The sequence below is a fragment of the Rhodococcus sp. IEGM 1354 genome (genome assembly GCF_030056855.1).
In the GTDB taxonomy this organism is placed as follows: domain Bacteria; phylum Actinomycetota; class Actinomycetes; order Mycobacteriales; family Mycobacteriaceae; genus Rhodococcoides.
In genome coordinates this window covers 112,868-169,688 of record NZ_JASHKT010000003.1, presented here as the reverse complement: position 1 = coordinate 169,688, position 56,821 = coordinate 112,868, and the positions used below count along the sequence as shown (strand labels likewise).

Here is a 56,821-nt window from a genome sequence, read left to right as displayed (position 1 = left end):
GATGCGGGAGTAGGCATCGTCGCGGGCGGCGGTGAGATCGAATCCGGTGCCGACCACGCTCAGCACGCGTCCGCCCGCGGAGACGACCGCGCCGTCCTTCACAGCGGTGCCGGCATGCAGGACGCCTTCGCCCTCGGAGCCGAGAATCTCGTCACCGGTACGCGGTCGACCGGGGTAGTTCTCGGCGGCGATGACGACGGTGACGGCCGCGCCGTCCTTCCAGCTCAAGGGTGCCAGTGATGCCAGCGTGCCGGTGGCCGTCGCGTTCAACACCTCGCCGATGGGTGAGTCGAGCAGCGCGAGTACGGCTTGGGTCTCGGGATCGCCGAAGCGACAGTTGAATTCGACGACGGCCGGCCCGTCGGCACCCATCGCGAGACCGGCGTACAGCAGACCCGAGAACGGCACGCCACGCTTCACCATTTCGGCCGCAACGGGTTTCACCACGTCACGGACGATCTCGTCGACCGCGCCCTCGGGCAACCACGGGAGTGGGGTGTACGCGCCCATGCCCCCGGTGTTGGGGCCGGTATCTCCGTCGCCGACGCGTTTGTGGTCCTGCGCGGGCAGCAGCGGCACCACGGTCTCGCCGTCGACGAGGCAGAACAGGGACACCTCGGGGCCGTCCAGGAACGACTCGAGCAGTACCGGGTGACCGTTTTCGAGGAGTTCGGCGGCGTGGTCGCGGGCGACGAGGCGGTCGGTGGTGACGACGACGCCTTTGCCTGCTGCGAGTCCGTCGTCCTTGACGACCCAGTTGGGGCCGAATCGGTCGAGGGCGGCATCGAGCAGTGCGGGCGAGTCGACTATCTCGCTGTGTGCGGTCCGCACGCCTGCCGCTGCCATGACGTCTTTGGCGAAAGCCTTGGATCCTTCGATGCGTGCGGCGTCGGCCGACGGGCCGAATGTGGCGATGCCGGCCTCGCGCAGAGAATCGGCCACTCCGAGAACCAGGGGCACCTCGGGCCCGATGACAACGAGATCCACCTCGAGCTTCGTGGCCAGTGCTGTCACCGCCTCACCGGATGCCACGTCGACGGCGTGCTGTTCGGCGAGCGTGGCCGTGCCCGCATTGCCGGGAGCCACGAACAGTTTGTCGACCGACGGGTCGGCCTTCAACGCAAGTAGAAGGGCGTGCTCACGAGCACCGGAACCTATGACGAGTACGCGCACAGTGCATCAGACTATCTGCTCGACGCCGTCGGGCCCCGCACCTGTCGTGATGCGGGGCCCGTCGGGGATGGCGAGATTACTGTGTCAGGTCGTACAGCGTGACGTTGTCGACGGTGGTCGCGGTGAAATTCTCGGTCACCCATGCCGAGATTTCGGCCGAGGAACCCGACTCCCTGCCACCCATACCGCCGCCTCCGATGAAGTAGTGGATTCGGCCGTCGGCGACGTACTGCTGAAACTCGGCGAGGGTCGGCGACGGGTCGGTTCCGTTGAAACCGCCGACGGGCATGACGGGATCCTCGGTGGCGAGTTGATAGCCCGCCGCGGTGTTGGCACCGATGGCCGCCGCGACCCAGGTGTACGAACCGGCGTCGTGTTCGAGCATCGCGGTGACCGCAGCGGTCGGGGTACTGCCCTCGAGCAGACCACCCATACCGCCACCCATACCTCCCATCTCGGCACCGCCTGGCAGCTGGCCGGCCTGACCCGGGAGGCCCGCCGGCGGCTGCATTCCGGCCGGCATCTGTGCACCGGGAGGGAGCTGCATTCCACGTTGTCCGCGTCGGCCCTCACCCATGCCGCCGAATCCGCGCATGCCGGTGTTCGGCCCGGCGGACACGATCGATCCTGTGTGCGGGGTGCCGATCGTGTCCACCGCGTACGCCGTCGGCCCGGCCAGTCCGGCGAACATCACCGTGAGAATCGCGACCGCGGCGAGCTTGCCGCGAGTGAGCGCCGGAATCAGCAGTGCCACCACCGCCACCACTCCGACGACCAGGATCGCCCACTTCAGCCACGGCACGAAGCTCGCACTGCGACCGAGCAGCACCCACGCCAGTGCGACGGTCGACCCCATCGCGAGCGCCATCGCGATCCGCACCCACAATTGCTGTCGCTGGTGCCAGAGCATCACACTGCCGATACCGACCAGCGCCGCGACGGCAGGCGAGAGTGCCACCGTGTAATACGAGTGAAAGATTCCGGCCATGAAGCTGAACGTCAGACCGGTGACGAGCAGCCATGCGCCCCACACGATCAACGACGCGCGCTGCGCATCGGTGCGAGGGGCTTTGCCTCGCAACACCAGTCCCGTTACCAGCAGCAACAATGCGGCGGGAATGAGCCAGGCGATCTGGCCGCCCTGGGAGGCGTCGAACATGCGGAGGATGCCGGTCTCGCCCCACATCGACCCGCCACCACCACCGCCGCCGCCCGGGGTGACGCTTCCTGTCTCGTTGCCGCTGAGTCGGCCCAACCCGTTGTAGCCGAGAGTCAGTTCCAGAATCGAATTGTTCTGCGAGCCACCGACCCACGGCCGCGAGGATGCCGGCCAGAACTCGACGATCAGCAACCACCAACCGGCCGAGACGATCATGGCTCCGAGTGCGGCGAACAGTTGCAGCACTCGAGTGCCGAGTTTGGGCGGCCCGGCGATCAGGTACGTCAAGGCCAGCGGCGGGACGACGAGCATCACCTGAAGCTGTTTGGTGAGAAAGCCGAATCCGACCAACATGCCGGTGATCAACAGCCACTTGGTCTTTCCCGATTCGACGCCTCGCAGCATGGCCCAGACGGCAGCGATCATCAGCAGCACCAGCAACGCGTCGGGATTGTTGAACCGAAACATCAATGCGGCAACGGGTGTCAGCGCCAGCACCAGTCCTGCGAGCAACCCGGCGGCCGCACCGAATCGGCGCACGACGACGGCTCGAAGCAGAGCAACGGAGGCGACTCCGAGCAGCGCCTGTGGCACCAGCATCGCCCAGGTGTTGAGCCCGAACACCCGCACCGACAACGACATCAACCACAGCGACATCGGCGGCTTGTCGACGGTGATCGAGTTGGCGGCATCGGAGGATCCGAAGAAGAATGCCTTCCACGACACCGAACCTGCCTGTATCGCAGCGGAATAGAAGGAGTTGGCCCAACCCGAGGCACCGAGTCCCCAGATGTATGCCACGCCGGTGCCGATCAGCAGAGCGGTCAACCCGAGGAGTTCCCAACGCCGGGAGGTCGCCGGCTCGGTCGGTGTGGCCGCGGACGGCCTTTCGATCGTCGTGGTCATCGGTTCTCCCCCAAAGGATCGGACTCCGAACCGGCCGACTCCGAACGGGTGGACTCCGAACTGCGGAAGACCCAACGCAGTGCGACGAATCGGCACACGGTGGCCACGAGGTTGGCGACGACGAGAACGGCGAGTTCGACGTGCCGCGACACGTCCGGGGACCAGGCGTGCAGTGTCGCGAGCGAGCCGCTGGTCACCAGCAGCGCGAAACCGAAGATGGCCAAACCTTGCAGCTGGTGTTTGCCCGCGCCGGCGGGCCCTCGGACGCCGAACGTGAAGGCACGGTTGGCTGCCGTGTTCAGTACCGCGGTGATCAGCAGTCCCGCGAAGTTCGCGGCCTGTGCCCCGATCACGGGATGCAGCACCAGGTACAGCAGTGCGTAGGCCACGGTGCTGGCGACACCGATGATCCCGAATCGCACCAATTGCCCGATCATTCCGTGCGGTACCCCGGCCACGAGCGGCTCACGTCCCAGGCTTCGACGTAATTCGGCGACGGGGAGCACCCCGGTCGCGAGGGCACGACCGACGCGCCAGCATCCCTGCAGATCTTTGACGGCAGTATCGAAGATATGGACGCTGCTGTCGGGGTCGTCGACCCAGTCGACCGGCACCTCGTGAATCCGTAGGCCGACCTTCTCTGCGATGACGAGCAGCTCGGTGTCGAAGAACCATCCGGTGTCTTCGACGAGTGGGAGCAGTTTCCGAGCGACGTCGGTGCGCATGGCCTTGAAGCCGCACTGGGCGTCGGAGAAGCGGGCACGCAGCGAGGTGCGCAGGATGAGATTGTAACTGCGCGAGATGAATTCGCGCTTCACCCCCCGAACGACCCGGGACGACCGATTCAGCCGAGAGCCGATGGCGAGGTCCGAGTGACCCGAGAGCAGTGGGGCGACGAGCGGCATGAGGGCGTTGAGGTCGGTGGACAGATCGACATCCATGTAGGCAACGACGTCGGCGTCGGACGCGAGCCACACCGCTTTGAGCGCCCGCCCACGTCCCTTCTCGTCGAGGTGATGAACCCGAACTCCGTCGATCTCGGCGGCGAGCCGATGCGCCACCGCGAGGGTGCCGTCGGTACTTGCGTTGTCGGCGATGGTGATCCGCGACCGGAACGGGATCCTTTCCCAGAGATGCTCGTGCAGTCGACGAATGCACTGCTCGAGATCTGCCTCTTCGTTGTACACCGGGATGACCACCTCGAGCGTGGCCGTTGCGTTCGAGCCGGGCCGGTGGCCTGCTGCTCGGGCGAGGTAGTTCGTTGTCATGAGGCAACACTCGTGTGTGCAGCTGGACCCAGGCTGCGACGAACCTGGCAATCACCTGGGAGACGAGCTCGTAGGGCATTCTGTTCCCATGGCTTCTATTTTCAGCAAGATCATCGCAGGCGAGATTCCCGGACGGTTCGTCTGGCAGGACGACGACGTCGTGGCGTTTCTGACGATTGCCCCCGTCACTCAGGGACACACGTTGGTGGTTCCGCGTGCGGAGATCGATCAGTGGCAGGACGTCGACGGTGCTGTGTTCGCCAAGATCACGGCCGTCGCGCAGATCATCGGTCAGGCTGTCAGGACGGCGTTCGACGCGCCCAGGGCCGGGCTGTTGATCGCGGGTCTCGAGGTGCCGCACCTGCATCTGCACGTGTTTCCGGCGTACGACATGGGCAATTTCGATATTTCCGGCGCGGATCCGAATCCGTCCCCCGAGTCACAGGACGAGGCCGCCGACAAGCTTCGTGCGGCGTTGCGCGAACTCGGCCACGAGGCGCACGTCCCGAACTGACACCTGCCGCGTCGACGACTCAGCGCAGAGGCGTCAGCAGCCGTCGACGCGTTCGTAGCTGCGTCGATACCGCGTCGGATCGGATGTCCGGGTCGTAACCCGGTCCGACGTCGGTGTCGACGTCGCGTGGCCCGGGTGCGACGCCACACTCGGGGCACAGTCCCAGTGGTCCCAGATCTGTCCCGCAGGTCGCATGCAGAAATCGGCGACGTCTACCCGTCGGCTTCGGGTTCTGTTCCTCGCCCCAGTAGCTCAGGGCGTAGACGGCCGGCCACAGTCCTTCGAGGGCGTGCGTCGGAACGTAGTCGTCGTGGCCGGTGCCATGGGCTCGGGCTTGCCGGTCGAGCAGTCCGGCGTCGACCAGGGTGCCGAGCCGTTGAGCCAGAACTGCCTTGGAAATGTCGAGGTGGACCTGGAAGTCGCCGAAGCGTCGGACCCCGAAGAAGCTGTCGCGCACGATGAGCATGGTCCAGCGCTCGCCGACGAATTCGAGCGCGCGGGCCAGGGGGCAGTCCTGGCGGGCGTAGTCGGTTCCGAGTGCCATGCGCCGATCGTACAGTCTGTTGACCGAACCAGGATGGCCGTTTACAGTTCGATCACCAGACCAGAGAGACGACGATGACCGACACTGCACCTACGCCCGCCGGCACGACGAACGGCACCCGCGCACTGGCCGTCGCCGCATCGGGCACCTTGTTGACGCTGATGGCGTTCACCGCTCCGCTCGCGACGATCAACAGCACCGCGCTGGACCTGATGTCGGACGCAGCGGGACGAACCTGGATTCTGAGCTCGATGAGCATCGGTCTCGCCGCCGCGTTGCTCACCACCGGGACCGTCGCAGACGACTTCGGCCGTCGCCGCACCTTCGTGCTCGGCGCGGCCGTTCTGGCCGTCGGCGCGATCGTCTGTGCAGTGTCTCCCAACACCCTGATCTTCGTGCTGGCCCGCATCCTCCAGGGCCTCGGCGGTGCCGCGGTCGTCGCATCGAGCCTCGGCATCATCGCGCACACTCACCCCGCCGGGCCCGTCCGCGCCAAGGCCAGCGGAGTCTGGGGTGCCAGCGTCGGGGCCGGTATCGCGCTCGGACCGCTGCTCGCCGCGCTCCTCGACCGGTGGGCCAGCTGGCGTGAGGCGTACGTGGTCCTCGCGATCGCCACTCTCGTGCTCGCCGTCGTCGCACAGCTGCGCGTCGAAGAATCCATGTCCGACGCCCCGCGCGGCCTCGATCCGGTGGGCGCGGTGCTGTTGGCCACGGGCATCGGCGCACTGCTGGCCGCGTTGGTCGAGGGACGGCAGGGGTGGACCGCCGTGACTCCCATCGTGCTGTTCGTTCTCGCCGCGCTACTGCTGCTGGCCTTCGTCGGGCTCGAATTGCGCAGTGCGAGCCCGATGCTCGATCTCACGTTGTTTCGGCATCCACCGTTTCTCGCCGCCACGGTCGCCGCGCTGGCGACGGGCGGCGGGATCATCGCACTGATGTCGTACATGGCCGGGTTCGTAGGTACCGCGCTCGGCATCGATGCCCTCGGGGCAGCGGTTCTGCTGTTCGCGTGGTCTGCGACCTCGGTCGTCACCGCGCTACTGGCTCGGCGAATTCCGGCTGCCGTCAGCGGCCGCACCCAGCTCTCTGCGGGCCTGATCGGAGTGGCAGTGGGCATGGTGATGTTGACGGGCCTCGCCGCGGACGCCTCCTGGCCACGGCTGCTGCCGGGACTGCTCGTGGCGGGCGTCGCCAGTGGCGTCCTCAACGCCGCGCTGGGACGCGAGGCCGTGGCCAGCGTCCCGCCCGGACGCGGCGGTATGGGCAGCGGGGCCAACAACACCGCGCGCTACGTCGGGTCTGCGATCGGGGTCACCGTGGTTGCTGTGGTCGCCGTGCCGGCCGGCGATCATCCCGCGGCCGCTCTGGTCACGGGCTGGAACACTGCAGCCCTGATCACCGCGGCCATTTCGCTCGTCGGAGCTGCGGTCGTGGCGATGTCACGCACCCGGCGGTAGCGAGTACTCCTGCTCGGGACGCCCGGTCGATCCGTACCGCAGCTGCATTCGCAACCGCCCCTTGGACACCAGGGTGGCCAGATACCGCTGGGCCGTCGCTCGCGAAATACCGATGGCCGCAGCGACTTCTCCGGCCGACATGGGCTCGGTCGTTCCGCGCACCGCGTCGAGCACCAGGTCTCGGGTGACAGATTGCGAGGCCGGTAACGGAGCCGCGGCGCGCGGGCGGAGGGCGTCGAGCCCACCGTCGATGTCCGCCTGAGTCAGTTCGTCCGAACGATCGAGCGCGCCCCGGTAGCCGAGGTATCCGGTGAGGCGATCGACCAGGGCCGAGCGTGGAAACGGCTTGATCAGATACGTCCATGCGCCCGCAGTCATCGCCGAGCGCACCGTGGCCTGATCCGCAGCAGCGGAGAGCACCACCGCGTCACACGGTAGTTCTCGCACCAGGTCGATACCGGACCCGTCCGGTAGATAGACGTCCACCAGTGCCAGGTCGAACGACTGTGTCGTCAGCAGCTCGCGCGCCTGGGCGATACTCGTCGCCACTGCGGCCACCTCGTACCGGTCGAGCGAATTCACCAGTGCGGCATGCAGATCTGCGACCCGGAAGTCGTCGTCGACGACGAGAACTCTCATTGCGTCACCTCTTCGATCAGTAGTGCGTCGGGAATCGAGGCGATGAACACTGCGCCCCCGCGGTCGTTGTCGGCGGTGATCTGCCCGCCGGCATCGGCCAACGTCACCTCTCCGCCACGGGTTCGCGCAATCTGTCGGCTCAGTGCCAGTCCCACGCCTCGGCCACCCGGCGTGTCCGCCGTCGATTTGGTCGAGACTCCCTCGACGAACACCTGCTCGGGTGCCAACGCAACGCCGTCACCCGAATCGACGACGACGATATGCAGGGTCGAATCTTCCTGCACTAGTTCCACTTCCACCTCGGCAGGTCGACGTGCACCGAGCCGGGCCGCGTCGATCGCGTTGTCGACCAGATTCCCCAGCACGGTGGTGACGTCCACCGGTCCGACCAGTTCCCCACCGACCCAGGTGTTCTCCCCCAGCACCAGCCGTACACCACTCTCGCGCGCGTGTGCAGCCTTGGCGGTCAGGAAGGAACGTAGGTAGGCATCGGACACGGCGTCGATCCCCTCGACCGCCTCCGATCTCGGTCCGACACCGAGAATCTCGTCGATGTACTCCGACGCACGATCGGGGTGGCCTTCGTGCAGCAGCCCGCTGACCAGATGCATCCGGTTCGCGAACTCGTGTCGCTGAGCGCGCAGCACCGCGGACATCGACTGCACCGCGTCGAGTTGACGCGTCAGCGCCTCCACGTCCGTTCGATCGCGCACGGTGAGTACCGTTCCCAGATCTCGATTGTCACGCAACACCTTTCGCGCAGCCGCGATGACGACGACCTCGTCGACGGCCGCGAGTACCGGCTCGCCGGTCGGGATCTCGATGACCTCGAGCAATCTGGGCGTCAGACCGATGTCCTCCACGCGCATTCCCGGCTTCCCCTCGATCGAGAGCAAGGTGCGCGCCTCGTCGTTGACGACGGTGACGATGCCGTCCGGGTCGATGGCCACCACGCCTTCGCCGATGCCGTGCAGCACCGCCTCCTGCTCACGCACCAGCTCGGCGAGTTCCTCGGGTTCGAGGCCCAGGGTCAGCCGCTTCCACCTGCGCGCCAGCAGAATCGAGCCCAGCACACCCAACAGCAGGACTGCTCCGGTGACCAGTGCGCCGTTGATCAGATCCTTCACCAGCTCGGTTCGCACTGCCGTCGTGGAGATACCGACGCTCACTTCGCCGATCACGACGTCTGCCGAGCCGAGAGCCAGGATGGGCACTTTGGCACGGACGGAGTCGCCCAGCGTGCCGCGTTGGGATTCGACGACCTCGTTGCCGGCCAACGCACCGGACGGATCGGTGCTCACCCGTTGTCCCAGGACGGTCGGATCCGGATGCGCCAGGCGCAGTCCCCGGTCGTCGGTGATGACGACGAACAGAGCATCGGTGCGCTCCCGGGCACTTTCGCCCGTCCGCTGCAGCGCGCCGCCTGCCAGCACTCCCGCCGGCGCAGCATCGGTGCCCGCGGTGTCCGCGGCCGAGAACTGCCCCACGAGCGAACGAACCTCGGGGTCGGAGGCCACCGTCCGCGCCACCGCGAGGGCGCGCTCGCCGTACTCCTCGTTGGCCTGTTCGCCACTGCTGATCGCGAACACTCCGAACGCCACTGCCAGCGCCACCGCAACCAACGCGGCCTGCAGCAGCAGCACTTGAGTCCTCAATCGCACCAGCCAAGGCTAGAGCGAGAGCTTCTCGAGCACAATGCGCAAAAGGCTCTTTACGTTGCTTGCGCGGGTAGTGCGCACAACGGCGAACATGTGATGCCGGTTACGTAACTTCAGTCACAACACGTAGTCCAACCGGACCCACCTCACACATTTCGAGAAGGAGTGCACGATGTTGGTGATACTCGGCTTCCTCATGGTAGCCGCCTTCATGTTCTTGATCTTGACCAAGAGAGCCACGCCCGTCGTCGCACTCACCCTCGTCCCCGTCATCTTCGGTCTGCTGGCCGGCGCGGGACTCGGCATCGGTGACATGATCACCGACGGCATCAAGTCTCTGGCCCCCACCGCGGCCCTGCTGTTCTTCGCGATCATCTTCTTCGGAATCATGATCGACGTGGGACTGTTCGACCCGCTGGTGCGCGGCATCCTGCGTGTCGTACGCAACGACCCGATGAAACTCGTTGTCGGAACAGCCATTCTGGCCATGGTCGTCTCGCTCGACGGCGACGGCTCGACGACCTTCATCATCGTCACGTCCGCACTACTGCCGCTGTACCTCAAACTCGGTGTCAGCCCGGTCATTCTGACCGTCGTCGCCGGACTCGCCAACGGCACGATGAACATCATCCCGTGGGGCGGCCCGACGGTTCGTGCTGCATCCGCTCTGGGAATTTCCCCGTCCGACGTCTTCGTTCCGATGGTTCCGTCGATGATCGTCGGCCTGATCATCGTGCTGCTCTTCGCCGTTCACCTCGGCATCATGGAGCGTCGACGCATCGGCAAGCTGATCTACGAACCCGAGCTGGTGGCCTCCGGCGGCGGCGGAAGTGTCCGTAAGGGCGGCAAGGGCGGAAACGGATCGGGCACCGGCGGTTCGGACGGCTCCGGCGAATCGGGTCAGTTCTTCGACGGTCTCGACCCCAATCGCGACACTCTGCGTCCGAAGTTGCTGTGGTTCAACGCTGCTCTGACGGTCGTTCTCCTCGTCATCCTGGTCATGGACATTCTTCCCATCCCCGTGCTGTTCATGATCGCTGCCTCGATCGCACTGACGGTCAACTTCCCTAAGGTCAAGGAACAGGGCGACGCGATCGCTCGGCACTCGTCCTCCATCGTCTCCGTCGTCGCCATGGTGCTCGCCGCGGCAATCCTGACCGGCGTCTTCCAGGGCACCGGCATGGTCGAGGCCATGGCCGAGTGGCTGCTCAACGTCATCCCGCCCGGCATGGGCCCGTACCTGGCCGTCATCACCGGCATCCTGAGCATCCCGCTGACGTTCTTCATGACCAACGACGCGTTCTACTTCGGCATCCTGCCGGTGCTCACCGAGACCGCCGAGAAGTACGGCATCGACCCGGTCGAGATGGCCCGCGCCTCCATCACCGGTCAGCCCGTCCACCTGCAGAGCCCGCTGGTTCCGGCCATCCTGCTGCTGGTGACCCTGGCCGGAGTCTCGCTGGCCGATCACCACAAGAAGGTGTTGTGGCGAGCGGTGGTCGTCTCCCTCGCGATGCTGGCGGTCGGCATCGTCCTCGGTCAGATTCCGTTCGGCTGATCTCTCACCCCCCACCTTCCTGAAGGAGACACCGTCATGACTGTTGGCGTACTGCACAACAATTCGCCCGAGGGCCGCGCAGCACTCGCGGCCGCCGTTCGAGAAGCTCGGATCAGAGAGACCGATCTGGTCGTCCTGCACGCATTGTCGGGATCGGCCGAGCCGTCCGCCGAGGCAGGCGAAACCGCTGCGGTCTCCACCTCAGTGGAGACCGCCCTGGCCGACATCGACAACGCCGAGGCCGTGGCCTGGACCGTGGCGGTGGGTCGCCCCGATCCCGACGCGGTGAACACTCTGCTGACTCTGGTGGAGGAGCAGAAGTCCGAGATCCTCGTCGTCGGCTCCCGGCACCGCTCTGCAGTCGGCAAGTTCCTGATGGGACAGACGATTCAGCGCCTGCTGCTCGAAATTCCGGTTCCGGTTCTACTGGTCAAGTCCGGAGCGTGAGTGTTGCCGACAAGGCGACGACCGTAGTGCGGCACAGCCTCCGATGGATCGGCCTCGCGGCCGTATCCGTCGGGGGCTGGGCCCTTTTCGCGGCTCTGGGCCTCACCGCACCGTCGCTCTTCGCCGCACTCGTCGTCGCCGTGGTGTTCGCACTGACGGGGTTGGGGCCGGCCGCCGTGCCCCGGCCTGCGTCCATGGCTGCGCAGGGCACGCTGGCGGTGACGATCGGACTCATGCTCGACACCGACACCCTCGCTGCGCTGGGTGAGAACTGGATTCCCGCGGTCACCGTCGGATTGGCGACCCTGATCGTCAGCGCCGGCTGCGGCGCTCTGCTGGCACTGCACCGCGACGTCGATCCGGTGACCGGAGCACTGTCGCTGATTGCCGGTGGCGCAACAGGTCTGGTCTCGGTCGCCCGCGAGCTCGGTGGTGACGAGCGCATCGTCGCCGTGGTCCAGTATCTCCGCGTGGCGTTGGTGGTCGTCACGATGCCGTTGATCGTCACCTTCGCCTTTCACACCGACACCGGTGGAACGTCCGGTTCCGACGAGGCGTCGACGACACCGTGGTACATCGGCACGGCCTTTCTGGTCGGTGCCGTCGTCGTCGGAATCCTGCTCGCGAAGACGATCCGACTCCCCGCCCCCGCCACACTCGGACCGCTGATCGTCGCCGGAGCCTGCGAGCTTTTCGGCTGGCCCGTCGACATCTCCGTCCCGGAAGTACTGCTGCCGTTGGCGTTCATCGTCATCGGATGGCAAGCAGGACTCGCCTTCACCGTCGCCAGCCTGCGGGCCATCGGGCGCATCTTCCCGTGGGCCGCGCTGCTCGTACTCACGATCGGTCTGATCTGCGCACTCCTGGGCTGGGCGCTGTCCGCCGTCACCGGAGTCAGCATGTTGACCGGCTATCTCGCGACGACGCCCGGCGGACTGGCCGCAGTACTCGCGGTGTCCGCGACGACGGGATCGGACGTCACGTTCGTCGCCTGCGTTCAGGTGATCCGGCTGGTGTCGATGCTCGTGGCCGCGCCTCTCGCTGCTGCCGCGTACACCAGGATCGCCGAACGCAAGAATGCACGCGCAGCCAGTGAATCAACCGTCGGTTCGGGGTAGTTCGACCCGAAAAGTTGCGCCCTGTCCCGGGCTACTTCGGACGTTCACGGTTCCACTGTGCGCGGCGACCAGTGCTGCGACGATAGACAGGCCCAAACCACTGCCCCCGCTCTCACGGGTCCGGGACGAGTCGGTGCGATAGAAGCGCTCGAAGACGTGAGCTGCTTCCTCCTCACCCAGCCCAGGGCCGGTGTCTTGCACCTCGAGTACCACCGACTCCTCGGTGGTGCCCACGCACACCGTGATCGACGCGGACTCGGGCGTGTGCCGCACTGCGTTCCCCACGAGGTTGGCCAACACCTGACGCAGCCGGGCATCGTCGCCGGCGACCTCCGGAATACCTGGTCCTGCCGATACCTTCAACGAGATGTCGCGTGCGGGCGAGACGGCCTTCGCATCGTGCACGGCATCGGCGGCGATGGTGAGCACGTCTACTCGACGTACCTCTAGGGGACGCTGGGCATCGAGTCGCGCGAGCATGAGCAGATCCTCGACGAGCAGTCCCATGCGCGCCGATTCGCCCTCGATCCGCGTCATCAACAATGCGATGTCGCTCATCGCCCCCTGCCGGTACAGCTCGGCGAATCCCCGGATGGTCGTCAGCGGAGTCCGCAGTTCGTGGCTGGCGTCGGCGACGAACCGGCGCATCCGATCCTCGGACGCCCGCGCCGCTTCTTCCGAGGCGGCGGTCGCCGCGAACGCCCGCTGTATCTGCGAGAGCATTCCGTTCAATGCCGCCGACAGTCGACCGACTTCCGTTCTCTCACTGCGGTGGGGCACCCGCCGGTGCAGATCGCCTGCGGCAATCGCAGCTGCCGTCGTCTCCACCTCACGCAACGGCCGCAAGCTGCGCCGCACCACGAAGTACGCCACCACACCCAACACCACCAATACCGCTGCTCCGATGTACAACTGGAGCACCATCAGTCGGCTGACGGTCTGCTGATTGGGACCCAGCGGAATTCCCACAGTGGTGGATCCGTCACTGTTGGTCACCGTCAACACGCGCCACTGTTTCCCTGGGTCGCTCTCGGAGCCGACCGTCGTCGGGCGATCGGCGGTGACACCGGATAGATCCGGAACACTTTCTGCCACATCGTTGATGGGTCCCCGTACGGTGCCGTCGTTCGCCACGGACCGGACGTAGAAATTCGACGGCGGGCGACCAGGATTGGGCTCGCCGATGGGTGGAAGTGGGCGGGAGTCCGGTTGCGCCCAACCCCGAGATGCCTCGACCAACTGCTGATCGAGGCGACGCATCAACGACGTCTCCAACGAGGACGTCACCGCGACACCCGATGCCAGCAGTCCGAGCCCGACCAACAGCAGCAGGGCAGCAACCAGAGTGAAGCGCAGCGGGATGTCCCCCAGCCGTGAGCGGAGGCCGGTCACCGCGGCTGCCGCATGACGTAGCCGACGCCCCGCAACGTGTGGATCAATCGGGTATCGCCCGTGTCGACCTTACGACGCAGATACGACACGTACGACTCCACCACTCCCACCTCACCGCCGAAGTCGTAGTGCCACACGTGATCCAGAATGCGGGGCTTGCTCAGCACTGTTCCGGCATTGACCATGAAGTACCGCAGCAGTGTGAACTCGGTCGGCGAGAGCGAGACCGGCTCGCCTGCCTTCCACACCTCGTGGGTGTCGTCGTCGAGTTCGATGTCCGCGAACGCGACTCGGGACGATTCGGTCTCCTCGGTCCGACCGGACCGGCGCAGAATCACCCGGAGCCGAGCCACCACTTCCTCGAGGCTGAACGGCTTGGTGACGTAGTCGTCCGCGCCGAGCGTCAGACCGGTCACCTTGTCTTCCACGGAATCTCGCGCTGTCAGGAACAGCGCCGGAGCATCCACTCCGTCTGCACGCAGCCTGCGCAGCAGACCGAAGCCGTCCATGCCCGGCATCATGACGTCGAGGATCAGTGCCTCGGGCCGAAAGGTACGCGACTTGTCCAGGGCCTCGGGGCCGGAGGACGCCGTCGCGACCTCGAATCCCTGGAACTTGAGACTGACCGCCAACAGCTCGACGATGGTCGGTTCGTCGTCGACGATCAGTACACGCGCTTCGGGGGTTTCGCTCACGGTGTCCATCATCGCGCGCGTTGCTGCTCGTCCGCTGGACTCTCGCTGTGAGGTTGCTGTGAGCCCCGACAGAGAGGGGCCCCAAGAGAGGGCATGATGGAGCGCGATGCTCCCTGCGAACACCGATCGCCGCCCGAGGCGCAGGCCGACGGTCACTTCCATGCACGTATTCGCAACTCTGCTCGTGTTGGGCATCGCGACAGGTCCGTACCTCGCCGAGTGGGTCGCCGCCTCCCCTGCCCTGCGAACCGGAGCCACCGTCTTCACCGGGATCTTCGTGCAGGCGACGCCGTTCCTGGTGCTGGGCGTGCTCGTCAGCGGGGGCATCGCCGCGTTCGTCTCCCCGGCCGTGCTTCGACGTGTGGTCCCGAGAAACGAGCCCGCGGCGGTCGGTGTGAGCGGACTCGCCGGGATGGCATTGCCCGGGTGCGAGTGCGGAGCTGTTCCCGTCTCCCGGCGGTTGATGGATCAGGGAATGCCGACGTCGGCGGCTCTGGCATTTCTGCTGTCGGCACCGGCGATCAACCCCGTCGTTCTCGTGTCGACTGCGGTGGCCTTTCCTGGTGAGCCGGCGATGGTTCTCGCCCGGTTCCTCGCCTCGCTCGCCACCGCTGTGGTGATGGGCTGGCTGTGGACGCGATTCGGCAAGGCCGAGTGGATCACCGCGCGGCTGGCGGATCGAGGTCACGATCACGAAGGCTCGAAGTGGGAGACGTTCCGCGAGTCGGCTCGTGCAGACCTGCTGCAGGCCGGGGCGTTTCTGGTGTTCGGCGCTGCGGCGGCCGCGGCACTGCACCTGGTGATTCCCGATCGGGTCTATGCGCACCTGGCCGGTCAGCTGCTGCTGTCCATCGTGGTGATGGCGGTACTGGCGGTTCTGCTGGCGCTGTGTTCGGAGGCCGACGCGTTCGTCGCGGCCAGTATGTCGATGTTGCCGCTGCTGCCGCGTCTGGTCTTTCTGGTGGTCGGTCCGGCCGTCGATCTGAAGTTGATGGCGATGCAGGCGGGCAGCTTCGGGCGCGGTTTCGTCATCCGGTTCGCACCACTGACCTTCGTCGTGGCGATCGTGTGCGCCTCGGTCGTCGGCGGATTCCTGATCGGCGCGCGATGAAGCGCGAGGTGCAGAACGTCCTGCTGTTCCTCTTCGGTGGAGCGATCGTGAAGATCTCGCTCGACGGCAGCTTCGTCCGGTACGTCAAACCGTCACTGCATCCGTATCTGCTGATCGCGGGCGTGCTGATCGTCGTCCTCGCGGCAGCCTCGATCGTCGCCGACATCCGGCGCGGTGGGCCGACGGACGGTCACGATCACGACGCGCGCCCCTACTGGCTGTTGCTCGTGCCGATTGCGGTGATCCTCCTCGTCGCCCCGCCCGCGCTCGGTGTCTCGGCGGTCGGCGACCGGTCCGTCGACGCCGTCTCGACCCACGAGAAGACACCCTTCCCGCCGTTACCCGACGGGCAGGCCCCGGACGTCCCGTTGCTCGACGTCGTACAGCGGGCCGTCCGAGATTCGGAGGGCAGCCTCGACGGCCGGGAGATCAGTGTCACCGGATTCGCCGTGGCGACCGCGAACGGTGGGTCGCCGCGCGTCGACGGCACAACCGACGGTCTCGACCTCGCCCGTGTCCTGATCATCTGCTGCGCGGCCGACGCGCGGTCCATCCGAATTCACCTGGACTCGAATTCGACTGTCCTCGATGATGTTCCGGACGGAACCTGGCTGCAGCTCACCGGCACCGTCGACGCATCGACCGCGACGGAAGCCACCGCCTTCACCCCCACGATGACGGTCTCGACGGCCCGGCGCATCGACCCGCCGACGAACACGTACGCGTACTGACACCGGAAGATTCGCGTCCCCGTCGAAGAAAAATTGGTACCGTCGTACAGGTCACTTCCGACAATCGGACGAGGCGCGCCGTACCCGAACAGCGACAAGACGGTGCCGAGAGGTGATTTCTCATGGCATGGCTGATTCTCGTCGTTTCCGGCGTTCTCGAAGCGATCTGGGCGACTGCACTCGGTAAATCCGAGGGCTTCACCAAACTCGGACCATCGGTCGTCTTCGGTGTCGCAGTGGTGCTCAGCATGATCGGTCTCGCGGTCGCGATGCGGTCGTTGCCCACCGGAACCGCGTATGCGGTGTGGGTGGGCATCGGTGCCACCCTGACCGTCGCGTACGCGATGATCACCGGTGCCGAAGCAGCGTCGTTGCTCAAAGTCGCGCTTCTGGTCGGCATCGTCGGATGCGTCGTCGGGCTGAAGGTTCTTCACTGATTTTCCCGGCTACAAGCAGTTACAGTAAAACGATGAACTGGGTGTCAGCGATCACACTGCCTGCACGGGCCGGTCTGGCCATCGCCGAGCAGGCGATCGGCGTCGCAGAGGTCGCGTTGGCGACCACCAGGATGGCGTTGGCCACCGGCGCGTCGGGCACGGCCGGAGTGGCGTCGCTCGCCAATCCCCGCGGCGGCACGATGCAGCTGCTCACCCAGCTCGGCCAGCTCACCTCCGACGACCGCGCGTTGGGCAACGCCCTGAAAGAGGGCGGGCCACTCGACCGCCTGCTCGCCCAGGGCGGCGTCGTCGATCGACTCACGTCCGAGGACGGCACGCTCGAGCGTCTGCTGTCTCCGGGTGGGCCGGTCGAACGCATTCTCGCTCCCGGCGGACCGCTGGACCGACTGCTCGCCGAGGACGGACCGCTCGAGCGGTTGCTCGCCGAAGGCGGTCTTCTGGACAGGATCACCGCCACCAACGGCCCCCTCGAGCGCCTGACGGCGAAGGACGGTCCGCTCGAGGTGTTGACGCGTCAGGACGGTCTGATCGAACGGGCCATCGCGGAGAACGGCATCCTCGAGACGATGCTGGCCGAGGACGGTGCCGTCGAGCGTCTGACGGCCAAGGGCGGGCCGCTGGACCAGTTGGTCAAACTCTCCGAGACGCTGACGTCCGTAGCTCCGAACATCGAGCGCATGAGTATCTCGATCGACATCCTGCAGGATTCCGTGGAGATCCTCTCGGCGGCGGTGCATCCGCTCGGCGAGCTGGTCGGCCGGCTGCCGAGCCGCTGGCTCAAGAGCGGTAAGCAGTCAGTGCACGAGCTGCACTGACGGGCCGCAACTTCGGCGCTTTGCCGAGAGTCGTCGACGGCAGATGTTAGCGCTCACACTGCTCACGCGGGGTGCAAAAAGAATTCTTTGACAATGCCGATGTTATCGCTCACACTTTCGTTTTGATGTGATGCGAACCACACGGGACCACCCGACGGCCTCCGCTTCACGGTCTACCTCACAACACAGGGAGAAACGATGAAGTTTCGAAAGCTATCCATGGCTACGGCCGCGGTGGCCCTCACCCTCACGCTCGGCGCGTGCGGATCGAGTACCAAGACCGCAGACGAGGCTCCGGCCGAGGGCGGCAGCACCGCAGGTGCGTTGATCGGCGTCACCATGCCGACGAAATCCTCCGCCCGCTGGATCGCCGACGGCGACAACCTCAAGAGCGCGCTGGAGGGCCAGGGATACAAGGTCGACCTGCAGTACGCGGAGAACGACATTCCCACCCAGGTCAACCAGATCGAGAACCAGATCACCCAGGGCGCGAAGCTGCTGATCGTGGCCTCGGTGGACGGCACCGCCATCACCACCCAGCTGCAGGAAGCCAAGGACAACGGCATCGGTGTCATCGCCTACGACCGGCTCATCCGCAACTCCCCGGACGTCGACTACTACGCGACGTTCGACAACTACAAGGTCGGCGTCGACCAGGCCACCTCACTGTTGGTCGGCCTCGGGCTGAAGAACGAGGACGGGACCGACAAGGCCGACGCGCCCGCCGGCCCGCTCAACATCGAGGTTTTCGCCGGTTCGCCCGACGACAACAACGCCACCTTCTTCTTCGACGGTGCCATGGACACCCTGAAGCCGTACCTGGACAAGGGAACTCTGAAGATCGGTAGTGGAGAGTCCGACTTCGGAACCGCTGCCACCCTGCGCTGGGATCCGGCGACGGCACAGAAGCGCATGGAAGACCTGCTGACCAAGACGTACTCCTCGGGCCAGAAGGTTCAGGGGGTGCTCTCCCCGTACGACGGTCTGTCGATCGGAATTCTGTCCGCGCTCAAGAGCAACGGCTACGGAACCGCCGGTCAGCCCTACCCGGTCGTCACCGGACAGGACGCCGAGGTGCCGTCGGTCAAGTCGATCATCGCCGGTGAGCAGTACTCCACGATCTACAAGGACACGCGCCAGCTGGCCGAGGTCACGATCCAGATGGCTCAGGCCATGCTCAACGGTCAGACTCCCGAGACCAACAACACCACCGATTACGACAACGGCGAGAAGGTCGTTCCGGCGTACCTGCTGCAGCCCGAGATCGTCTACAAGGACAACTACGAGAAGCTGCTCGTCGAGGGTGGCTACTACACCGAGGATCAGTTGAAGTGAGTTCGGCGATGACGAGCCCGATTCTGGAGATGCGCGGCATCACCAAAACATTTCCCGGCGTCAAGGCGCTACAGGATGTCACTCTCTCGGTGAATCGCGGCGAGATCCACGCGATCTGCGGCGAGAACGGAGCAGGCAAGTCGACGCTCATGAAGGTGTTGTCGGGTGTGTACGCACACGACACATTCGACGGCGACATCGTGTTCGACGGTCGGGCGTGCATGTTCTCCGACATCCGGAGTAGCGAGGCCGAGGGCATCGTCATCATCCATCAGGAACTCGCACTGAGTCCGCATCTCTCCATTGCCGAGAACATCTTTCTCGGCAACGAGCGGTCCAAGCGCGGGTTCATCGACTGGAACCGAACGAATTCCGAGGCCGCAGCCCTACTGAACCGGGTAGGGCTGCGGGAGAATCCCGTCAACGTCGTGAGCGATCTCGGCGTCGGCAAGCAGCAACTCGTCGAGATCGCCAAGGCACTGTCCAAGGACGTGACCCTGCTGATTCTCGACGAACCCACTGCGGCACTCAACGATTCCGACTCCGCACATCTGCTGGATCTGTTGCGCGGTCTACGGGACGAGGGCATCACGTGCGTGATCATCTCGCACAAGCTCAACGAGATCGCGGCCATTGCCGACCGGACCACGATCATCCGGGACGGCAAGACCATCAAGACGCTGGACATGCGAGACCCGGACGTCACCGAGGATCGCATCATCTCGCTGATGGTCGGCCGCGATCTCGAGCACCGGTTTCCGCCCCACGAATCGACTGTGGGAGAGGAAGTTCTGCGCATCGAGGACTGGACCGTGCACAGTCCGACCCAGCAGGGCCGAACCGTCGTCGACAAGGCGAACCTCACGCTGCGGCGCGGTGAGATCGTCGGCCTCGCCGGACTGATGGGTGCCGGCCGTACCGAGTTGGCCATGAGCGTCTTCGGCCGAAGCTACGGGATCGACATCTCGGGACGGCTCTACAAGTACGGCAAGGAAATTCACGTCAAGTCCGTCAACGATGCCATCCATCACGGCATCGCGTACGCCACCGAGGACCGGAAACGGTACGGGCTGAACCTGATCGACGACATCAAGCGCAACATTTCCACCGCGGCGCTGGACAAGTTGGTGACGGGAGGCTTCGTCGACGCCAACCAGGAATACAAAGTCGCCGAGGGCTTCCGCAAGAGCATGAACATCAAGGCACCGAACGTCTCCGCCGTGGTCGGCAAACTCTCCGGCGGCAATCAGCAGAAAGTCGTGCTGAGCAAATGGATCTTCAGCGATCCCGACGTGCTCATCCTCGACGAACCGACGCGAGGAATCGACGTCGGCGCGAAATTCGAAATCTATTCGATCATCAACCAACTCGCCGACGCCGGAAAGGCAGTGCTGGTGATCTCGTCCGAACTTCCGGAACTTCTCGGTCTGTGCGACCGGATCTACGCGCTGTCCGCCGGCCGGATCACCGGTGAGGTCGACCGCGAGGACGCAACCCAGGAATCTCTCATGCATCTCATGACCCGTGGAACAGGAGTACTTCGATGAACCAGCTGTCGACCGTTCGGGGGCTGCTCACGCGAAACCTCCGACAGAGCGGAATCTTCATCGCGTTCGCGCTGATCATCGTGCTCTTCACCGTGCTGACCGGAGGTCAGCTGTTGGTGCCGCAGAACATCAGCAACATGGTGGTGCAGAACTCGTACATTCTCATTCTGGCCATCGGCATGGTCGTCATCATCATCGCCGGCCATATCGACCTGTCCGTCGGATCGGTGGTGGCGGCCACCGGAGCCATCGCCGGTGTCCTCATGGTCCAACAGAACGTTCCGTGGCCACTGGCGGTGCTGATCACGTTGATCGTCGGCGGTCTGATCGGTGCCTGGCAGGGTTATTGGGTCGCGTACTTCGGCATTCCCGCGTTCATCGTCACCCTCGCAGGAATGCTCGTCTTCCGCGCAGTGACTCTCATCGTCCTCGGCAACCAGGGCATCGGGCCGTTCCCCGGACCGGTACGCACACTGTCCAACGGCTTCCTGCCCGGCTTCATGGGCAATGTGGGACTCGGGCCATTGGGTGGGGCGGATATCTTCACGTTGCTCGTCGCGATTCTCGCGGTCGCTGGAATCGTGTTCAGCCAGTGGCGTTCTCGAACGGGCCGGCAGAAGTACGGCCAGACCGTGGACGCGATGCCGCTGTTCCTGATCAAGATGGCGTTCGCTGCCGCTCTCGTGCTTGCGATCGCCGTCCAGTTGGCTCGCTTCAAGAACCTGCCGTACGTGCTGATCCTGCTCGCCGTGTTGGTCATGGGTTACTCGACGTTGGCCGGCAAGACCGTATTCGGCCGGCACGTCTACGCCATCGGCGGCAACATTCACGCCGCGTCCCTGTCCGGTATCAAGGTCAAGCCGGTCACGTTCTGGATCTTCGTCAACATGGGTGTCCTCTCGGCTCTGGCCGGAATCATCTTCGCCGGACGCCTCAACCAGGCCGGTCCTACTGCGGGCAACGGCTTCGAGCTCGACGCCATCGCGGCGGCGTTCATCGGTGGCGCAGCCGTACAGGGCGGCGTCGGCCGCATCGTCGGCGCGCTGACCGGTGGACTCATCATCGCCGTGATCAACAGCGGCATGTCGCTGATCGGATCACCCAGCGAGAGAGTGCAATTGGTGAAGGGTCTGGTGCTGCTCGCCGCCGTGGCGTTCGACATCTGGACCAAGCGTCGTGCGGCGAGCGGTAAGGGCGGCAAGGGAGACAAAGCCGCGTCCCCCACCAGTTACCTGGGCGTACCGGTACCCGCCGAGATGTTCTCCCCCGGCGAGCCCGGAAAGCCCGCACCGCCGACCTCTGCATCGATGACGAAAACGACGTGATCCGGGCGGTGACGCGCCGATCCGGTCCGGGCATGCTGAGATGGTGTTCGACCAGCGAAGGAGGATGCGTGCGATGACGCCGACCCGCGGACCGGCCATGACCGACGTCGCTCGGCTCGCGGGTGTGTCCCACCAGACCGTCTCTCGGGTCATCAACGGCCATCCCAACGTCACCGAGGCGACCAGAACGAGGGTCGAGCAGGCCATCGCGGAGCTCGGCTACCGGCCGAACACCGCAGCTCGCGCTCTGGTCACCGGCCGCAGCAGCACCATCGGGATCGTCGGCACCGGCAACGCTCTGTACGGGCCGGTGTCGACGCTCTACAGCGTCGAACAGGCCGCACGACAGGCCGGATACTCCGTCGTCGTCGGCGTCCCCACCTCGTTCGACGAGGTGGCGATCAGCACCTGCGTGCGCAGGTTGCAGAAGCAGGGCGTCGACGGCGTCGTCGTCATCGCGCCGTTGAGCACCGACGGCGGCGACATCGCCGAGTTGGCCGCCGAACTGCCACTGGTGGCCGTCGAAGGATCGCCGGAAGGCGATCTGGCGGTCGTCTCGGTCGATCAGGTCGCCGGCGCGCAGTCCGCCACCACACATCTGCTCTCACTCGGTCACCGCGCCGTCTGGCACGTCGCAGGCCCCTCGGGTTGGTACGAGGCGGCCGACCGCGTCATCGGGTGGCGCTCGGCCCACGAGCAGGCCGGTGTCGAACCGCCACTCGTTCTCGCCGGCGATTGGACCGCGAAGTCCGGCTTCGAAGCCGGATGTCGATTGGCCGAGAACCCGGACGTCACAGCGGTGTTCGCCGGAAACGACGCGATGGCGCTCGGGGTGTTGCGCGCCCTCGAAGTGCACGGCCGGAAAGTTCCGACGGACGTCAGTGTGGTCGGTTTCGACGACGTTCCCGACGCGGAGTTCTTCTCCCCTCCCCTGACGACGATCCGTCAGGAGTTCAGCGAGGTCGGCATCCGTAGCGTCGAAATACTCTTGGCCCAAATCGATTCCGGCAACCGCAGCACCCGTCGCTCGCGTATCGAGCCGAGCCTGGTGATCCGGTCCAGCACTACCGAGGCCCGTGACGCTCACATCCGCAGCTGAATCTCCACCAACAACCGCGCGTCCGGATCCGACAGATCCAACTCCAGAATCTGCTCGACGCGTCGGATGCGGTAACGCACCGTGTTCGGGTGGATGTGCAGCCTCTCCGCTGCGGCACGCACGTCACCGAAGCACGCCAGATACGTCTCGAGACTCTCACGCATCGCGCCGTCGTGGGTGGCGTCGTACCGATCCAGCGCTGCGATGCGCGGGTCCCGCAACTGCTCGTGATTCGAGATGATGTCGACGATCTCGCCCAGCAGCACAGACGTTCTCGACTCTGCGAGCGTGGTGACCCGAACGTCGCCGGTGGTCGCGTCCAATACTCGGTCGACTTCGAACCGGGCTGCGGCCACCCCGTCGAGATCGGCGATCGGCGCGGCCACCGCGGCGCGCAAGCACAGTCCGGTTCGAGTCTCGATGCGCGACACGGCATCTGCGGTCCACACCGGAATCGCCGTCCCCGACGCAGCTCCGGAGAACAGTACGTAGATCCTCTCGCAGATGACGGTCACCAACGAGTCTCGCCTGAATGCACTGGCGTGCAACCGAATCGACGGAGCAAGACCGGTGATGTCGAATTCTCCACAGGCGGCGAATCCGATTACCGCGGCCGTCCCCGTGGTGGGAATCGACAGCGCCGCGGCCAGCGACGGAATGTCCACGCCGCCACCCCGCGCGCCGAGCAGCCGCTGAATCTGCAGCGCCTCGTTGGTCGGGGCGTTCGCGATGCGGGTGATCAGCCGGGCGGCGACCGCCGACGCTCCGCGCAACACCGCATCGGCGTCCACCGACAGCGGACGAGCTCCTTCCTGTACCCAGATCGTTCCCAGTGTTGTTGCTGCGCCGCTGATTCGACGTATTCCGACGGCAAGGCGTCGACGGATACCGAGTTCGGCATCGGCCGGTACGTCGATGACGTCGTCGGTACGGCGGAGTCGATCGAACACCCCACGCTCGTGCAGACGGCGAAGGTAGTCGGCCGGTCCTTCTCGCCCCAGGATCGACAGGGTCCGCAACTCGTCGGCCGAGTCGTCCGATGCCGAGTACGCCAATACGTGCGAGCGCTCGTCCTCGATGCTCACCATGCCTTTGGTCAAGGACGCAACCGTCTGCGCCAGCTCATACAGATCGGTGTCCGCTCCGAACAGCCCGTCGTCCGAGGCCGGTGAGCGTGACTGATCGAGGACCCCGCGCATCGTCGACAGCAGCAGTTCCCAGCGGGTCTGGTGGTGTACCGCGACCAAGGCCATTCCGGTCTCTCGGGCAGCGTGGGCCAACGCGGTCGAGTCGGCCACCTTGGTCAGCACCGCAAGGGGCCTGTCGACCACCGGACGCAACGCCAGATCGTCGAACCAACGCAGCGCATCGGTCTCGGTGACGCCGACCAGCAGGGTCAGATCGGCAGCCGTTCCCGGTGGTCGACGAAGGTCGTCGCCGTCGAGCAGGGCCACGGACTCGACGGTGATCTCGGTTCCCACCGGAGCGACCACGAGCTCGACCACTGCGCTGTGCAGCGACGTCAGCAGAGAACGCAGCGTCACGGTGTTGGCCATGCGGACAAGTACACCACGAATTCTTTGGCCGATGAGCTGATTGAACGGGCTGTCGATGCGACTTCAATGAGCAGCACACACCCGAGTGCGAGGAGTCACCATGGACGCGGTCACATCAGTCCCCACCCCGGTCAACGAGCCGGTCAACACCTATGCGCCCGGAAGCGCCGAGCGCGCCAGGCTGCGCATCCGCTTGGACGAACTGCGTGCGAACCCCGTCCGCATCCATCAGGTTATCGGCGGTGTCCACCGCGACGCCGCCGGCACCGATACCGATGTGGTCGAACCCCACAAGCACGCGTCGGTCATCGGTAGCTTCGCCGAGGCAACGCACCGGGACGTGCAGGACGCGATCTCCGCAGCGACCGCAGCTGCACCGGCCTGGCGCGATCTTCCGTTCGACGAGCGAGCTGCAGTGTTCCTGCGCGCGGCCGATCTGCTGTCGGGTCCGTGGCGCGAAAGGATCGCTGCCGCAACCATGCTCGGGCAGTCCAAGTCGGCCTACCAGGCCGAGATCGACGCACCGTGCGAGCTGATCGACTTCTGGCGGTTCAATGTCGCGTTCGCACGACAGATCCTCGCCGATCAGCCGGTGTCGGCCCCGGGTGTGTGGAATCGCGTCGAGTACCGCCCGCTCGAGGGTTTCGTCTACGCGATCACACCGTTCAACTTCACCGCCATCGCCGGCAACCTGCCCACAGCGCCTGCACTGATGGGCAACACGGTGCTGTGGAAGCCGTCGCCCACCCAGGCAGTTGCTGCGTACCTGACGCTGCAGTTGCTCGAGGCGGCAGGTCTGCCGCCGGGAGTGATCAACCTCGTCCTCGGCGACGGTCCGATGGTCTCCGAAGTAGCCCTGGCCGATCCACGCCTGGCGGGCATCCACTTCACCGGATCCACTGCGACCTTCCAGACGCTGTGGCGCGAGGTCGGCAACAACATCTCGAACTACCACTCCTACCCGCGGCTCGTCGGCGAGACCGGCGGCAAGGATTTCGTCGTCGCGCACAGCTCGGCCGATCCGGACGTGTTGACCACAGCCATGATTCGCGGTGCCTTCGACTTCCAGGGGCAGAAGTGTTCGGCCGCTTCGCGAGCATTCGTACCGAAGTCGCTGTGGGCTCGCATGGGTGAGACGTTCATCGAGCAGGTGTCGGCCCTGAAGTACGGCGACGTCACCGACCTGTCGAACTATGGCGGTGCCGTCATCGACCGAAAAGCGTTCGACCGCAACGCAGCAGCGCTCGACCGCGCGAAATCCGTGACCGGTCTGACCATCGCCGCCGGTGGAACGTGCGACGACACGGAAGGATACTTCGTCTCTCCCACAGTTCTTCTCGGCGACGACCCCACCGACGAAGCCTTCACCACCGAGTACTTCGGCCCCATTCTGGCCGTGCACGTCTACGACGACAACCGGCCCGACGCCTATGCCGACGTACTCCGCACCGTCGACACCGGATCGAAGTACGCACTGACCGGTGCCGTCATCGCCACCGATCGCACGGCCGTCGAGCAGGCCCATTCGGCACTGCGATTCGCCGCCGGAAACTTCTACGTCAACGACAAGCCCACCGGCGCGGTCGTCGGTCAGCAACCGTTCGGCGGAGCGCGTGCGTCGGGTACCAACGACAAGGCCGGCTCACCGCAGAACCTGTTGCGCTGGGCATCGGCACGCACGGTCAAGGAAACGTTCGTCCCGCCGACCGCACACGGCTACCCCCATCAGGAAGGCGAGGGCACACGATGACCACAGTGCTGAGCAACCCACTGCGGCCGGCTCTGCTGGCGGCCGCACGCTCACCGAAATTGCAGGCCACCGTGACGCGGCTGCGTGCCACCCGATCGCTCGTCGACCGCTTCGTCGCCGGAGAATCGGAGCCCGCCGTGGTCACCGCCGTCGATGCCCTGCTGGCGTCGGGACGATTCGTCTCGGTGGACTATCTGGGCGAGGACACCACCGACCGCGCACAGGCGACGGCCACCGTGCAGTCGTACCTGTCACTGATACAACGCCTTTCGACGCGTAGTACCGCCGAGACCGCGCTCGAGGTGTCACTCAAACTCTCGGCCCTCGGTCAGGGAATCGACCGGACGCTGGCGCTCGAGAACGCGCGCGAAATCTGTACCGCGGCAACAGCGGCGGGAGTGTGGGTGACCGTCGACGCCGAGGACCACACCACCACCGACTCGACCCTGTCCATCGTGCGCGAACTGCGGCACGACTTTCCCGATCTCGGCACGGTGCTGCAGGCGTACCTGAAACGAACCGAGGCCGACTGCAGGGAGCTGTCCGGACCGAGATCTCGCATCCGCCTGTGCAAGGGCGCGTACAACGAGCCCGCGTCGGTGGCGTTCCAGGGTGCACGGGATGTCTCGGACTCGTACCTACGGTGCCTGGAAGTGCTGATGAACGGCAGCGGCTACCCCATGGTCGCCTCCCACGATCCCGAGATGATCGAGGCGGCGGAGCGGCTCGCCGCGAACGCCGGACGGTCCGCAGCCGACTTCGAGTTCCAGATGCTGTTCGGAATCCGCGACCAGGAACAACGACGACTGGTCGACGCCGGCAAGCACGTGCGTGTCTACGTGCCCTACGGCGAGCAGTGGTACGGCTACTTCATGCGCAGACTTGCAGAGCGGCCGGCCAACCTGATGTTCTTTGCGCGGTCGCTGATCTCACGCAACTGACTTCACTCGATCGACGAACGTGTGTTCGAAAGTGTGTCGGTGGGTCGCGGTAGATTCTGTTCATGCTTTCGGGGGACGGCGGATCAGGGGTGGACGGCATCGAAACGGTGCCGCCTGCCCCTGACGTGGCCGACCCCGAACTGTCGGCACTGGTCCATGCGGTGGAGTCGGCGGTCGCCCAGTTGGCCGAACAGGCGTCGGTGGCATGGTCGAATGCCGACCGGCGTGCGGTGATCCAACGCATGGAAACTGTGTCGCGGTCTGTGACTGCGCACTCGCACACCTGGCTCAACGAACTGATCGCGCAACACGGGCTCGATGTGTATCCGGGGTCGGTACCGTGCTCGGTGGCGTGGATGCTGCGAATCACCCCACGCGCTGCCGGGGCGCGAGTACGTCTGGCGGCCGAATTGGGTGACCGCACCGCACTGTCCGGCGAACCGCTGCCTCCTTTGCTGCCGCACACCGCTGCAGCGATGCGGGCAGGACTGCTCGACGTCCAGCATGTGCAGATGATCCGTGAATTCTTCCGGCACCTCCCGTCGAGTGTCGATCCGCAAACCCGCGATCGCGCCGAACAGCAGTTGGTCGGCTTCGCCTCGACCCGGCGGCCCGACGACTTCGCACCGTTGGTCGCGCACCTCGATTCGATCCTCGACCCCGACGGCGACTTCGACAAAGACGAAGACGAAGACGAAGACGAGGACAAGAACGCCAAGCCGAGACCGCGGAAACGGCGCGATGCGTTCTTCTACCTCGGTGAGCAGGGTGCCGACGGAATGTCGGAAGGAAAGTTCTGCGTCGACTCCGAACTACGGGCCTACCTCGAAGCCTTGTTCTCCAAAGCCGCGAAACCAGGAGTCAACAATCCTGCCGACCCGACATCGATCGTCCACGAGGATGAGACCACCGGCGACGAGGACGGCGGCGGGGACGGCGGCGGGAGTGGCAGTGCAGCTACGCCAAAGCCCGGGCCGATGCCCGACGAGGCAGGATCCAGCGATGCTCGATCGGGTGACGAATACCTGTGGGATGGGACGGACGACAACGGTGCCAACTTCTACGGTGACGACGACCGCAGTGGCGAAGACCGCAGTGGCGAAGACCGCGGTGAGTGTGAGTACACCGACAGCAGCGACTGTGGTTGCGGCACAACGCCACACAGCACGCCCAACACCAACGACACCAACGACACCACCGGCTCCGGCAGCGCTGCTGAACCCGGCGGCCAAGCCGACGCCGACGCATCGGACACCGCTGCTCGCGACGCTGCCGCCGCACGTGATCGACGCACCCAGAACGAACGCCGTCACGACGCCCTGAAGATGGCGCTCCGGCACACCCTCGCCTCCGGCACCCTCGGCACCCACCGCGGCCTACCCGTCACCGCCATCGTCACCATGAGTTTGAAAGACCTCGACGCCGGCTGCGGCTACGCCATGACCGCCACCGGATCCCGCGTCTCGATCCGCGACGCCATCCGCATGGCATCGCACGCCCACCACTACCTGACCATCTTCGACGACAACGGCAGAGCCCTCTACCTCGGCCGATCCAAACGCATCGCCTCCGCCGACCAACGCATCGTCCTCATCGCCCGCGACCGCGGCTGCAGCTTCCCCTCCTGCACCCGCCCCGCGACCTGGTGCCAAGCCCACCACCTCGACGACTGGGTCGAGGGCGGACCCACCGACATCGACTCCCTCACCTTCGGATGCGACATGCACCACGCACTCGTCGGCACCGGCCCCGGAAAGTGGGCAACCACCAAAACCACAGCAGGACACCGATATCCGGGCCGCACCCTCTGGCATCCACCCACCGGTATGGACCCCACACGACGCGGGCTGATCAACCACGCACACCACCCCGAGGAGGTGCTCTACCCACCCGACCACCACAGCGACAACACCCGCGACACCGGCGACGAAGAACCACGACAACCCGCCTGACGACCCACACCACCACCACGGCACAGCTCTGCCTTCAACACAGCCTCGCCTCCCACACAGCCCGGCCCTCCCATGCAGCCCAGCCGTCCCACACAGCCCGGCCTCCAAGACAGCCCCGCCCTACTACACAGCCCCGGCTTCTGCCCAGCTCTATCCGGAGTGCGCGGCACTGGCTTCCGCTTCTCGTAGCGGCCGGTGCCGGTGATGCGGCTGGGTTAGGTTGCGCAACATCGGGGCACCCTCACCGCATGGCAAATTACAGAGTTATCGACCCGCACGGAACCGTCGTCGCCACCAAGGACATCACCAGTTCCGAGGACGCGCACGCCTGGTTCAAGGACAGCCGCGCCGACAACGAGGAGCTGGGCTGGCGCCTCGAAGTCGAGCACGACGGCGACTGGGCATTCTTCAGCGACTCGGAAGGCACCAAGGACTAGACCTTGTGCATTCACACGACGACCGGGCGGTCCCAGTGATTCGCGAGACCGCCCGATCGTTGTGCGGGGGGACGGCAAACGACAGTGGGCAGCCCCTCTGCAGGAGCTGCCCACCTCTGGTCGCGGCGATGTCGCCGCCAGTTCTATTGGTCGGTCGTCGGTCGGGAGGTCGGAATCGTCGACTCGAGGTCGGCAACCTGCAGCAGGCGGGTCACCGATCGGCTTGCCACGATCGACCACGAAGCACCGATGCCAGCCGTGTATTCACGAACTGCATCGAAGACGGTGAGTCCGGCGATGCCGAAGAACTCGACATTGGACAGGTCGAGAGTCAGATGCCGTTTGCTGGACACGCGACTGCAGACGAAATCGGAGAACATCGGCGCGCTGAGCATGTCGATGTCGCCGTGGACGGCGACGACGAGTGAACCGTCGGTGCCGTCGTGCGCGGTGAAGATGGCTCCGGTTGCTGCAACGGACACGGACTTTTCCGCGACGCTCACCGAAGTGGTTCGAACTTTGTTGCCTCGTGATTCAACACTCATGGCAGATCCCATCGATCGGTCGAACTGAAGGGGAAACCGATCTACGCAACGGGAGCAGAATTTCTCGCCTGACCCGGACGCCGACTTCGCTGCGTTTCCCCGTGACCGGCTGTTAGCTCAACCACGTGTAACCCTACGGCACCGGCACGCCCGGAGTCCAGCATTAGCGCAATGCAGGCCCCCACCAGCGGTTCGAACAACCCGATGCGAACGCGGGCTACGAGCTGGTGCTGTTTCCCAGGTCGGCGTGATGTTCACGCATAGCTCCGATGAGCGCTTCGAACACCCGGTGCGCAGCGTCGAGATCCGAATCCGGTAGGTCCGCGAGCGCAGTACTGGTGCGCGCTCCCAGTGGTCCGAAGAATCCGCGAGCAACTTCCATACCGTGCTCGTCGTAACGAAGGATGACTTTGCGTCGGTCCGACGCGTCGGATTCGCGTCGGATATGACCGGACGCGATCATCCGCTCCACCAGATACGTCATTGCCGCGGACGACAGTCCGAGCATCGTGCCGAGCTCACCCGCGGTGAGAGGCGCGCCCTCGACGTCTGCGACCATCACATGCAGCAATGCTCGAAAGTCGTTGGGCCGCAAGCTGTGCAACGCACCGAATACCTGACCGATCTGTTCCGACACCGACGACAGCGCCCGAAGGTCCGCCGATATCGCGGATTCGAGGTGGTTTCGGTCGAGCATGGCGGTGGTAACTCCTTCGCTGCGGTCATGGTCAGACTACTGCCCGCAAGAGATTCAGTTGCTTAATATCTAAGTAAATGAGATTCTTTTCTCGTGGACAGCACCCGTACCGAGACCACCGCCGCCTGGGACCGCGTCGCCGCGGCCGTGACGCATCGTCGATCGTGGGCGCTCGCCCTCGCCATTCTTATTCTCTCGATTGCCGTGATCGGGCTCGTCGGTAGCAACGATTCTGCCGGTCAGTCGCCGAACTCTCTGCCGACCTCCGCCGAGTCCTACCAGGTGGACGAGCTGCTCTCTCAGTTCCCGGACTCCGACACCGCACCGGTGATCCTCGTTCTGAGCCGCGTCGATGGCGGTGACCTGACCCCGGCCGATATCGAGGCAGCCGCTGCTGCGCAGGCCAGGCTGCTCACCGTCGACCGGTCGGTGACCGACGAACCTGGACCCCCTCCGATCGTCGCACCGGACGGGAAGGCCGCAATCGCGTTCGTTCAGGTGAACTCGGAACTGTCCGGCTTCACCCTGAACGACCTCATCACAAGCCTCCGATCCGCGGCGACGGACGGCCTACCGTCCGATCTGAACGCGCAGGTCACCGGCGGGCCGGCATTCGGGGCAGACATCGCCAACTCGTTCTCCGGGGCCAATTTCACGTTGCTCGCCGTCACCGCACTCGTGGTGGCAGTGCTCCTCATTGCCACCTACCGGTCGCCCATTCTGTGGTTGGTTCCGCTTGCCGTCATCGGTTTCGCCGATCGGTTCGCCTCCACCGTCGGCACGGCCCTCGCCGAGGCGACCGGGCTGTCGTTCGACGGGTCGACCTCCGGGATCACCAGCGTGCTCGTTTTCGGCGCAGGCACCAATTACGCCCTGCTGTTGATCTCTCGTTACCGCGAGGAGCTCCGCCGCGAGTCCGATCACCGGCTCGCGTTGCGCCATGCCGTCCGGAACGCGGGCCCGGCCATCCTCGCCAGCAACGCCACGGTTGTCCTCGCGCTGTTGACTCTGCTGCTGGCCATCCTCCCCAGCACTCGCAGCTTGGGAGCTCTGGCCGCGGCCGGCCTCGTCGTCGCATCGGTGTTCGTGCTGTTCGTACTGCCTCCGTTGTTGGCTCTGTGCGGCCCGAAGTTGTTCTGGCCCTTCGTACCCAAGGCGTCCGATCGCGATACCACCACCGAGGGCGTCTGGCATTCGGTAGCCGCCGGTGTCGCTCGTCGTCCGGTGGCGACCGCATCCATCACGATCGTCGTACTGCTCGCCTGCTGCGCTGCACTGGTGGGCACACAGATCGGGCTGTCGCAGACCGAGCAATTCCGGGTGAGCGCCGAATCCGTCGAAGGCTTCGAGACTCTCTCGCAACACTTTCCGGCCGGATCCGCCGACCCGATGACGGTGCTCGCACCCACCACGGACATCGACGGCGTCGTCACCACCGTCCGGGACGTCGACGGCGTCGTCTCGGTGGATCGGGTTGCCGATTCCGATACCGGACTGACCCGGCTGTCGGTGGTCACCGACGCGGCCCCCGCCTCCGACGAATCCTTCACCGTCGTCGAGAACCTCAGGTCCGCCCTTGCGGGTGTCGACGACGCACGAGTCGGCGGCAGTGACGCCAAGGCCCTCGACACCACCGACGCTGCCGCCCGCGATCGGCTCGTGGTGATCCCGGCGATTCTGGCGGTCGTCCTACTGGTGCTGTTGATATTGCTTCGCGCCGTCGTCGCACCGTTGATTCTCGTCGCCACCACGGTGTTGAGTGCAGTGGCCGCCATCGGTATCGGTAGCTGGGTGAGCCTGCACGTTTTCGGCTTTCCCGCGCTCGACGACAACACTCCCCTGTTCGCGTTCCTGTTCCTCGTCGCTCTCGGTGTGGACTACACCATCTTCCTGGTGACGCGGACCCGCGAGGAGACGGCTCGGCACGGCACCAGATCTGCGATAGTGCGGGCAGTCTCGGCCACCGGCGGCGTCATCACCAGCGCGGGAATCGTTCTCGCAGCAGTGTTCTGCGTACTCGGCGTCCTACCGCTGATCACCCTCACCCAGTTGGGAATCATCGTCGGTCTCGGCATTCTGCTCGACACCTTCGTGGTGCGCACCGTCGTGATTCCCGCCCTGTTCACCCTCATCGGCCCGGGGATTTGGTGGCCGAGCACGATCGACAACGAGACGACCGCAACCAAGGAGCGAAATTCATGAAGGTACGTACGATGTTGAGCCGCACCGCAATTGCAGGAGCAGTCGCAGCAGGTGCCCTGCTCGGCGCGGCCCCGGCGCAAGCGCAACCGGTCGGCCCTTTGGGGTCGGTCGGTCTCGATCCACTGGCTCCGATCCCGTCACTCGATGTCGAACGGTACCTGGGCACCTGGAACCAGGTTGCCGCGGTGCCGCAGCCGTTCAACCTGATCTGCGCCCGTGACACGCAGGCGAACTACCAGATGATCGACGAATTCAACATTCGCGTCGAGAACACCTGCACCACCTGGACCGGCGGCGAGAACCGCATCGTCGGCAATGCTCGGGTCAACGACACCGTCACCAAAGCCCAACTGCACGTGAGCTTCCCGGGCGTCCCCACGCAGGAGAGCCAGGAGGGGCCGACCAACTACATCGTGGCCTACATCGCAGACGACTACTCGTGGGCCTTCGTCGGAAGCCCCAACCGCACGTCCGGATTCGTGCTCAAGCGCACGCCCGACGTCAGCGTCGAGCAGTTCCGCGAGATCCGCAGCGTCGTCGAATCGCTGGGTTACGACTCGAACTTCATCACCACGACGCCCACCCCGGGCGGCGCGACGACGATTCAGCAGCTCTCGACGGTGTAGAGCGGCGGAGCCGCAGTGGCGTGGTTATGTGCCGCAGAGGGCACGCGGGAGTGGAGCCCGCGGAACGACCCAGTGACAGAACCACGCCACTGCCGGAGGCACTCAGCTCGCGGACAGGATCGAGATAGCGAAGATCAGGCTGTCGCCCTGCTCGATTCCGGCTGCCGGATTGCCGGTCGCGTAACCGTCGGCCGACGTCACCGCTACGGCTACGGTCGAGCCGACGGTCTGTCCGGCGATGGCTTTCTGGAAGCCCGCCACCACGCCGGTCAGGGGGAACTCGACCGGTGCGCCGCGCTCGAAACTGCTGTCGAACGTCGATCCGTCGCGTCCGTTGACGCCCAGGTAGCAGACGGACACGTTCGCGTCGTCGGCGACGATCGGGCCGTCCCCGGCCTTCAGCGTTTTCACCTGCGTCTCGGCGACGCTGAACGGGGCTTCGACGTCGACGGCCGGGGCCGCTGTATCCGTCGATCCTGTGACGGCGATGCTGCCGGTGTCGCCTGCCAGTGTCCACTCCGGGGTGGCCGACGGGTCGGGTGTGCCCGTGGGGCAGCTACTCGAAGCCGTCGCATCGGTGGAGGACGTCGCCGAGGACGTCGTCTGCGACGTCCCAGAATCCGAGTCGGAACTGCATGCACCCGTCAACAGGACGAGTGAGGTGGTGGCGGCCAGGAACAGGGTGCGGGTCGAGGTGAGTTTCACGGGGCCCACGCTACAAGTGGCATACGGGGCCCCGTGTATCCCGTCAGATCGCGGAGCGGAACACCTCGGCGACCGGGGTGGACGCGCGGCCGATCAATGCCTGCAGGTCACCGGAATCGGTCTCGAGTTCCCCGCGGGAGATACCGGCATCCGCGCTCGCCAGCATGGTCGCCACGAAATCGGGCAGTCCTGCGCCCTGCAGAATCGAGGCGTACTCCGACTCGGTGACGTCCTTGTAGACGACCGGCTTCCCGGAGATGCCGGCGAGAACGTCCGCGAGTTCGGCATAGGTCAGGCGCTCGTCCCCGCCGAGCTCGTAGATCTTCCCGCCCTGGTTCTCGAGAGTCAGCACAGCCGCGGCAGCGGCGGCGTAATCGGCGCGAGAGGCAGCGGCGATCCTGCCGTTCCCGCCTGCACCCAGCCACACTCCACTGCCGATGGCCTGGCCGAGCGAGCCCAGGTAGTTCTCCCAGTACCAGCCGTTACGCAGAAACACAGCGGGAATCGAAGAGGCCGTCAATCGCTCTTCGGTGGCCTTGTGCTCCGGCGCAAGGCTGATGCCGGAGGTGTCGGCAGCGAGCACGCTCGTGTACGCAACTAGGCTCACCCCGGCCGCCTCGGCGGCGTCGATGACGTTGTTGTGCTGGGCAATTCGCTGGCCGACCTCCGATCCCGAGATCAACAGCACCTTCTCGACACCTGCGAACGCAGACGTCAGCGCGTCGGTGTCGCTGTAGTCGGCCACCCGCACCACCACACCGCGCTCGGCGAGTGCGGCCGCCTTGTCGGCGTTGCGTACGACGGCGACGATGTCGGCAGGCGCGACGCCGCGATCGATGAGTGCGGCGACGACGAGCCCGCCGAGATTGCCTGTCGCTCCGGTAATGGCTGTGGTCATGGAAAACGCTCCCGAGGTTGAAGTATCAAGTTCCGTTTCATCATGCACTTACTTTTCGTGCAGTGCAACATCGAAATTTAGCGCTGCCGGTACGGCCTGCGCTAACATGGAGAAATGTCTGAGGCCGTCGAATCTCTCGAAGCATCCGTCTTCGCACGGGAATGCGGGTCACGGCAGACGCTGCAGAACGCGACGAGCAGGTGGGGAGTGCTCGTCCTGGCGGCCCTCACCGAGAGCGACTACCGATTCAATGCCCTGCGCCGACGCGTCGACGGCGTCAGCGAGCGAATGTTGGCACAGACGCTGCAGACCCTCGAACGCGACGGCCTCATCGTGCGTACCGTGCTCGAGACCATCCCGCCCAAGGTCGAATACAGCCTCACCCCGCTCGGACGTGAGGTCGGATCACGGTTGACCGACCTCATCGAACTGATCGAGGGCTCGATGCCTGCCGTGCTCGAAGCACGCGCCGAGCACGACGCCCGCTAGTCAGCTGGGGGCGTCACTACACACCATTCGTTGCCCTCGGGGTCGAGTAGCACCTGGAACGACCCGGCCGTAGTGGTGTGCCGGTCCCCCAACTCCGTCGCACCCAGACCTACTGCCTGCTCGACGGCAACGTCGATGCTGGGTACGTCCACGTCGAGATGTAGTCGATTCTTGCCGGACTTACCCTCGGGCACTCGCTGGAACGCCATCCGGGTGAACCCGGGAACATCGACGAAATGCCACGAGTCGTCGCGCACGACGGGCTGACCACCGAGCACACCCGCCCAGAATCGGGCCAGCACAGCCGGTTCCGTGCAGTCGAATACGACCTCGTCGATACGTCCGATCATGGAGCCATCGTAAGCACCGAGGGTGGGGGAACGCTGTTTACCGCGTTGTGATCATACCGAGATGCATTCGTGACCATGCGGATCTCTGAGCGCGTCGCTACGGGGTAACACTCGAGGAAGGTCGTCGGGGCGCACGAGCATGTCGATCCGGCAACCGCAGGAGCGCGGCACGCCCGGTGCCTGCGCCAAATCTTGGAGGCATCGACCATGTTCCACACCAAGAGAATTCTCGGCGGAGCGGCAGCATTCGGATTCGCCTGTACTTTCGCGACCCTGGTGCCCGGCACGGCCTCGGCCGCACCGGTTGTCTGCACCACGGCACCCGGAGGGGCCGACGTCGCCGCGCTCGTCGGAGGTTCACAGTGCGACAGCTCCGCAGACGGCGCAAGTGCCGCAGCAGGAGTCGGCCTCGAGGGATGGGGCTCGGCGGAGGCGATGAACAACGCGGCGGCACTGGCCCTCGGTCTCAACGGCGGAACTGCCGTCAGCAACGCCGGTTTCGGCGGCGCGCCTGCTGCGATCGCCTTCGGTCCCGGTGCCATCGCACAGAACACTGCCGCCGGCCTCGGACTGTCGATTGCCGTGGCTGCGCCGGGCTCGACGATCACCCTCACCCCCGAGGGTGCCGTCTGCAACGGTGCCGGCTTCGCCGGAAGCTTCACCACCCTGCAGGGCTGCATCGGCTGATGCCCGTCGCCGTCGGGGTGAAACACGACTTGCGCAGGCCATATCAGTGCCGCCGGGCCCAGGTTGATCTACAGTCTCACTGACTACAGTCTCGGTACGCGAGCCGGTGACGGCCCGCTGAACAAGGAGTTCGACGGCAATGATGTCCTACCTGCTCTACGACGTTCTGCTCCCCCAACTCGGCCACGATGTCGCGTCGTATTGGGCACACCTTCTGGTCATCGCCCCGATCTGACATTCGGACCCGGTGCGTACGAAAAATCCCCGCTCGGCCGCGTCGGCCGGGCGGGGATGATTCGTATGGGGTGACCGAAGATCAGACAGGCTCGGGCAGCAGCCGCGTCAACACATCCGACAGGGTGACAACGCCGATAGTGCGCGCACTGTCACCCGCCTCGGCCGACGGTTCGACGACCAGCGCCAGATGATGTCGGGTCTCGCGCATCGACTGCAGGGCGACGTAGACCGGTGTCGTCCGATCCAGCGTGTAGGCCGGGCGGGTGATCTCGGCGAGATACTCCGGTTCGGTCAACGTATCCCTTACGTGCACAACACCTTTCACTACGTCGTCGTCACTGACGAGGATGCGCAGATGGCCGCTGATCCGGGACGCCTCCCGCACGTCGTCGATCGACGCCGACGACGGTACCGACGTCGGCGCGCCACTTCCGGCCACCAGGTCACCGACGGTCAGATCCTGCAATTCCAATGCCCCGGATATCTGCGCCTGGTAGCTGGCGTCCAGGGCTCCCACGTTGACCGAGTGCTCGACGAGCTGACGCAGGTCGTCTGCGTTCTGCCCGGTGCCGACGGTGTCGGCCGGCTCGACGCCCACCTTGCGTAGGCACCAGTTCGCCATGTTGTTCAGGGCCGTCAGCACCGGACGCGTGAGAAACATGAACGCGCGCATGGGGATTGCGAGCATCGTCGCCGACTTCTCCGGATGTGCGATGGCCCAGGACTTCGGAGCCATCTCGCCGACGACCAAGTGCAGGAAGGTGACGACGATCAGCGCGAGGACGAAGCCCAGGACGTCGGCGAACCAATACGGCAGGCCGATGCTCTCGAACAGCGGCGTGAGCCAGTAGTGCACGGCCGGCTTCGTCGTCGCGCCCAGCCCGAGGGTGCAGACGGTGATGCCGAGTTGGGAGCCGGCGAGTAGGACGGTCAGCTCGGACGAACTGCGCAGCGCTGCGCGCGCAGAGCGTGAATTGGGAGCGGCGTCTTCGAGCCGATGCCGCTTTGCGGCCAACAGCGCGAATTCGACGGCCACGAAGAAGGCACTGGCAGCGATGAGGCCGATCGTGACGGCCAGAAAGACCCAGATGTTGCTCATCGGTGCGCTCCTGCAGTATCGGGCTCGGCCGAGTACTCGTCGGGTTCGGTCGGCCGCTCGTCGATTGTCAGGGTCAGTAACGACGGCACGTGGCTGTCGATCTCTTGTACCTCGATCGTGACGAATCGGATGGGCGTCTCGTCGTCGTTGGCGAGGTCCGCGTTGTCCGGCGGCAGATCTACCTCGATTCGGGTTCCGACGTCGGGTAGCGAACCGTGATGCGCGATGGCAAATCCCGCGATGGTCTCGTAATCGCCCTCCGGCAGATCGATACCGATGGCGCGTTCGACCTCGTCAATGTGGACTTCACCGGCCATGGTCCAACTACCGTCGTCGGCGCTGACCGGGCTCGGATCGGACAGGTCGTCGTCGTGCTCGTCGGTGATCTCGCCGACCAGTTCCTCGGCCAGGTCCTCGATCGTGATGACGCCGGTCAGACCGCCGTATTCATCGATGACACAGGCCAATTGGTTCCGTGTCGCCCGCAGCTCGCGCATCGCGTCGGGCAGGCTCTGCATCTCGGGAAGGATCAGCGCATCGCGGGTGAGGTCTGCGATGGGGGTCGAATCCGGAGCGGTGGAGGCCAACACGTCGTGCAGATGCACCACACCCACGATTCCGTCGTCCTCGTCGAGCACGGGGTATCGAGAATGTTCTTGGCCCATCAGTGTTTTCACCTCACCGAGGGTGTCGGTGTCTCGGACCGTGGCCGAACGCGAGCGCGGGATCATCGCGTGTTCGACCGTGCGGGTGGGGAAGTCGAGAATGCGGTCGAGCAGCGTCGACAGCTCGTCGGGCAGATCGCCGGTCTCGCGTGAATCCGACACGATGTGCTCGAGGTCCCGCAGACTGGCCGAATGCTCCACGTCGTGCACCGGCTCGATCTTGAGGGCTTTGAGCAACAGGTTCGACGACTGGTCGAAGATGGTGATCAACCACCCGAAAAGCTTGAGGTAGATGGTCGTCGACATCGAGAGCCATCGAGCCACCGGCTCGGGGCGGGCGATGGCGAAGTTCTTCGGGAACAGTTCGCCGAAGAGCATCTGTACGAACGTCGCGAACGTGATCGCCAGAACGGCACCGAGGCCGACACCGACTGCTGTCGGAACACCGACGCCGCCCAGGATTGCGCCGAAGGATTGCCCGATCAGCGGTTCGGCGACGTAGCCGACCAGCAAGCCGGTGACCGTGATACCCAGCTGAGCACCCGAGAGCATGAACGACGTGCGTTTGGTGACGGTCAACGTACGAGCTGCGACGGCGTCACCGGCCTCGGCGCGAGCCTTGAGCCGGGACCGGTCGACGGTCATGTACGCGAATTCCTGGGCTACGAAGTAGCCGGTCGCGACGGTGATGAGGAAAACGACGAGCAGGCCGAGCAGAAGAGTGAGCAGAACGCTCATTCGCCGGACACCGCCTCGCACGTAGTAGCCGTAGTGCGGGGAGCCGTGTCCGGCCCGGGTTTATCGCTGTCCATGATTCCTCGGGGTCGTGTGGTGTGAAGTTTGTCCGATACTACCGGGTCACGGCGCTTTCACGACGAGGACGGGGACCGGGCTGTCCAGCAAGACTCGCTGCACCGTGCTGCCCATCAGGAATTTGCCGACCGCCGATCTGCGCTTGGACCCGATGACGAGCATCCCCGCACCGACGTCGGCGACGAGATCGACCAGGGCACCGGCCGGGTCGCCGCCGTCGGGTTCGACGCGCACCGTCGTCGCGGTTCCGGGGAGAGTCCGCTCCACCTCGGCCTGCGCCGCGCTACGGTCTTCCGCCGATACGGAATCGCGGTCCACCACGGACAATACGATCAGCTCGGCCTGACGCAGCTCGGCCTCGGCGGCACCGCGGCGCAACGCTTCCTGCCCCTCCGGTGTGTTGCTCATCGCTACTGCCACTGCGCTCGCTACCGACACGATCTCTCCCGTTGCTCGAATCCACCGAAGGCCGCCCTCGATGTTGTGAACTGGACTAATCAGACAAACTGTATCTAACCTGACGCTGTGACACACCACACGAAAGGTCTCTGATGGCGATATCGCCCACCCTGCTACGAACGGCCGGAGCCTTGGTGGTGGTGGGAGCAGTCACCGTCGCCGGGATCGATGCCGCTCGCAGTGCCAGCGGCTCCGATGCCCGAGCCAAACTGACACTGATCGCACCGGCTGCCGCGGGCGGCGGTTGGGATCTGGTCGCCCGAGAATCGCAGCAGGCGCTGCGCAGCGATGGCATCGTCAACAACGCGCAGGTGGTCAACGTCCCCGGGGCCGGCGGCACCATCGGCCTGAGCCAACTCGAGAACCTCAGTGGCCAACCCACCACGGTGATGATCACCGGCACCGTCATGCTCGGCGGCATCGCGATCAACAACTCCGATACCACCCTTGCCGACACCGTGCCGATCGCCAAACTCGCCGAGGACTTCGAGGTCTTCGTCGTCCCCAAGGACTCGCCGATCCAGAACCTCGACGACATGATCGAGGCGTGGCGGGCCAACCCCGGCGGACTCCCCATCGGCGGCGGCTCCCTCGGCGGAATCGACCACATCGTCGCGGGCCAGTTGGCACAGGAAGCCGACATCGACCCGGCCGCAATCAATTACATCGCCTACTCCGGTGGCGGTGAGGTACTGACGTCGCTGCTGTCGAACACCGTCGGCGTTGCGGTCAGTGGGTTCAACGACTTCCGGGACCAGATCGAGGCAGGCAACGTGCGTGCACTCGCCGTGGCCGCGCCCGAGCCGCTCGAGGGATTCGACGTGGACACCTTCATCGAACAGGGCTACAACGTCGACCTGGTCAACTGGCGCGGAATCGTTGCGCCGCCGGGGATCTCGGACGAGGACCGGCAGACGCTCGTCGACATCGTCACCGAGATGGTCGAGACCGAGCAGTGGGCGACGGCCGTCGAACGCAACCGCTGGAAAGAGTCGGTGGTGACGGGAGACGAGTTCGGAGAGTTCCTCGACGTCGAGCAGGCACGCATCATCGGAATTCTCGAGGAGTTGGGGCTGGTATGACAACAACGACTACCGACACGGACACGTCCCGGTCCTTCTGGACTGGCCGCAGTGGACTGATCGTTCCGGCGCTGCTCGTCGCACTGGGAGCGTTTCTGGTCTACGGAACCGTCACCATGGAGGTTCCACCCACCGCCACCTCCCCTGGCCCACAGGTCTTTCCGGCCATCGTCGCCGGCGGCTGCTTCGTGGTCGCCCTGTTGGTCACCATCCAGCTGATGGTCAAGCCCGACGAGATCGACCGTGGGGTCGACGACGACGGAGTGCCGCACACCGGCACCGTCAGCAATTGGCGCACGCTGTCCATCACCGTCGGATCGGTGGCAGTGTTCATCGCCCTCCTCGACCCACTGGGCTGGGTTCTCGCCGGCGCACTGCTGTTCTGGGGTGTGTCGGTCGGATTGGGCGGGCGCCGTTACGTGTTCGACGCGGCAGTCGCACTGCTGGTCTCGAGCACGATTCAGATCGCATTCTCCGCGGGCCTCGGCCTGACCTTGCCCGGCGGCGTCCTCGCCCAGATCTTCTGACGGAGCTGAATTTCCGATGGATTCATTGAGCAATCTTCTCGACGGGTTCGGCACCGCGCTGACTCCGATGAACCTGGTGTGGGTGTTCGTCGGCGCGTTGCTGGGTACCGCCGTGGGCGTCCTGCCCGGTCTCGGCTCTGCCATGGCGGTGGCCCTGCTGCTGCCGGTCACCTTCACCCTCGACCCCACCGCCGCGTTGATCATGTTCGCCGGTGTGTATTTCGGCGGCCTGTTCGGCGATTCGATCTCCGGCATCCTGATGAACACCCCCGGCAACAGCACGGCCATCGCCGGTACGTTCGAGGGTCATCGGATGGCCAAGAACGGCCGCGCCCCACAGGCTTTGGCAACTTCTGCCATCGGCGCGTTCATCGGCGGCATCATCGCGACGACCCTCGTGGTGTTCTTCGCCCCGACGCTGGCCGCGCTGGCGACCAACTTCGGACCCGCCGAATACCTCGCTCTCGCGGTCTTCGCCTTCATCGCCACCTCGGCGGTGGTCTCGGACTCCGCCCTCAAGGGTCTGACCGCCCTGCTGATCGGCCTGACCTTGGCCGTGATCGGCATCGACGGGCCCTCTGGCGCTTCACGATTCACCTTCGAGGTACCGGCCCTGTTCGACGGCATCCACATCGTCGTGATCACCGTCGCGATGCTCGCTCTCGGTGAGGTGATCCACATCGCGTCGAAGATCGGACGGCCCGAGGACCGCACCCTGATCGAATCGCAGGGCCGCCCGTGGTTGAGCAAGGCCGAATTTCGCGATGCATTGCCGGCCTGGATGCGCGGCACGGCATTCGGTGTGCCGTTCGGTGTGATCCCCGCGGGCGGTGCCGAAGTACCCAGCTTCCTGGCCTACGGCACCGAGCGCAGGCTCGACCGAAAGCGGGAGAAGCCGATGTTCGGCAAGGGTGCCATTCGCGGTGTCGCGGGTCCCGAGGCCGCCGGAAACTCCACGGCCGGAACGGCAATGGGGGCGCTACTGGCTCTGGGACTGCCGACGTCGGCGACGGCGGCCATCATGTTGGCTGCCTTCCAGCAGTACGGCATGCAGCCCGGACCACTGCTGTTCGAGCGCAGCGGAGACATCGTCTGGGCCCTACTGGCCAGCCTGTTCGTGGCGATGATCGTGCTGCTCATCCTCAACCTGCCGTTCGCACCGCTGTGGGCGCAGCTGCTGAAGATCCCGAAGAACTACCTCTACGCCGGAATTTCGGTGTTCGCTGCCCTGGGCGTCTACGCGTCGAGTGCGTCGATCGTGGATCTGATCTTCATGCTCGGACTCGGCATCGTCGGATTCATGATGCGGCGCTACGACATTCCGCTCGCACCGGTGCTGATCGCCGTCATCCTCGGCCCGTTGGCCGAGGAATCGCTCCGACGCGCACTGGCCGTCAGCGAGGGCGACCCGTCGATTCTGGTCAGCAGCGGCATCACCATCGTGCTCTACGCCCTGATGATCATCGCCGTGGTGTTCTCGATAGTCAGCAAGATCCGCGCCCGCAAGACCGCCGACTTCTGAGTGCGCTCCGCGCAGTGGTGTGGTTAAGAGCTCTCTGGGGCACTCAACCGCACCACTGCCGCAGGCACTCTCAGTGCTGCAGGGCCGGGTAATCCGTGTAGCCCTTGGCACCATCGGTGTAGAAGGTGCTCGGATCAGGCTCGTTCAGCGGCAGATCCTCGCGCCAGCGGTAGGCGAGATCGGGGTTCGCGATCGCCGGACGGCCGACGACGATGGCGTCACCGATGCCGTTCTCGAGCAGCGACAGAGCCTCGTCGCGAGTGGTGATCTCACCGAAGCCACTGTTGACGAGCACAGCCCCGCCGAACGCCTGTCGCAGATCCTGTACCAGCTCGCCCGACGGATCCTTGTGCAGCACACTGAGGTACGCCAGACCGAGCGGTGCGAGCCGCTCGACCAACGCACGGTAGGTAGCACGCACGTCGTCGGAATCCGTCTCGAGCGCATCCTGGATGTTGTGCTCGGGTGAGATGCGAATTCCCACCTTGCCCGCTCCGAGTGCATCGGCCACGGCCTCGACCACCTCGGCCACGAACCGCGCCCGGTTCTCCGGCGAACCGCCGTATGCGTCGTCACGCTGGTTCGAGGCGGGCGAGAGGAACTCGTGCAGCAGGTATCCGTTGGCACCGTGAACCTCGACGCCGTCCATACCGGCCGCGACCGCATTCTTCGAGGCCTGTACGAAATCTGCAATCACCGACGGCAGTTCGTCCTCCCGCAGTGCACGCGGGGTGGGGTACGCCTTCTTGCCCTCGTACGTGTGAGTCTCACCGTCGATGGCGATGGCGCTGGGCCCGACGACCTCACGGCCACCCGTCGTCGCCTCGTGGGTCACGCGCCCGGCATGCATCACCTGGGCGAAGATCAGCCCGCCGTCGGCGTGCACTGCGTCGGCGACTGTGCGCCACCCCTCGATCTGCTCGTCGGTCACCAGACCGGGCTGACCGGGGAAGCCCTGGCCCGCATGGCTCGGGTAGGTGCCTTCGCTGACGATGAGACCGAGCGATGCCCGCTGCTTGTAGTGCTCGACGACCAGGGGGCCCGGCACACCGTCCTTGCCGGAGCGCACCCGCGTCAGCGGAGCCATCACCAACCGGTTGTCGAGCTTCAGGTCACCGAGCGTCAACGGGGAAAACAACTTCATGGATCTCTATCTCCTCACGAGTGCGTGCACAGTCTTTGCCACTGATCACTAGAACGATCGAGATCCACGAAGCTATTCCGCTCCGAGACATTGCTCACTCACAGGATGTAGAGCATCTCCTGATACGTCGGCAGCGGCCAGAGATCGTCGGCCACCATTGCTTCGAGGGTGTCGGCCGCAGAACGCACAGCCGCCATCGCAGGCAACAGTTCGTCCTTGGCGTGGGTGGCCTCGGCAAGAGCGTCGCCGCCCGGATCCGCCTCGAGTGCGGCCTTCAATGTCGCCAACGCGGCTCGCAGCTCCGACAGTGGAGCCGACACTGCCTGCAGCGCAGTCATGTCCACGTCGTCGACGCCCGCGCCCTTCAGCGCGCTGACGTTCTGCGCCAGCTCCGTCTGGTAGCGCACTGCAGCGGGCAGGATCGATGTCTGACCCATCTCCAGCGTCAACCGCGCCTCGACGAACACCGTCAACGCGTACTGCTCGAGCCCGATTTCGTAGCGCGAGTGCATCTCTCGGTGGTTGAACACCTTGTACTTCTCGAACAGTTCCATCGCCGACTCGGAAATCAACTCAGGCAACGCGTCGAGCGTCGTACGCAGGTTCGGTAGGCCGCGTGCCTCGGCCTCGATCTGCCAGTTGTCGGAGTAGCCGTCGCCGTTGAACACCACCGCGCCGTGTTCGGTGATGATCTCGGTCAGCAGATTCTGCACGGCGGTGTCGAAATCGGTGCCGTCGGCGACGGCCGCTTCGAGGTTGGTCGCCATGTAGTCGAGCGCCTCGGCCATGATCGTGTTGATCGTGACCATCGGGCCGTTGACGGTCTGCATCGAACCGGGGGCGCGGAACTCGAACCTGTTGCCGGTGAAGGCGAACGGGCTGGTTCGGTTGCGGTCGCCGGGATCGGTCGGCAGTACGGGCAGGGTGTCGGCACCGATCATCATGGTGCCCTTGCCTTTCGAGGATGTGGCTGCGCCCTTGGCGATCTGGTCGAACACGTCGGCGAGCTGATCGCCGAGGAAGATCGAGATGATCGCGGGCGGAGCCTCGTTGGCACCGAGGCGGTGATCGTTGGTCGCCGACGCCACCGATGCGCGCAGCAGACCGCCGTACTTGTGCACCGCGCGGATGACGGCGGCACAGAAGACGAGGAACTGCGCGTTGTCGTGGGGGTTGTCGCCGGGCACCAGCAGCGATCCGAGCTCGGAGTTGCCGAGGGAGAAGTTGACATGCTTGCCGGAGCCGTTGACGCCCTCGAACGGCTTCTCGTGGAACAGACACTCCATACCGTGCTTCTTGGCGATCGTCTTGAACGTCGTCATCAACAGCTGCTGGTGATCGGCAGCAATGTTGCCGCGCTCGAACATCGGCGCGATCTCGAACTGTCCGGGGGCGACTTCGTTGTGCCGCGTCTTGGCCGGGATACCGAGCTTGAACAGCTCACGCTCGGTGTCCATCATGAAGCCGAGCACGCGCTCGGGGATGGCTCCGAAGTAGTGATCGTCGAATTCCTGACCCTTGGGCGGCTTCGATCCGAACAGGGTACGACCTGCATTGAGCAGGTCGGGGCGGGCCAGGAAGAAGTGCCGGTCGACGAGGAAGTACTCCTGCTCCGGGCCGCAGAACGAGACGATGTTCTCGATGTTCTCGTGTCCGAACAGCTTCAGGATGCGCTCGGCATGACCGCCCATCGCCTGCTGGCTGCGCAGCAGCGGGGTCTTGTGGTCGAGGGCTTCACCGGTCATCGAGACGAACACCGTCGGAATGCACAGGGTATTGCCGTTCGGGTTCTCGAGGACGTACGCCGGGCTGGTGACGTCCCAGCCGGTGTACCCGCGGGCCTCGAACGTGTTGCGGAGGCCGCCGTTGGGGAAGCTCGACGCGTCGGGTTCGCCCTGGATCAGGGTCTTGCCGGCGAACTCCGCGAGTGCGCTGCCGTCACCGACCGGATCGAAGAAGCTGTCGTGCTTCTCGGCCGTGAGCCCGGTGAGGGGGTAGAAGACGTGTGCGTAGTGCGTCGCGCCTTTTTCGAGGGCCCAATCCTTCATCGCCGACGCCACCGCGTCGGCCACCATGGGGTCGAGCTTCTTGCCCTTGTCGATCGTGGCCATCACCGACTTGAACACCGACTTGGGCAGTCGCTTCTGCATGACGACCTTGCTGAAGACGTTCTCACCGAATATCTCGCCCGGCTTCTCGTCTCCGACGAAGCTGACCGCAGGCGGCACGTACGCCTCGACGTCTTTGATCGCCTGCAGGCGGACGGTATTTCCACTCATGGCTACCCCTTGGCAAGGTGCGCTCCGCACCTGGTGTGTGCGGAGTCCGACTCGGCGACTGTACGAATGCCTCGTGGCGGTGGTGTTTCGTCGCTGTGTCCACTGCAATGCAAAACGGACGGGGAGGCAACAACCGCGATCGGAGTTTCCTCCCGCGCCGGCGGGGGTAAAAACGTAGCCAGCATAAACAACTGAAAGGCGTGCTCCATGACCGACGAGTTGACCGTCCGGCGCGTGATCGACGCTCCCCCCGCCTCCGTGTTCACCGCGCTCGCCAATCCCGAGGTTCAGGCTGCGGTCGACGGTTCGGACATGCTGCGCGGCGCGATCGACCCGACGCCGCTGAATGCGGTGGGCGACACCTTCGCGATGGACATGTATCAGCCGGAACTGGGCGAGTACGTCATGGAGAACACCGTGTTCGTTTTCGAGCAGGACCGTCGCATCGGTTGGATTCCCAATCGTCAGGGCATGGAACCCCGTGGCACGCGGTGGTCCTGGGAACTCGAGGAGGTCGCCGACGACCGGACGGCACTGACGCAGGTGTACGACTGGTCCCGCGTCGCCGATCCGGAGTTCCGAAGGATGGCCAGCTTTCCGAGGGTGACCGAAGAACAGATCGTCGGCACGATGCGCCGGCTCGCCGAACACCTCGGCGTTCCGCTCGAAGACTGATCACCGAGACAGTCGGCCCAGCTCGGTACGTCGAAGTCACTCTCGTTCCGGCGCAGGCTTTTTCGCGAGAACGGTGAAGTTGTCGGCCGCGGACTCGTGTCGGTCCGGCGCGATACGCTCGCCGTCGTCGCCGTAGACGGCGAGCAGTTCGAGGCCCGCGCCGGCCACCAGAGTGCGGATGTCGTCGAGGGTCGCGAAGTGCATGACGAGGGCGAATTCGTGGGCTTGCAACGGGGCCAGAGCCCACGATCGGTGATCCTCGGCCTTCGACCGATTGACGAACCAGTTCCGCACACCCCGCACTTGTGCCGACGGGTCGAGCAGACGGCGTCCGACGGCGACGAGGAGTACTCGTAGGGAAAACTGTGGTCGAGTCGTCGGCCGCCGTAACTGAAACGGGCTCTCCAGATACGACCGGCCACCGCGATTGAGCGTCGAGAAGACGACGACCCCCGACTCGCCGGTCACTCGCGCGAATTCGGCCAGTACGCGGCGACGTTGCTCATGGGTCACGGTATCGAGTCCGTTGTTGCTGAAGACGACCAAGCCGAACTCACCGTCCTCGAACGCCGCCAGGTCACGAGCGTCGGCGACGTGCGCAGGCAGATCGGGGAAGTTCTGCCGAAAGGCGTCGATCATGTTGGGCGCGTAGTCGATTGCCACGTAGCGATCGGACAGCAATCGCAGCAGCGGCGTGGTGCGGCCGCTGCCCACACCCACGTCCAACACCGGAACGCCGCGGGCCATGTCGGCAGCGGCGACCAATGCTGCAGCCTCGCCGCGATCGAGAAATCCGTCGGTCGGCCCCATGAATTCCACGTAGGTGGCGGCAACCCGAGCATCGTCGAACACACCACGGTTGGAATCGGTGGACAACTCGGACACCTCCACGTTCGCGAGCTGCGGACGTACCGCAGCTGCCGACGACCGTACCGACGAACCCTGAGGCGCGCCTGAGGTGCTGCGTCCCGGTTTCTCGGCACAGGTATGGTCTCGTTCCCCCTCGTCCGTGCATCATCGACATATGACGAATTCGTACGACGCATGGCCCGAACTTCGAGTCGACAGCTGGGCGGACACGCGCGACACAGTGCAGCTGTGGACCCAGATGGTCGGCAAGACCCGAATGGCGTTGTCTCCCCCGCTCAACCACTGGTGGGGAGTTGCGCTCTACGTCGACTCGTCGGGGCTGACGACGTCGCTGATGCCGCTCGGCGATCGAGGCCTCGAGATTCGCTTCGACTTTCTTGCGCACCAGCTGATCCTCGCCACCACCGATGGCGAGCGCCGAACCATGAAACTCGAGCCTCGAACCGTTGCGGACTTCTACGCCGAATACACCGATCTGCTTTCCGAACTCGGAGTCGAGGCTCCGATCGTGGCAGTGCCGGTCGAACTGCCACACGCGACACCGTTCGCCGAGGACGTCGAACACGCCTCGTACGACGCCGATGCGGTCCAGAAGTTCTGGCGAGCGCTCGTCAGCGCTCATCGGGTGTTCTCGGAGTTTCGAGCCGGCTTCCGCGGCAAATCCAGCCCGGTCCACTTCTTCTGGGGCGCTTTCGATCTCGCTGTCACACGATTCTCAGGTAAGCCTGCACCACAGCATCCCGGTGGTGTTCCCAACTGTCCCGACTGGGTGATGCACGAGGCATACAGCGACGAGGTGTCGAGCGCCGGGTTCTGGCCGGGCGGGGCCGCGGAGGGCGCGTTCTACGCGTACGCCTACCCGAACCCGGAAGGCTACGACAGTCATCCGGCTGTCACTGCTCCCGCGTACTTCGATCGTGAACTCGGCGAGTACGTACTTCCGTACGAGTCCGTCCGCACCGCCGAGGATCCCGACGCACTTCTGCTCGCCTTTCTCGAGAACACCTACCGCGCTGCCGTCGAGACCGCCCACTGGGACTAGCCCGGGTGGGGGCGGTCCTCGTTTCCCCCCATTCGGGGGTATCCGACGGGTGACCCGGATCACTACCGTTCGTCGCATTCGGTATCGCACATATACCCGATACCCGACAAAAACGGAGGAACCATGACTGCTGTCTCGCCCGAGGATCCGGGCGTCGCCACTCCGACCCCACCGGCGGTGCAGACGAAGACGAGCGTCCGCCGAGTTGCGGTTGCGAGTGGCATCGGCACCACGATCGAGTTCTACGACTTCTTCATTTACGGCACCGCCGCCGCGCTCGTCTTCCCCACGATTTTCTTCCCGGCGCTCGGATCGACCGCAGGCACCGTGGCCTCGTTCGCGACGTTCGCCGTCGCGTTCATCGCCAGACCCGTCGGTGCAGTGCTGTTCGGCCACTTCGGCGACCGCATCGGTCGTAAGAAGACCCTGATCTCGACCCTGCTGTTGATGGGGGTGTCCACCTTCGCGATCGGTCTACTGCCCGGCGCAGCCACCATCGGAGTCGCAGCCCCGATCATTCTGGTGCTGCTCAGATTCGGGCAGGGATTCGCCGTCGGCGGAGAGTGGGCGGGTGCCACGCTCCTCACGGCCGAGTACGCACCTGCCGGCAAGCGTGGGTTCTATGCGATGTTCCCACAGCTGGGCCCCTCGGCCGCGTTCATCTTCTCCAGTGCGACGTTCCTCGCCACCGGCCTGCTGTTCGGCGATACGAACGAGACATTCCTCAACTACGGGTGGCGAATTCCGTTCCTGCTCAGCGCTGTTCTGGTCCTCATCGGCCTCTACATGCGATTGGCCATCGAAGAGACCCCGGTCTTTCGAGCCAACAAGCTCGCCGAGGAGCACGCTCCGGCGAACTCGGCACCGACCAAATTGCCGATCTTCGACGCTTGGCGCATCCAGAAGCGCGAAATCATCACTGCGGCAGGCGCATTGGCATCCCTCTTCGCCTTCTTCTACATGGGGACCGCATACCTGACGAGCTACGGCACCAAAACCCTCGGGTTCGACCGCCCGTTCGTGTTGGTCACCGGGATAGGCGCTGCGGTGATCTTCGGTATCGCCATCGCCACCTCGGCAACCTATTCCGATCGCGTCGGCCGACGTCGGGTCATCATGGCGGCGTGCATCGTCGCGGTGCCGTGGTCGATAGCACTGTTCCCATTGCTGGACTCGGGCTCACCGGTCGCGTTCGTGATCGGCATGTGCGTGACGCTCGCGATCTTCGGTGTTGCGTACGGCCCGACCGGAGCTCTGCTTCCGGAGCTCTTCCAGACCCGATTCCGTTACACCGGAGCAGGTTTGGGCTACAACCTCGCCGGCGTTCTCGGTGGCGCGATTCCGCCGATGCTTGCCGCACCGCTCACGGCCGCGTTCGGCAGTATCTCGATCGGCGTGATGCTGGCGCTGCTGTCGGTGCTGAGTCTGGTCTGCACCAAGAGACTGATCGAGACCAAGGATGTCGACATGGCATAGGGGCCCACGACCGACACACAGAAGAACCGCGGCCACCCGGAAGTCGGGTGGCCGCGGTTCTTGTCAGCTGTGTGGGTAACGAAATCTAGTCGTCGCCACGGGGCGGCGGCTGGACGTCGACGCCGCCGGAGTTGTGCTCCGGTCCCGCCGCAGGATGTCCTGCCGGTACGCGACCGCGAGTCTTGGCGGCCTCACTGTCCTTGGTGGCACCCTCGGCGAACTTCCGACGCCAGCTCTCCTCGGGACGGTAGGGGCCCGGCTTCGGCCGAACCTTGCCGCCCGGGAACGCCAGCCGTGCAATGGTCCGCTGGACCATGCCCCACTGCTGGAAGAACGGTCCGGTGTTGTACGGCAATTCGTAGCGCTCGCAGATGTCCTTGATCTTCGGCGCGACGTCCGAGTACCGGGTGCTGGGCATATCCGGGTACAGGTGGTGTTCCACCTGGTAGCTCAGGTTGCCGCTCATCAGGTGGAACAACGGTCCGCCGTCGATGTTGGCGGCGCCCACCAGCTGACGCACGTACCATCCGCCACGGGTCTCGTTCTCCACCTCTTCCTGGCTGAAGGTGTATGCCTGATCCGGGAAGTGACCGCAGAAGATGATCGCGTTCGACCAGACGTTGCGGATGATGTTCGCGGTGAAGTTGGCAGCCACCGTCGAGAGGAACGTGCTCTCGACACCACTGAGGCGTGAATCCAGCAACGCTGCGGTCTTACGGTTCTTGCCGAATCGAGACGACCCACGCAGCTTGGACGCCAGACGTGACCTCTTGCTCTCGGGCAGACGACCGCCCGATGCGAGCTGCGCCAGCGCGAATGCCCCGGCACTGATCAGCGGCCAGCCCACGTAGTCCTTGACGAACTGCTTGCGTGCCTTGACGCCGATGCCCTTGAGATCCTCGACGAGTTCCTTGACCGGCTTCTCACCGCGGCGAATTGCCTCGATATCGAGATCGTGCAGAGCGACGCCCCACTCGAAGAACGCCATCAGCAGCACGTTGTAGAACGGCTGGGCCAGGTAGACGGGGCTCCACTTCTGCCGCGGATCGATACGCATGATCTCGTAGCCGAGATCCTTGTCCTTGCCGCGAATGTTCGTGTAAGTGTGGTGCACGTAGTTGTGCGAGTGCTTCCACGAGTTGGCGGTGGATGCGGTGTCCCAGTCCCACACGGAAGAGTGGATTTCCGGATCGTTCATCCAGTCCCACTGGCCGTGCATGACGTTGTGGCCGATCTCCATGTTCTCGAGGATCTTCGCGATCCCGAGGCATGCGGTACCGGCCAGCCACGCCGGCTTGCTGGTGGAGCCGAGCAACAGCACGCGACCGGCGACCAGCAGCTGACGCTGGGCTGCGATCACCGAAGTGATGTACTTGCGGTCCTTGTCACCGAGGCTGGAGTACACCTCGTCGTGAATGGCGTCGAATTCCTTGGCGAGTTCGGCGATCGTCTCGTCGCTCAGGTGCGCCAACGGGTTCACCGGCTCATCGGTGTCGGTGGCGCGCCTGGTGGTTTCGTCGATAGACATACATTCCCCTGTTCGAATGGAAGATCAGAGTTCGATTTCGATGTCGCCCTCAGCAGTGTTGACACAGATCCGAACCGCTTGCCCCGTAGGTTCGGAGATATCCCCGTTACGTAGGTCACGTAAACGCCCCTTCCTCAGGGTACCTACGCACGTATGGCAGATGCCGATCCGGCAGCCGTACGTCAAATCCAGACCGGCCTCCTCGCCGGCGGCGAGAATCGTTGTGCCGCCGTCGCATTCGACGTCCTTCTCGCTGTTGACGAAGCGAACGGTACCGCCCTCACCAGCGTCGTCTCCGCCGCCGATGACCGGCTGAAAACTCTCGTAATTGAATCGATCCGACTCTCCCTGGTCCCTCCAGTAGGAGCGCAGATCGTCCAGATGTTCACCCGGACCGGAGCAGAATGCTTCTCGCTCACGCCAATCCGGGACCAATTCATCCAGTTCCGACGCCTTCATCCGACCTTCGTCACTGGTGATGCGAAGCTTCACCGTCAGCCCGTCGTGCTTGGCTTCCAACTCCTCGAGCGTGTCCGCGAACATCAACTGTTCACGGTTGTGCACCGAGTGCACCACGACGACGTCACGGACCTGATCGTGATGATCCAGGGCGCGCAACATGCTGATGATCGGCGTGATGCCACTGCCGGCGCTGATGAACACCATCTTGTCCGGTACGGGGCTCGGCAGAGTGAATTCACCCTCCACCTCGCTGAGTCGCACGATGTCACCGGTTCTGATGGTGCCCACCAGATACGGCGAGACCGTGCCCGACGGCACCAGCTTGGGACTGACGCTGACCAACCCGTCGTCGGGGTCCGGATCGGACGTCAGGGAGTACGCCCGCCAGTGATAGCGGCCGTCGATGAGCACCCCGAGCCGTACGTACTGGCCCGGCGTGTGACCCTGCCACTCGAAACCGGGACGGATGTACACCGACACGGCCTCGGACCCCTCGGGAACCACTCGCTCGACCTTCCCCCGAAGTTCGCGCGTGGTCCACAGCGGATTGATCATCGACAAGTAGTCGTCAGGCCGGAGCGGATTGAACAATGATCGGACTGCGCGCAGCATCGTCCGTCTTACAAAAGAAACCTGGGGCTTGGCCCCCCGTTCAGCCATACTCAACGGTAACTCCGAGAAGCTCGCCGTGCGTACGAATCGCGCAGACTCGAATCAGACTGCTACACAATGTGAACAGAACGGGGAGTTACCGCCGGTCAGCGGGTCCGCGAGACTCGATCACCGAGAGCGGCGCTCACTTTGCCGTACCAGCCGACCGGGCGCGCCGGCCCCCGGGTGGGAACGTCGGCGAGCAAGGCCTCGGCCGTTTCCTCTGCGTCGATCTTGTTGTCGCCGATGCCGCCCGTGGCACCCCGTTTGGCCCAGCCGACTACGTAACTACCCGGAACCGGAGTGCCGTCGGCAGCGGTGATCCGGCCGCCGTCGTTGCGAATGGTGCCGGTGATGTCGTCGAACGGGACGCCCGGCGACGGTGTTCCGCGATAACCGATCGCGAGCAGAACCAGCTCCGTCGAGAGAGTGACCGCGTGTTCACCCACACCCACCTCGATGGACTCCACCGAGCCCTGCCCGCGCACAGCAGCAGGTGCCCGCCCGAATGCGAACACGATGCGACGCCCGTGCGCGCCGGATCCGAGATCGACTCGGGCCGCACCGGCCAACGCCGATGCAGGGGCCGACAGCGGGAGCCTGTCGATCGCGTCGACGATTCCGTCCGGTCCCGCGACGACGACGTCGACTCCGGCGCGGTCGACGAGCGCCTTGCACTCCGATCGTGTAAAAGCCGCGAACTCCGGGCCTCGTCGAGCCAGCACGACCACTTCTCGTACGCGATTGCGACGGAGCTCGGCCAGCGCGTGCGGGGCGATCTCGGTTCCGTTCAGGGAATCGGGATCGGCCGTGAGAATACGTGCGGCGTCGAGAGCGACGTTGCCGTTACCGATGATGGTGACGCGGTCGACGCCCGTGAGGTCGATGGCGTCGGCGGGGATGTCGGGATGGCCGGTGTACCAGCCGACCAGGGTGCGCGCGCTGACCGAATTGCCGAGATCGATACCGGGAATGTCGAGCGCTCGGTCCTTGTCGGCACCGACGGCATAGACGACGGAGTCGAACTTTCGAGCCAACTCGACGTGATCGACGTCCTTGCCCACCTCGGTGCCGAGCTTCATCGTCACGCGTGGGTGCGCGAAGATTCCGCGAAAGTGCTCGCTGATGCGTCGAGTGCCGAGGTGGTCCGGTGCGACGCCGTAGCGTGCCAGACCGCCTGCGGTCGGCAGCCGGTCGTAGAACGTGATCGTGGTTCCGGGCACGCGTAGCAGGGCTTGCGCGGTGTAGCAGGCCGCCGGACCGGTGCCCACGATGGCGATGCTGACCGGAGGCAGCTCGTTGACCGTCGCCACCGGAAAGCGCGGCTCACCCCACTCCGCTACGGCCGGCTTGTCGCGGTAGTAATCCGCGTTGATCTCGGCGTAGATCTGCTGGTCCGGAGTCAACCGGGACACCCGGGTGATCGCGTCGACCGGGCACGCGTCGGCACAGGCCCCACAGTCGATGCACGAGCGCGGATCGATGTAGAGCAATTCGGTCTTGCCGAAATCCGGCTCGTCCGGCGTCGGATGAATGCAGTTGACGGGGCACACCGACAGGCAGGATGCGTCGTTGCAACAGTTCTGCGTGATCGCGAACGGCATGGGTTATCGGATGTCCTTCACGGCCTCGAAATGAGTGGTCAGAGCATGTGCAAGCGACGGTAGATCATCTCGGCCGGCTTGGTGACCAAACCGCAGTCGAGAAGAAATGCCATCAGATGCTCGCTCGAGGTGCGCATCATCGTGTGGTGGTGGGCATTGTTCTTCGCTTCCTTCACCGCACGGTCGACATCGAGGCCCGCTGCTGCGTAGACCTCCTTGTTGACCATGTTGGACACGATCAGCCGAGCGGCGATCGCGACGACGAGCGCGCTGGCCTTGCGGCGAGCCGGGCTCTTTCCCTCGATGTCTTCACGCATCTGTGCGCGCGCGAACGTCATGTGTCGCGATTCCTCGACGACGTGGATCTTGCTGGTGGTACGCACGAGCGGAAGCACGTTCTCGCCGCGCATCCAGTCGCGCTGCATGACGTCGAGCACCTCTTCGGCGACGAGGATGCCGCCGTAGGCGACCTCGGCGGATGCCAATGCCTTGAATCCACGGCCGAGCTCGATGCTCGACCGGCGCGGCAGGTAGGCCTTGATGCCCATCTTCTGGCAAGCCCGCGCGAACATGATCGAGTGACGGCACTCGTCGGCGATCTCGGTGAGCGCGAACTGGAAATCCGAATTGGACGAGTCCTTGCAGTACTGATCGCGCAACACCATCTGCTGCAGGATCATCTCGAACCAGATGCCGGTGCTCATGATCGAGCAGACCTCGTGGCGAGTGAGCGTGATGCGCTGTTCCTCGCTCATCTCGTCCCACAACTTCGTGCCGTAGAGCGTGCTCCACTCCGGATTGAGGCCGTAGAGGGACGGATCGAGATCGGCCTCCCAGTCGACCTCTTCGGCCGGGTCGTACGACAGCTGGGCGGCGGAATCGAGCAGACGTGCGGAAACATCCTCGGGCTCGAGGACATCGTTCCTGGAGAGTGTGCTGGTCATCGCCGTCGTTCCTTTCATCGTCGAACAGGAGTGGTTAGCTGTTACGGAGATTACCAGGTACTTGCGGACACAGGTAGTGGTTCCTCGGAATCCACCGTCGGTGTGCCGGGCCGAGCCCCTACAGTTCGAGCGACCACAGAAACGGAGATCCTCGGTGATCGCACCTCTACGCTCTGCACTGACCCACACCCCGATGCGGCTCTACGCGGCGGGAATGGTGTCGGCCAACGCCATCGGGGCGGTCATCGTCTTCGTGTTGGCGCGGTTCATCCTGCCCCTGCCGATCGGCTCCGAAGAGATTTTGTCCGACCGCAACTACCTGGCGTTCTTCGTCTACCTGCCCGTCGCCATCGGGCTCGGCATCGCGCTCGGTCTCCACGTGGCGAAGCCGCTCGTGCTGTGGCTGCACACCGGCGGAACGCCGTCGGACGAGACCACGATCGCCGTGATTCGGCTCCCTCTTCGGCAACTCGGCGTGCACGTTCTGTTGTGGGCGCTCGGTGTTGCGGTGTTCGTCGGTGTCAACGCCTCGGCCGGGGCTGCGCTGTCGATCATCGTGGCCATCGCCGTCAGTTTCGGCGGACTGGCGACCTGCTCACTGGGCTATCTTGTGGCCGAGCGCTGTCTGCGTCCGATCACCGCGGCCGTGATGGAGGTCGGCGAGGTCACCGACACGGCGGCGCTCGGCGTGAAACTGCGCGTCGTTCTGATCTGGGTACTGAGTACGGCCATTCCCATCCTGGGTCTCGGGCTGATCGGACTCGGCAGACTGATCGATACCGTCATCCCCCCGGACGTCGACCTGTCTCCCGCTATGGTCTCGCTCTCTGCCATCGCCCTCGTCGTCGGTTTCGGCGGCATGTTCCTCGTCGGTCGCTCGGTGTCCGATCCGCTGCAGCAGGTGAGCTCGGCCATGCAGCGAGTGGAGGCCGGTGCCACCGATACCCGCGTCGACGTC

The 56,821-nt window shown here is 65.0% G+C and carries 52 protein-coding genes and 1 riboswitch (2 of these 53 cut by a window edge); of the genes, 28 read left to right on the top strand and 24 right to left on the bottom strand.

Going from position 1 to position 56,821, the window contains the following annotated elements; translation table 11 throughout:
- The 3 genes from purD to QM588_RS08015 form a co-directional block, all read right to left on the bottom strand.
- Positions 1 to 1,173 carry the 5' portion of a phosphoribosylamine--glycine ligase gene (purD, locus tag QM588_RS08025; protein ID WP_283312519.1) on the bottom strand. It extends 78 nt beyond the left edge of the window, so only the first 1,173 of its 1,251 coding nucleotides appear in the window; its start codon is at positions 1,171 to 1,173; its stop codon lies off the left edge, out of view.
- A 76-nt stretch (positions 1,174 to 1,249) separates the two neighbouring features.
- Positions 1,250 to 3,238, bottom strand: a complete 1,989-nt coding sequence (locus QM588_RS08020) for a glycosyltransferase family 39 protein (protein WP_283312518.1) — start codon at positions 3,236 to 3,238, stop codon at positions 1,250 to 1,252.
- Positions 3,235 to 4,506, bottom strand: a complete 1,272-nt coding sequence (locus QM588_RS08015) for a bifunctional glycosyltransferase family 2/GtrA family protein (protein ID WP_283312516.1) — start codon at positions 4,504 to 4,506, stop codon at positions 3,235 to 3,237. The genes QM588_RS08020 and QM588_RS08015 overlap by 4 nt, the downstream gene beginning before the upstream one ends.
- Positions 4,507 to 4,594: 88 nt before the next feature.
- Here QM588_RS08015 and QM588_RS08010 point away from each other — a divergent pair, with 88 nt between their 5' ends.
- Positions 4,595 to 5,020, top strand: a complete 426-nt coding sequence (locus QM588_RS08010) for an HIT family protein (RefSeq protein WP_283312514.1) — start codon at positions 4,595 to 4,597, stop codon at positions 5,018 to 5,020.
- 19 nt (positions 5,021 to 5,039) lie between these two features.
- Here QM588_RS08010 and QM588_RS08005 read toward each other — a convergent pair whose 3' ends face one another.
- Positions 5,040 to 5,564, bottom strand: coding sequence for a winged helix-turn-helix transcriptional regulator (locus QM588_RS08005; protein ID WP_283312513.1), 525 nt, complete (start codon positions 5,562 to 5,564; stop codon positions 5,040 to 5,042).
- A gap of 74 nt (positions 5,565 to 5,638) precedes the next feature.
- Here QM588_RS08005 and QM588_RS08000 point away from each other — a divergent pair, with 74 nt between their 5' ends.
- Positions 5,639 to 7,021 (top strand): MFS transporter, encoded by a 1,383-nt coding sequence (locus tag QM588_RS08000; protein ID WP_283312512.1) that lies wholly within the window; start codon positions 5,639 to 5,641, stop codon positions 7,019 to 7,021.
- Here the strand turns inward: QM588_RS08000 and QM588_RS07995 are convergent.
- Both QM588_RS07995 and QM588_RS07990 read right to left on the bottom strand, forming a co-directional pair.
- A complete protein-coding gene (locus QM588_RS07995; RefSeq protein ID WP_283312511.1) occupies positions 7,004 to 7,660 on the bottom strand; it encodes a response regulator in 657 nt (218 codons plus the stop codon). The genes QM588_RS08000 and QM588_RS07995 overlap by 18 nt on opposite strands.
- Positions 7,657 to 9,321 carry a sensor histidine kinase gene (locus QM588_RS07990; protein WP_094715659.1) on the bottom strand — a complete coding sequence of 555 codons (1,665 nt, stop codon included), beginning with the start codon at positions 9,319 to 9,321 and terminating at the stop codon, positions 7,657 to 7,659. The genes QM588_RS07995 and QM588_RS07990 overlap by 4 nt, the downstream gene beginning before the upstream one ends.
- 169 nt (positions 9,322 to 9,490) lie before the next feature.
- Between QM588_RS07990 and QM588_RS07985 the strand changes: the two genes are divergently transcribed.
- Genes QM588_RS07985 through QM588_RS07975 form a run of 3 tightly spaced genes read left to right on the top strand, consistent with a single transcriptional unit; the run spans position 9,491 to position 12,441 of the window.
- Positions 9,491 to 10,876, top strand: coding sequence for a CitMHS family transporter (locus tag QM588_RS07985; RefSeq protein ID WP_283312510.1), 1,386 nt, complete (start codon positions 9,491 to 9,493; stop codon positions 10,874 to 10,876).
- 36 nt (positions 10,877 to 10,912) lie between these two features.
- A complete protein-coding gene (locus QM588_RS07980; RefSeq protein ID WP_027495792.1) occupies positions 10,913 to 11,323 on the top strand; it encodes a universal stress protein in 411 nt (136 codons plus the stop codon).
- Positions 11,320 to 12,441 (top strand): AbrB family transcriptional regulator, encoded by a 1,122-nt coding sequence (locus QM588_RS07975; RefSeq protein ID WP_283312509.1) that lies wholly within the window; start codon positions 11,320 to 11,322, stop codon positions 12,439 to 12,441. The genes QM588_RS07980 and QM588_RS07975 overlap by 4 nt, the downstream gene beginning before the upstream one ends.
- Here the strand turns inward: QM588_RS07975 and QM588_RS07970 are convergent.
- The gene (locus QM588_RS07970) at positions 12,421 to 13,833 is read right to left on the bottom strand and encodes a HAMP domain-containing sensor histidine kinase (protein ID WP_442972884.1); all 1,413 of its coding nucleotides are present in this window, start codon (positions 13,831 to 13,833) and stop codon (positions 12,421 to 12,423) included. The two genes, QM588_RS07975 and QM588_RS07970, sit on opposite strands and share 21 nt — an antisense overlap.
- Positions 13,830 to 14,537 carry a response regulator transcription factor gene (locus tag QM588_RS07965; RefSeq protein ID WP_027495789.1) on the bottom strand — a complete coding sequence of 236 codons (708 nt, stop codon included), beginning with the start codon at positions 14,535 to 14,537 and terminating at the stop codon, positions 13,830 to 13,832. The genes QM588_RS07970 and QM588_RS07965 overlap by 4 nt, the downstream gene beginning before the upstream one ends.
- Before the next feature lie 97 nt (positions 14,538 to 14,634).
- Between QM588_RS07965 and QM588_RS07960 the strand changes: the two genes are divergently transcribed.
- The 8 genes from QM588_RS07960 (at position 14,635) to QM588_RS07925 (ending at position 22,949) form a co-directional block, all read left to right on the top strand.
- Positions 14,635 to 15,639 (top strand): permease, encoded by a 1,005-nt coding sequence (locus tag QM588_RS07960; protein WP_442972883.1) that lies wholly within the window; start codon positions 14,635 to 14,637, stop codon positions 15,637 to 15,639.
- Complete coding sequence (locus QM588_RS07955) at positions 15,636 to 16,370, top strand: TIGR03943 family putative permease subunit (RefSeq protein ID WP_283312506.1); 735 nt, start codon at positions 15,636 to 15,638, stop codon at positions 16,368 to 16,370. Before QM588_RS07960 ends, QM588_RS07955 begins: the two co-directional genes overlap by 4 nt.
- A 45-nt stretch (positions 16,371 to 16,415) precedes the next feature.
- A riboswitch (guanidine-III (ykkC-III) riboswitch) is annotated at positions 16,416 to 16,479 on the top strand.
- A gap of 13 nt (positions 16,480 to 16,492) precedes the next feature.
- Positions 16,493 to 16,807, top strand: a complete 315-nt coding sequence (locus QM588_RS07950; protein ID WP_283312504.1) for a DMT family transporter — start codon at positions 16,493 to 16,495, stop codon at positions 16,805 to 16,807.
- A 32-nt stretch (positions 16,808 to 16,839) separates the two neighbouring features.
- A complete protein-coding gene (locus tag QM588_RS07945; RefSeq protein ID WP_027495785.1) occupies positions 16,840 to 17,643 on the top strand; it encodes a hypothetical protein in 804 nt (267 codons plus the stop codon).
- 198 nt (positions 17,644 to 17,841) lie between these two features.
- Positions 17,842 to 18,978 (top strand): multiple monosaccharide ABC transporter substrate-binding protein, encoded by a 1,137-nt coding sequence (gene chvE, locus QM588_RS07940; RefSeq protein ID WP_283312502.1) that lies wholly within the window; start codon positions 17,842 to 17,844, stop codon positions 18,976 to 18,978.
- Positions 18,979 to 18,986: 8 nt separating this feature from the next.
- Positions 18,987 to 20,525, top strand: coding sequence for a multiple monosaccharide ABC transporter ATP-binding protein (gene mmsA / locus QM588_RS07935; protein ID WP_283312501.1), 1,539 nt, complete (start codon positions 18,987 to 18,989; stop codon positions 20,523 to 20,525).
- Positions 20,522 to 21,850 (top strand): multiple monosaccharide ABC transporter permease, encoded by a 1,329-nt coding sequence (gene mmsB, locus QM588_RS07930; RefSeq protein ID WP_027495782.1) that lies wholly within the window; start codon positions 20,522 to 20,524, stop codon positions 21,848 to 21,850. Before mmsA ends, mmsB begins: the two co-directional genes overlap by 4 nt.
- 73 nt (positions 21,851 to 21,923) lie before the next feature.
- Complete coding sequence (locus tag QM588_RS07925; RefSeq protein ID WP_283312500.1) at positions 21,924 to 22,949, top strand: LacI family DNA-binding transcriptional regulator; 1,026 nt, start codon at positions 21,924 to 21,926, stop codon at positions 22,947 to 22,949.
- Here QM588_RS07925 and QM588_RS07920 read toward each other — a convergent pair.
- Positions 22,934 to 24,505, bottom strand: coding sequence for a PucR family transcriptional regulator (locus QM588_RS07920; RefSeq protein ID WP_283312499.1), 1,572 nt, complete (start codon positions 24,503 to 24,505; stop codon positions 22,934 to 22,936). The two genes, QM588_RS07925 and QM588_RS07920, sit on opposite strands and share 16 nt — an antisense overlap.
- Positions 24,506 to 24,605: 100 nt before the next feature.
- On the opposite strand from QM588_RS07920, the gene pruA reads away from it, so the two are divergent.
- From pruA to QM588_RS07900, 4 genes are all read left to right on the top strand, one after another.
- Positions 24,606 to 26,255, top strand: a complete 1,650-nt coding sequence (gene pruA, locus QM588_RS07915) for an L-glutamate gamma-semialdehyde dehydrogenase (RefSeq protein ID WP_032371593.1) — start codon at positions 24,606 to 24,608, stop codon at positions 26,253 to 26,255.
- On the top strand, positions 26,252 to 27,196 hold the full coding sequence (locus tag QM588_RS07910) for a proline dehydrogenase family protein (protein WP_283312496.1): 945 nt from the start codon (positions 26,252 to 26,254) through the stop codon (positions 27,194 to 27,196). Before pruA ends, QM588_RS07910 begins: the two co-directional genes overlap by 4 nt.
- Before the next feature lie 62 nt (positions 27,197 to 27,258).
- Entirely contained in the window at positions 27,259 to 29,148 is a 1,890-nt protein-coding gene (locus QM588_RS07905; protein WP_283312495.1) for an HNH endonuclease signature motif containing protein, read from the top strand.
- A 248-nt stretch (positions 29,149 to 29,396) separates the two neighbouring features.
- Positions 29,397 to 29,585: a hypothetical protein gene (locus tag QM588_RS07900; RefSeq protein WP_027495777.1), complete on the top strand. Its 189-nt coding sequence runs from the start codon at positions 29,397 to 29,399 to the stop codon at positions 29,583 to 29,585.
- Positions 29,586 to 29,728: 143 nt separating this feature from the next.
- Here the strand turns inward: QM588_RS07900 and QM588_RS07895 are convergent, their stop codons facing one another.
- A complete protein-coding gene (locus tag QM588_RS07895) occupies positions 29,729 to 30,067 on the bottom strand; it encodes an STAS domain-containing protein (protein WP_228139356.1) in 339 nt (112 codons plus the stop codon).
- A gap of 280 nt (positions 30,068 to 30,347) precedes the next feature.
- Positions 30,348 to 30,827: a MarR family winged helix-turn-helix transcriptional regulator gene (locus tag QM588_RS07890; RefSeq protein ID WP_283312493.1), complete on the bottom strand. Its 480-nt coding sequence runs from the start codon at positions 30,825 to 30,827 to the stop codon at positions 30,348 to 30,350.
- 147 nt (positions 30,828 to 30,974) lie between these two features.
- On the opposite strand from QM588_RS07890, the gene QM588_RS07885 reads away from it, so the two are divergent.
- Both QM588_RS07885 and QM588_RS07880 read left to right on the top strand, forming a co-directional pair.
- Entirely contained in the window at positions 30,975 to 33,029 is a 2,055-nt protein-coding gene (locus QM588_RS07885; RefSeq protein WP_283312847.1) for an MMPL family transporter, read from the top strand.
- Positions 33,026 to 33,655 carry a lipocalin family protein gene (locus QM588_RS07880; protein WP_080729391.1) on the top strand — a complete coding sequence of 210 codons (630 nt, stop codon included), beginning with the start codon at positions 33,026 to 33,028 and terminating at the stop codon, positions 33,653 to 33,655. The genes QM588_RS07885 and QM588_RS07880 overlap by 4 nt, the downstream gene beginning before the upstream one ends.
- Before the next feature lie 102 nt (positions 33,656 to 33,757).
- On the opposite strand, the gene QM588_RS07875 is transcribed toward QM588_RS07880, so the two are convergent.
- Positions 33,758 to 34,369 (bottom strand): FKBP-type peptidyl-prolyl cis-trans isomerase, encoded by a 612-nt coding sequence (locus QM588_RS07875; protein WP_080730137.1) that lies wholly within the window; start codon positions 34,367 to 34,369, stop codon positions 33,758 to 33,760.
- 34 nt (positions 34,370 to 34,403) lie between these two features.
- Positions 34,404 to 35,258 (bottom strand): SDR family oxidoreductase, encoded by an 855-nt coding sequence (locus QM588_RS07870; RefSeq protein ID WP_283312492.1) that lies wholly within the window; start codon positions 35,256 to 35,258, stop codon positions 34,404 to 34,406.
- 114 nt (positions 35,259 to 35,372) lie between these two features.
- On the opposite strand from QM588_RS07870, the gene QM588_RS07865 reads away from it, so the two are divergent.
- Positions 35,373 to 35,747, top strand: a complete 375-nt coding sequence (locus tag QM588_RS07865; protein ID WP_027495770.1) for a winged helix-turn-helix transcriptional regulator — start codon at positions 35,373 to 35,375, stop codon at positions 35,745 to 35,747.
- Here QM588_RS07865 and QM588_RS07860 read toward each other — a convergent pair.
- Positions 35,744 to 36,097 carry a VOC family protein gene (locus tag QM588_RS07860; protein WP_283312491.1) on the bottom strand — a complete coding sequence of 118 codons (354 nt, stop codon included), beginning with the start codon at positions 36,095 to 36,097 and terminating at the stop codon, positions 35,744 to 35,746. The genes QM588_RS07865 and QM588_RS07860 overlap by 4 nt on opposite strands.
- 207 nt (positions 36,098 to 36,304) lie before the next feature.
- On the opposite strand from QM588_RS07860, the gene QM588_RS07855 reads away from it, so the two are divergent.
- On the top strand, positions 36,305 to 36,784 hold the full coding sequence (locus tag QM588_RS07855; RefSeq protein ID WP_027495768.1) for a DUF6764 family protein: 480 nt from the start codon (positions 36,305 to 36,307) through the stop codon (positions 36,782 to 36,784).
- 316 nt (positions 36,785 to 37,100) lie between these two features.
- Here the strand turns inward: QM588_RS07855 and QM588_RS07850 are convergent, their stop codons facing one another.
- The 3 genes from QM588_RS07850 to QM588_RS07840 all read right to left on the bottom strand — a co-directional run bounded on the left by QM588_RS07850 (position 37,101) and on the right by QM588_RS07840 (position 40,036).
- Positions 37,101 to 38,120: a hemolysin family protein gene (locus QM588_RS07850; protein WP_283312490.1), complete on the bottom strand. Its 1,020-nt coding sequence runs from the start codon at positions 38,118 to 38,120 to the stop codon at positions 37,101 to 37,103.
- Entirely contained in the window at positions 38,117 to 39,523 is a 1,407-nt protein-coding gene (locus QM588_RS07845; protein WP_283312489.1) for a hemolysin family protein, read from the bottom strand. The genes QM588_RS07850 and QM588_RS07845 overlap by 4 nt, the downstream gene beginning before the upstream one ends.
- Positions 39,524 to 39,643: 120 nt before the next feature.
- A complete protein-coding gene (locus QM588_RS07840; protein ID WP_283312488.1) occupies positions 39,644 to 40,036 on the bottom strand; it encodes a universal stress protein in 393 nt (130 codons plus the stop codon).
- Between the two features lie 113 nt (positions 40,037 to 40,149).
- Here QM588_RS07840 and QM588_RS07835 point away from each other — a divergent pair, with 113 nt between their 5' ends.
- The 3 genes from QM588_RS07835 to QM588_RS07825 are packed head-to-tail and all read left to right on the top strand — an operon-like array spanning position 40,150 to position 43,188.
- Positions 40,150 to 41,139, top strand: a complete 990-nt coding sequence (locus QM588_RS07835; RefSeq protein WP_283312487.1) for a Bug family tripartite tricarboxylate transporter substrate binding protein — start codon at positions 40,150 to 40,152, stop codon at positions 41,137 to 41,139.
- Positions 41,136 to 41,666 (top strand): tripartite tricarboxylate transporter TctB family protein, encoded by a 531-nt coding sequence (locus QM588_RS07830; protein ID WP_094608504.1) that lies wholly within the window; start codon positions 41,136 to 41,138, stop codon positions 41,664 to 41,666. Before QM588_RS07835 ends, QM588_RS07830 begins: the two co-directional genes overlap by 4 nt.
- Positions 41,667 to 41,682: 16 nt before the next feature.
- Positions 41,683 to 43,188: a tripartite tricarboxylate transporter permease gene (locus tag QM588_RS07825; RefSeq protein WP_283312486.1), complete on the top strand. Its 1,506-nt coding sequence runs from the start codon at positions 41,683 to 41,685 to the stop codon at positions 43,186 to 43,188.
- A gap of 70 nt (positions 43,189 to 43,258) precedes the next feature.
- On the opposite strand, the gene QM588_RS07820 is transcribed toward QM588_RS07825, so the two are convergent.
- Both QM588_RS07820 and QM588_RS07815 read right to left on the bottom strand, forming a co-directional pair.
- Complete coding sequence (locus QM588_RS07820) at positions 43,259 to 44,332, bottom strand: alkene reductase (RefSeq protein ID WP_283312485.1); 1,074 nt, start codon at positions 44,330 to 44,332, stop codon at positions 43,259 to 43,261.
- A 98-nt stretch (positions 44,333 to 44,430) separates the two neighbouring features.
- Positions 44,431 to 46,611 carry a glutamine synthetase III family protein gene (locus tag QM588_RS07815; protein WP_283312484.1) on the bottom strand — a complete coding sequence of 727 codons (2,181 nt, stop codon included), beginning with the start codon at positions 46,609 to 46,611 and terminating at the stop codon, positions 44,431 to 44,433.
- Between the two features lie 207 nt (positions 46,612 to 46,818).
- Between QM588_RS07815 and QM588_RS07810 the strand changes: the two genes are divergently transcribed.
- A complete protein-coding gene (locus tag QM588_RS07810) occupies positions 46,819 to 47,286 on the top strand; it encodes an SRPBCC domain-containing protein (protein WP_283312483.1) in 468 nt (155 codons plus the stop codon).
- A 36-nt stretch (positions 47,287 to 47,322) separates the two neighbouring features.
- Here the strand turns inward: QM588_RS07810 and QM588_RS07805 are convergent, their stop codons facing one another.
- Positions 47,323 to 48,162: a class I SAM-dependent methyltransferase gene (locus QM588_RS07805; protein WP_283312482.1), complete on the bottom strand. Its 840-nt coding sequence runs from the start codon at positions 48,160 to 48,162 to the stop codon at positions 47,323 to 47,325.
- Positions 48,163 to 48,310: 148 nt separating this feature from the next.
- Here QM588_RS07805 and QM588_RS07800 point away from each other — a divergent pair, with 148 nt between their 5' ends.
- The gene (locus tag QM588_RS07800; RefSeq protein WP_283312481.1) at positions 48,311 to 49,198 is read left to right on the top strand and encodes a DUF5996 family protein; all 888 of its coding nucleotides are present in this window, start codon (positions 48,311 to 48,313) and stop codon (positions 49,196 to 49,198) included.
- A 123-nt stretch (positions 49,199 to 49,321) separates the two neighbouring features.
- Complete coding sequence (locus QM588_RS07795) at positions 49,322 to 50,674, top strand: MFS transporter (RefSeq protein WP_027495755.1); 1,353 nt, start codon at positions 49,322 to 49,324, stop codon at positions 50,672 to 50,674.
- Between the two features lie 85 nt (positions 50,675 to 50,759).
- Here the strand turns inward: QM588_RS07795 and QM588_RS07790 are convergent, their stop codons facing one another.
- From QM588_RS07790 to QM588_RS07775, 4 genes are all read right to left on the bottom strand, one after another.
- Complete coding sequence (locus QM588_RS07790) at positions 50,760 to 52,202, bottom strand: fatty acid desaturase family protein (RefSeq protein ID WP_283312480.1); 1,443 nt, start codon at positions 52,200 to 52,202, stop codon at positions 50,760 to 50,762.
- Between the two features lie 24 nt (positions 52,203 to 52,226).
- Positions 52,227 to 53,324: a ferredoxin reductase gene (locus tag QM588_RS07785; RefSeq protein ID WP_283312479.1), complete on the bottom strand. Its 1,098-nt coding sequence runs from the start codon at positions 53,322 to 53,324 to the stop codon at positions 52,227 to 52,229.
- A 98-nt stretch (positions 53,325 to 53,422) separates the two neighbouring features.
- Entirely contained in the window at positions 53,423 to 54,919 is a 1,497-nt protein-coding gene (locus tag QM588_RS07780) for an FAD-dependent oxidoreductase (RefSeq protein WP_283312478.1), read from the bottom strand.
- Positions 54,920 to 54,957: 38 nt separating this feature from the next.
- Positions 54,958 to 55,863 (bottom strand): AurF N-oxygenase family protein, encoded by a 906-nt coding sequence (locus QM588_RS07775; RefSeq protein WP_032405699.1) that lies wholly within the window; start codon positions 55,861 to 55,863, stop codon positions 54,958 to 54,960.
- A gap of 154 nt (positions 55,864 to 56,017) precedes the next feature.
- Here QM588_RS07775 and QM588_RS07770 point away from each other — a divergent pair, with 154 nt between their 5' ends.
- Positions 56,018 to 56,821: the 5' portion of an adenylate/guanylate cyclase domain-containing protein gene (locus QM588_RS07770; RefSeq protein WP_283312477.1), read on the top strand. 720 nt of this gene lie beyond the right edge of the window; only the first 804 of its 1,524 coding nucleotides appear in the window; the start codon lies at positions 56,018 to 56,020; the stop codon falls past the right edge of the window.

What these genes read in the sequence shown, in the direction of transcription:
- QM588_RS07950 (WP_283312504.1), top strand. Translation starts at nt 16,493, where the DNA reads ATGGCATGGCTGATTCTCGTCGTTTCCGGCGTTCTCGAAGCGATCTGG.
- QM588_RS08020 (WP_283312518.1), bottom strand. Translation starts at nt 3,238, where the DNA reads ATGACCACGACGATCGAAAGGCCGTCCGCGGCCACACCGACCGAGCCG.
- QM588_RS07845 (WP_283312489.1), bottom strand. Translation starts at nt 39,523, where the DNA reads ATGAGCGTTCTGCTCACTCTTCTGCTCGGCCTGCTCGTCGTTTTCCTC.
- QM588_RS07855 (WP_027495768.1), top strand. Translation starts at nt 36,305, where the DNA reads ATGTTCCACACCAAGAGAATTCTCGGCGGAGCGGCAGCATTCGGATTC.
- QM588_RS07830 (WP_094608504.1), top strand. Translation starts at nt 41,136, where the DNA reads ATGACAACAACGACTACCGACACGGACACGTCCCGGTCCTTCTGGACT.
- QM588_RS07905 (WP_283312495.1), top strand. Translation starts at nt 27,259, where the DNA reads ATGCTTTCGGGGGACGGCGGATCAGGGGTGGACGGCATCGAAACGGTG.
- QM588_RS07790 (WP_283312480.1), bottom strand. Translation starts at nt 52,202, where the DNA reads ATGTCTATCGACGAAACCACCAGGCGCGCCACCGACACCGATGAGCCG.
- QM588_RS07910 (WP_283312496.1), top strand. Translation starts at nt 26,252, where the DNA reads ATGACCACAGTGCTGAGCAACCCACTGCGGCCGGCTCTGCTGGCGGCC.
- QM588_RS08005 (WP_283312513.1), bottom strand. Translation starts at nt 5,564, where the DNA reads ATGGCACTCGGAACCGACTACGCCCGCCAGGACTGCCCCCTGGCCCGC.
- chvE (WP_283312502.1), top strand. Translation starts at nt 17,842, where the DNA reads ATGAAGTTTCGAAAGCTATCCATGGCTACGGCCGCGGTGGCCCTCACC.
- QM588_RS07890 (WP_283312493.1), bottom strand. Translation starts at nt 30,827, where the DNA reads ATGCTCGACCGAAACCACCTCGAATCCGCGATATCGGCGGACCTTCGG.
- QM588_RS07835 (WP_283312487.1), top strand. Translation starts at nt 40,150, where the DNA reads ATGGCGATATCGCCCACCCTGCTACGAACGGCCGGAGCCTTGGTGGTG.
- QM588_RS08015 (WP_283312516.1), bottom strand. Translation starts at nt 4,506, where the DNA reads ATGACAACGAACTACCTCGCCCGAGCAGCAGGCCACCGGCCCGGCTCG.
- QM588_RS08010 (WP_283312514.1), top strand. Translation starts at nt 4,595, where the DNA reads ATGGCTTCTATTTTCAGCAAGATCATCGCAGGCGAGATTCCCGGACGG.
- QM588_RS07960 (WP_442972883.1), top strand. Translation starts at nt 14,635, where the DNA reads ATGCTCCCTGCGAACACCGATCGCCGCCCGAGGCGCAGGCCGACGGTC.
- QM588_RS07785 (WP_283312479.1), bottom strand. Translation starts at nt 53,324, where the DNA reads ATGGCTGAACGGGGGGCCAAGCCCCAGGTTTCTTTTGTAAGACGGACG.
- mmsB (WP_027495782.1), top strand. Translation starts at nt 20,522, where the DNA reads ATGAACCAGCTGTCGACCGTTCGGGGGCTGCTCACGCGAAACCTCCGA.
- QM588_RS07780 (WP_283312478.1), bottom strand. Translation starts at nt 54,919, where the DNA reads ATGCCGTTCGCGATCACGCAGAACTGTTGCAACGACGCATCCTGCCTG.
- mmsA (WP_283312501.1), top strand. Translation starts at nt 18,987, where the DNA reads ATGACGAGCCCGATTCTGGAGATGCGCGGCATCACCAAAACATTTCCC.
- QM588_RS07825 (WP_283312486.1), top strand. Translation starts at nt 41,683, where the DNA reads ATGGATTCATTGAGCAATCTTCTCGACGGGTTCGGCACCGCGCTGACT.
- QM588_RS07955 (WP_283312506.1), top strand. Translation starts at nt 15,636, where the DNA reads ATGAAGCGCGAGGTGCAGAACGTCCTGCTGTTCCTCTTCGGTGGAGCG.
- QM588_RS07870 (WP_283312492.1), bottom strand. Translation starts at nt 35,258, where the DNA reads ATGACCACAGCCATTACCGGAGCGACAGGCAATCTCGGCGGGCTCGTC.
- QM588_RS07920 (WP_283312499.1), bottom strand. Translation starts at nt 24,505, where the DNA reads ATGGCCAACACCGTGACGCTGCGTTCTCTGCTGACGTCGCTGCACAGC.
- QM588_RS07965 (WP_027495789.1), bottom strand. Translation starts at nt 14,537, where the DNA reads ATGGACACCGTGAGCGAAACCCCCGAAGCGCGTGTACTGATCGTCGAC.
- pruA (WP_032371593.1), top strand. Translation starts at nt 24,606, where the DNA reads ATGGACGCGGTCACATCAGTCCCCACCCCGGTCAACGAGCCGGTCAAC.
- QM588_RS07900 (WP_027495777.1), top strand. Translation starts at nt 29,397, where the DNA reads ATGGCAAATTACAGAGTTATCGACCCGCACGGAACCGTCGTCGCCACC.
- QM588_RS07800 (WP_283312481.1), top strand. Translation starts at nt 48,311, where the DNA reads ATGACGAATTCGTACGACGCATGGCCCGAACTTCGAGTCGACAGCTGG.
- QM588_RS08000 (WP_283312512.1), top strand. Translation starts at nt 5,639, where the DNA reads ATGACCGACACTGCACCTACGCCCGCCGGCACGACGAACGGCACCCGC.
- QM588_RS07775 (WP_032405699.1), bottom strand. Translation starts at nt 55,863, where the DNA reads ATGACCAGCACACTCTCCAGGAACGATGTCCTCGAGCCCGAGGATGTT.
- QM588_RS07810 (WP_283312483.1), top strand. Translation starts at nt 46,819, where the DNA reads ATGACCGACGAGTTGACCGTCCGGCGCGTGATCGACGCTCCCCCCGCC.
- QM588_RS07995 (WP_283312511.1), bottom strand. Translation starts at nt 7,660, where the DNA reads ATGAGAGTTCTCGTCGTCGACGACGACTTCCGGGTCGCAGATCTGCAT.
- QM588_RS07925 (WP_283312500.1), top strand. Translation starts at nt 21,924, where the DNA reads ATGACGCCGACCCGCGGACCGGCCATGACCGACGTCGCTCGGCTCGCG.
- QM588_RS07850 (WP_283312490.1), bottom strand. Translation starts at nt 38,120, where the DNA reads ATGAGCAACATCTGGGTCTTTCTGGCCGTCACGATCGGCCTCATCGCT.
- QM588_RS07795 (WP_027495755.1), top strand. Translation starts at nt 49,322, where the DNA reads ATGACTGCTGTCTCGCCCGAGGATCCGGGCGTCGCCACTCCGACCCCA.
- QM588_RS07985 (WP_283312510.1), top strand. Translation starts at nt 9,491, where the DNA reads ATGTTGGTGATACTCGGCTTCCTCATGGTAGCCGCCTTCATGTTCTTG.
- QM588_RS07860 (WP_283312491.1), bottom strand. Translation starts at nt 36,097, where the DNA reads ATGATCGGACGTATCGACGAGGTCGTATTCGACTGCACGGAACCGGCT.
- QM588_RS07865 (WP_027495770.1), top strand. Translation starts at nt 35,373, where the DNA reads ATGTCTGAGGCCGTCGAATCTCTCGAAGCATCCGTCTTCGCACGGGAA.
- QM588_RS07815 (WP_283312484.1), bottom strand. Translation starts at nt 46,611, where the DNA reads ATGAGTGGAAATACCGTCCGCCTGCAGGCGATCAAAGACGTCGAGGCG.
- QM588_RS07980 (WP_027495792.1), top strand. Translation starts at nt 10,913, where the DNA reads ATGACTGTTGGCGTACTGCACAACAATTCGCCCGAGGGCCGCGCAGCA.
- QM588_RS07820 (WP_283312485.1), bottom strand. Translation starts at nt 44,332, where the DNA reads ATGAAGTTGTTTTCCCCGTTGACGCTCGGTGACCTGAAGCTCGACAAC.
- QM588_RS07880 (WP_080729391.1), top strand. Translation starts at nt 33,026, where the DNA reads ATGAAGGTACGTACGATGTTGAGCCGCACCGCAATTGCAGGAGCAGTC.
- QM588_RS07945 (WP_027495785.1), top strand. Translation starts at nt 16,840, where the DNA reads ATGAACTGGGTGTCAGCGATCACACTGCCTGCACGGGCCGGTCTGGCC.